Source organism: Actinomadura chibensis NBRC 106107 (genome assembly GCF_001552135.1).
GTDB lineage: Bacteria > Actinomycetota > Actinomycetes > Streptosporangiales > Streptosporangiaceae > Spirillospora > Spirillospora chibensis.
Map to the genome: position 1 here is coordinate 1 of NZ_BCQP01000031.1, position 57,671 is coordinate 57,671.

At 73.0% G+C, this 57,671-nt stretch carries 46 protein-coding genes and 1 other RNA gene (1 of these 47 running past the window's edge); 21 read left to right on the plus strand and 26 right to left on the minus strand.

What is annotated here, in order from left to right; all coding sequences use genetic code 11:
* The 10 genes from ACH01S_RS18795 to ACH01S_RS18835 all read right to left on the minus strand — a co-directional run.
* On the minus strand, positions 1-2,629 hold a 2,629-nt coding region (locus tag ACH01S_RS18795), incomplete at its 3' end, for a DNA translocase FtsK (protein WP_255220257.1).
* The gene (locus ACH01S_RS18800) at positions 2,626-2,901 is read right to left on the minus strand and encodes a hypothetical protein (RefSeq protein ID WP_067892956.1); all 276 of its coding nucleotides are present in this window, start codon (positions 2,899-2,901) and stop codon (positions 2,626-2,628) included. The genes ACH01S_RS18800 and ACH01S_RS18795, both read right to left, overlap by 4 nt.
* A gap of 244 nt (positions 2,902-3,145) precedes the next feature.
* Positions 3,146-3,535, minus strand: coding sequence for a hypothetical protein (locus ACH01S_RS18805; RefSeq protein WP_067892958.1), 390 nt, complete (start codon positions 3,533-3,535; stop codon positions 3,146-3,148).
* 89 nt (positions 3,536-3,624) lie between these two features.
* Positions 3,625-3,762, minus strand: coding sequence for a hypothetical protein (locus ACH01S_RS43660; RefSeq protein WP_157406295.1), 138 nt, complete (start codon positions 3,760-3,762; stop codon positions 3,625-3,627).
* A gap of 225 nt (positions 3,763-3,987) precedes the next feature.
* On the minus strand, positions 3,988-4,437 hold the full coding sequence (locus ACH01S_RS18810) for a Pycsar system effector family protein (protein ID WP_067892964.1): 450 nt from the start codon (positions 4,435-4,437) through the stop codon (positions 3,988-3,990).
* Positions 4,434-4,757 (minus strand): hypothetical protein, encoded by a 324-nt coding sequence (locus ACH01S_RS18815; RefSeq protein WP_067892970.1) that lies wholly within the window; start codon positions 4,755-4,757, stop codon positions 4,434-4,436. Before ACH01S_RS18815 ends, ACH01S_RS18810 begins: the two co-directional genes overlap by 4 nt.
* Positions 4,757-6,139, minus strand: a complete 1,383-nt coding sequence (locus ACH01S_RS18820; RefSeq protein WP_148344832.1) for a hypothetical protein — start codon at positions 6,137-6,139, stop codon at positions 4,757-4,759. Before ACH01S_RS18820 ends, ACH01S_RS18815 begins: the two co-directional genes overlap by 1 nt.
* Positions 6,136-6,765, minus strand: a complete 630-nt coding sequence (locus ACH01S_RS18825) for a hypothetical protein (protein ID WP_067892972.1) — start codon at positions 6,763-6,765, stop codon at positions 6,136-6,138. Before ACH01S_RS18825 ends, ACH01S_RS18820 begins: the two co-directional genes overlap by 4 nt.
* 69 nt (positions 6,766-6,834) lie before the next feature.
* Positions 6,835-7,038 (minus strand): hypothetical protein, encoded by a 204-nt coding sequence (locus ACH01S_RS18830; RefSeq protein ID WP_148344833.1) that lies wholly within the window; start codon positions 7,036-7,038, stop codon positions 6,835-6,837.
* Between the two features lie 38 nt (positions 7,039-7,076).
* Positions 7,077-7,283, minus strand: coding sequence for a helix-turn-helix domain-containing protein (locus tag ACH01S_RS18835; RefSeq protein ID WP_067892978.1), 207 nt, complete (start codon positions 7,281-7,283; stop codon positions 7,077-7,079).
* Positions 7,284-7,510: 227 nt separating this feature from the next.
* On the opposite strand from ACH01S_RS18835, the gene ACH01S_RS18840 reads away from it, so the two are divergent.
* Genes ACH01S_RS18840 through ACH01S_RS18850 form a run of 3 tightly spaced genes read left to right on the plus strand, consistent with a single transcriptional unit; the run spans position 7,511 to position 9,122 of the window.
* Positions 7,511-8,266 carry a GntR family transcriptional regulator gene (locus ACH01S_RS18840; protein ID WP_067892980.1) on the plus strand — a complete coding sequence of 252 codons (756 nt, stop codon included), beginning with the start codon at positions 7,511-7,513 and terminating at the stop codon, positions 8,264-8,266.
* Positions 8,266-8,697 (plus strand): NUDIX hydrolase, encoded by a 432-nt coding sequence (locus ACH01S_RS18845; protein ID WP_067893038.1) that lies wholly within the window; start codon positions 8,266-8,268, stop codon positions 8,695-8,697. Before ACH01S_RS18840 ends, ACH01S_RS18845 begins: the two co-directional genes overlap by 1 nt.
* Positions 8,698-8,723: 26 nt before the next feature.
* Positions 8,724-9,122 carry an NUDIX hydrolase gene (locus ACH01S_RS18850; RefSeq protein WP_246237236.1) on the plus strand — a complete coding sequence of 133 codons (399 nt, stop codon included), beginning with the start codon at positions 8,724-8,726 and terminating at the stop codon, positions 9,120-9,122.
* 257 nt (positions 9,123-9,379) lie between these two features.
* Here the strand turns inward: ACH01S_RS18850 and ACH01S_RS44895 are convergent, their stop codons facing one another.
* The gene (locus ACH01S_RS44895; protein WP_174564896.1) at positions 9,380-13,912 is read right to left on the minus strand and encodes an NACHT domain-containing protein; all 4,533 of its coding nucleotides are present in this window, start codon (positions 13,910-13,912) and stop codon (positions 9,380-9,382) included.
* Between the two features lie 684 nt (positions 13,913-14,596).
* Between ACH01S_RS44895 and ACH01S_RS18860 the strand changes: the two genes are divergently transcribed.
* A complete protein-coding gene (locus ACH01S_RS18860; RefSeq protein WP_067892986.1) occupies positions 14,597-15,214 on the plus strand; it encodes a class I SAM-dependent methyltransferase in 618 nt (205 codons plus the stop codon).
* A gap of 6 nt (positions 15,215-15,220) precedes the next feature.
* Here ACH01S_RS18860 and ACH01S_RS18865 read toward each other — a convergent pair whose 3' ends face one another.
* From ACH01S_RS18865 to ACH01S_RS18875, 3 genes are all read right to left on the minus strand, one after another.
* Complete coding sequence (locus ACH01S_RS18865) at positions 15,221-15,907, minus strand: DUF899 domain-containing protein (protein ID WP_067892988.1); 687 nt, start codon at positions 15,905-15,907, stop codon at positions 15,221-15,223.
* A 78-nt stretch (positions 15,908-15,985) separates the two neighbouring features.
* Positions 15,986-16,483 (minus strand): hypothetical protein, encoded by a 498-nt coding sequence (locus ACH01S_RS18870; RefSeq protein WP_067892993.1) that lies wholly within the window; start codon positions 16,481-16,483, stop codon positions 15,986-15,988.
* A 105-nt stretch (positions 16,484-16,588) separates the two neighbouring features.
* Positions 16,589-17,641: a right-handed parallel beta-helix repeat-containing protein gene (locus ACH01S_RS18875; protein ID WP_067892995.1), complete on the minus strand. Its 1,053-nt coding sequence runs from the start codon at positions 17,639-17,641 to the stop codon at positions 16,589-16,591.
* Positions 17,642-17,951: 310 nt separating this feature from the next.
* Between ACH01S_RS18875 and glnII the strand changes: the two genes are divergently transcribed.
* Together glnII and ACH01S_RS18885 are read left to right on the plus strand one after the other, a co-directional pair.
* The gene (glnII, locus tag ACH01S_RS18880) at positions 17,952-18,965 is read left to right on the plus strand and encodes a glutamine synthetase GlnII (RefSeq protein ID WP_067892996.1); all 1,014 of its coding nucleotides are present in this window, start codon (positions 17,952-17,954) and stop codon (positions 18,963-18,965) included.
* 205 nt (positions 18,966-19,170) lie between these two features.
* Positions 19,171-19,821, plus strand: a complete 651-nt coding sequence (locus ACH01S_RS18885) for a hypothetical protein (protein WP_067892998.1) — start codon at positions 19,171-19,173, stop codon at positions 19,819-19,821.
* A 12-nt stretch (positions 19,822-19,833) separates the two neighbouring features.
* Here ACH01S_RS18885 and ACH01S_RS18890 read toward each other — a convergent pair whose 3' ends face one another.
* Positions 19,834-20,283 carry a universal stress protein gene (locus ACH01S_RS18890; protein WP_067892999.1) on the minus strand — a complete coding sequence of 150 codons (450 nt, stop codon included), beginning with the start codon at positions 20,281-20,283 and terminating at the stop codon, positions 19,834-19,836.
* Positions 20,284-20,330: 47 nt separating this feature from the next.
* Entirely contained in the window at positions 20,331-22,043 is a 1,713-nt protein-coding gene (locus ACH01S_RS18895) for a RelA/SpoT family protein (protein WP_083980861.1), read from the minus strand.
* A gap of 313 nt (positions 22,044-22,356) precedes the next feature.
* Between ACH01S_RS18895 and ACH01S_RS18900 the strand changes: the two genes are divergently transcribed.
* The 5 genes from ACH01S_RS18900 to ACH01S_RS18920 all read left to right on the plus strand — a co-directional run bounded on the left by ACH01S_RS18900 (position 22,357) and on the right by ACH01S_RS18920 (position 34,915).
* Positions 22,357-28,704, plus strand: coding sequence for a type I polyketide synthase (locus ACH01S_RS18900; RefSeq protein ID WP_218010313.1), 6,348 nt, complete (start codon positions 22,357-22,359; stop codon positions 28,702-28,704).
* Positions 28,701-32,960: a type I polyketide synthase gene (locus tag ACH01S_RS18905; RefSeq protein WP_067893000.1), complete on the plus strand. Its 4,260-nt coding sequence runs from the start codon at positions 28,701-28,703 to the stop codon at positions 32,958-32,960. Before ACH01S_RS18900 ends, ACH01S_RS18905 begins: the two co-directional genes overlap by 4 nt.
* Entirely contained in the window at positions 32,957-33,268 is a 312-nt protein-coding gene (locus ACH01S_RS18910) for an acyl carrier protein (RefSeq protein WP_067893002.1), read from the plus strand. The genes ACH01S_RS18905 and ACH01S_RS18910 overlap by 4 nt, the downstream gene beginning before the upstream one ends.
* The gene (locus ACH01S_RS18915) at positions 33,265-34,482 is read left to right on the plus strand and encodes a glycosyltransferase (RefSeq protein ID WP_218010314.1); all 1,218 of its coding nucleotides are present in this window, start codon (positions 33,265-33,267) and stop codon (positions 34,480-34,482) included. The genes ACH01S_RS18910 and ACH01S_RS18915 overlap by 4 nt, the downstream gene beginning before the upstream one ends.
* A gap of 61 nt (positions 34,483-34,543) precedes the next feature.
* The gene (locus tag ACH01S_RS18920) at positions 34,544-34,915 is read left to right on the plus strand and encodes a hypothetical protein (RefSeq protein ID WP_157406296.1); all 372 of its coding nucleotides are present in this window, start codon (positions 34,544-34,546) and stop codon (positions 34,913-34,915) included.
* Here ACH01S_RS18920 and ACH01S_RS18925 read toward each other — a convergent pair whose 3' ends face one another.
* From ACH01S_RS18925 to ACH01S_RS18935, 3 genes are read right to left on the minus strand one after another with little or no spacing between them, the layout of a single operon-like run.
* Positions 34,916-35,569, minus strand: a complete 654-nt coding sequence (locus ACH01S_RS18925; RefSeq protein WP_067893005.1) for a DUF1361 domain-containing protein — start codon at positions 35,567-35,569, stop codon at positions 34,916-34,918.
* Positions 35,570-35,574: 5 nt separating this feature from the next.
* Positions 35,575-38,310: an ATP-binding protein gene (locus ACH01S_RS18930; RefSeq protein ID WP_067893007.1), complete on the minus strand. Its 2,736-nt coding sequence runs from the start codon at positions 38,308-38,310 to the stop codon at positions 35,575-35,577.
* 1 nt (position 38,311) lies between these two features.
* On the minus strand, positions 38,312-39,265 hold the full coding sequence (locus ACH01S_RS18935; RefSeq protein ID WP_067893008.1) for a hypothetical protein: 954 nt from the start codon (positions 39,263-39,265) through the stop codon (positions 38,312-38,314).
* A gap of 180 nt (positions 39,266-39,445) precedes the next feature.
* Between ACH01S_RS18935 and ACH01S_RS18940 the strand changes: the two genes are divergently transcribed.
* Entirely contained in the window at positions 39,446-41,596 is a 2,151-nt protein-coding gene (locus tag ACH01S_RS18940; RefSeq protein WP_148344835.1) for a hypothetical protein, read from the plus strand.
* A gap of 10 nt (positions 41,597-41,606) precedes the next feature.
* On the opposite strand, the gene ACH01S_RS46055 is transcribed toward ACH01S_RS18940, so the two are convergent.
* The 4 genes from ACH01S_RS46055 to ACH01S_RS18960 all read right to left on the minus strand — a co-directional run bounded on the left by ACH01S_RS46055 (position 41,607) and on the right by ACH01S_RS18960 (position 44,785).
* Complete coding sequence (locus ACH01S_RS46055; RefSeq protein WP_187414068.1) at positions 41,607-42,503, minus strand: M48 family metalloprotease; 897 nt, start codon at positions 42,501-42,503, stop codon at positions 41,607-41,609.
* A gap of 911 nt (positions 42,504-43,414) precedes the next feature.
* Positions 43,415-43,813, minus strand: coding sequence for a hypothetical protein (locus tag ACH01S_RS18950; RefSeq protein WP_067893011.1), 399 nt, complete (start codon positions 43,811-43,813; stop codon positions 43,415-43,417).
* 49 nt (positions 43,814-43,862) lie between these two features.
* Entirely contained in the window at positions 43,863-44,207 is a 345-nt protein-coding gene (locus ACH01S_RS18955; RefSeq protein WP_067893012.1) for a DUF6191 domain-containing protein, read from the minus strand.
* Between the two features lie 44 nt (positions 44,208-44,251).
* Entirely contained in the window at positions 44,252-44,785 is a 534-nt protein-coding gene (locus ACH01S_RS18960; protein ID WP_067893013.1) for a pyridoxamine 5'-phosphate oxidase family protein, read from the minus strand.
* A 111-nt stretch (positions 44,786-44,896) separates the two neighbouring features.
* Here ACH01S_RS18960 and ACH01S_RS18965 point away from each other — a divergent pair, with 111 nt between their 5' ends.
* The 8 genes from ACH01S_RS18965 to ACH01S_RS19000 all read left to right on the plus strand — a co-directional run bounded on the left by ACH01S_RS18965 (position 44,897) and on the right by ACH01S_RS19000 (position 51,649).
* On the plus strand, positions 44,897-45,718 hold the full coding sequence (locus ACH01S_RS18965; RefSeq protein WP_067893014.1) for a Nif3-like dinuclear metal center hexameric protein: 822 nt from the start codon (positions 44,897-44,899) through the stop codon (positions 45,716-45,718).
* Entirely contained in the window at positions 45,715-46,458 is a 744-nt protein-coding gene (locus ACH01S_RS45405) for a zinc ribbon domain-containing protein (RefSeq protein ID WP_067893016.1), read from the plus strand. Before ACH01S_RS18965 ends, ACH01S_RS45405 begins: the two co-directional genes overlap by 4 nt.
* A 65-nt stretch (positions 46,459-46,523) precedes the next feature.
* Positions 46,524-47,618 (plus strand): bifunctional RNase H/acid phosphatase, encoded by a 1,095-nt coding sequence (locus ACH01S_RS18975; protein WP_370671576.1) that lies wholly within the window; start codon positions 46,524-46,526, stop codon positions 47,616-47,618.
* A gap of 95 nt (positions 47,619-47,713) precedes the next feature.
* Positions 47,714-49,057, plus strand: a complete 1,344-nt coding sequence (locus ACH01S_RS18980; RefSeq protein WP_067893019.1) for a TrpB-like pyridoxal phosphate-dependent enzyme — start codon at positions 47,714-47,716, stop codon at positions 49,055-49,057.
* A 33-nt stretch (positions 49,058-49,090) separates the two neighbouring features.
* Positions 49,091-49,481, plus strand: an RNA gene (gene rnpB, locus ACH01S_RS18985) — RNase P RNA component class A.
* A 116-nt stretch (positions 49,482-49,597) separates the two neighbouring features.
* A complete protein-coding gene (locus ACH01S_RS18990; protein ID WP_246237033.1) occupies positions 49,598-50,401 on the plus strand; it encodes an SAM-dependent methyltransferase in 804 nt (267 codons plus the stop codon).
* Positions 50,402-50,581: 180 nt separating this feature from the next.
* Positions 50,582-51,226: a DUF4360 domain-containing protein gene (locus ACH01S_RS18995; RefSeq protein WP_067893023.1), complete on the plus strand. Its 645-nt coding sequence runs from the start codon at positions 50,582-50,584 to the stop codon at positions 51,224-51,226.
* 198 nt (positions 51,227-51,424) lie between these two features.
* Positions 51,425-51,649: a hypothetical protein gene (locus tag ACH01S_RS19000; RefSeq protein ID WP_067893025.1), complete on the plus strand. Its 225-nt coding sequence runs from the start codon at positions 51,425-51,427 to the stop codon at positions 51,647-51,649.
* Positions 51,650-51,714: 65 nt separating this feature from the next.
* On the opposite strand, the gene ACH01S_RS19005 is transcribed toward ACH01S_RS19000, so the two are convergent.
* From ACH01S_RS19005 to ACH01S_RS19015, 3 genes are all read right to left on the minus strand, one after another.
* Complete coding sequence (locus ACH01S_RS19005) at positions 51,715-54,009, minus strand: solute carrier family 23 protein (RefSeq protein WP_067893027.1); 2,295 nt, start codon at positions 54,007-54,009, stop codon at positions 51,715-51,717.
* 143 nt (positions 54,010-54,152) lie between these two features.
* On the minus strand, positions 54,153-56,075 hold the full coding sequence (locus ACH01S_RS19010; protein ID WP_148344626.1) for a hypothetical protein: 1,923 nt from the start codon (positions 56,073-56,075) through the stop codon (positions 54,153-54,155).
* Positions 56,076-56,343: 268 nt separating this feature from the next.
* Positions 56,344-56,931 carry a YbhB/YbcL family Raf kinase inhibitor-like protein gene (locus tag ACH01S_RS19015; protein ID WP_246237031.1) on the minus strand — a complete coding sequence of 196 codons (588 nt, stop codon included), beginning with the start codon at positions 56,929-56,931 and terminating at the stop codon, positions 56,344-56,346.
* A gap of 460 nt (positions 56,932-57,391) precedes the next feature.
* On the opposite strand from ACH01S_RS19015, the gene ACH01S_RS19020 reads away from it, so the two are divergent.
* On the plus strand, positions 57,392-57,671 hold the 5' end (the start) of the coding sequence (locus ACH01S_RS19020; protein WP_370671577.1) for an NAD(P)/FAD-dependent oxidoreductase. It continues 1,034 nt past the right edge of the window; the window shows 280 of its 1,314 coding nt (coding positions 1-280); it begins with the start codon at positions 57,392-57,394; the stop codon falls past the right edge of the window.

Below are 57,671 nucleotides of genomic sequence, written 5' to 3' on the forward strand. Positions count from 1 at the left end.
CCAGGGCGGCCATGCGCCGGTACACGGTGGGGCGGCTGAGCCCGGTCGCCTCGACCAGCGGCTCCCAGGCCACCGGCTCGCCTTCGGCGGCCTGCAGCACGGCGATGAGCAGCTCCTCAGCGGAGGGTCCCGGCGCGGCCGCCGTCGTGTCGTCGCCGCGGCTGTCGGCGGTGTCGTCGGCCGATGGGGCGGCCGGGGCGTCCAGGCCCGGCGCGTCGTCGTGCGCGTCGTCGTGCGCGTCGTGCTGGGTGTCGTGCTGCGCGTCGTCCTGGGCACGGTCGTCGGCGCCGGTACCGCTGGCCGTGTCGCTGGCCGTGTCGCTGGCCGTGTCGGTGTCCGGGGCGGTGTCCGGGGCGGCCTGGTAGGCGGTGTCGTAGGGCGCCTGCCCGGTCGTGGTCGTGTCCTCGGCCCGCTCGCCGAGCCGGTCGCCGGACTGGTCGGTGTCTGGTCCCGGTGCGGCGGCCGCGGGGACGCCTTGCCGTTTGCAGGCCGTGACGACGCGGTTGATCTCCCGGTCGGAGACGTAGGCGTTCTGCAGCCGCATCGGCTCGCCCGCGCCCATCGGCAGGAACAGCGCGTCGCCCTGGCCGAGGAGTTTCTCGGCGCCGGTCTGGTCGAGGATGACGCGGCTGTCGGTGCCGGAGGAGGTGGCGAACGCCAGCCGGGACGGGACGTTGGCCTTGATCAGTCCGGTGACCACGTTCACGCTGGGTCGTTGGGTGGCCAGGACCAGGTGGATCCCGGCGGCGCGGGCGAGCTGGGTGATCCGCACGATGGAGTCTTCGACGTCCTTGGGCGCGATCATCATCAGGTCGGCCAGCTCGTCCACGACCACCAGCAAGAACGGCATCGGCTCGGCCCGCTCGCCCTGGGCCGTGCGGGTGATCGTCCCGGCGGTCACTGCGGCGTTGTATTCGTCGATGTTGCGGACCCCGGCCGCGGCCAGCTCGTCGTAGCGGCGGTCCATCTCACCGGCGACCCACTCCAGCGCCTCGGCGGCCTTGCGCGGGTTGGTGATGATCGGAGTGAGCAGGTGCGGGATGCCCCGGTAGGGAGTCAGCTCGACCCGCTTGGGGTCGATGAGGATCATCCGCACCTCGGCCGGGGTGGCGCGCATCAGCACCGAGGTGATCAGCCCGTTGATGCAGGTCGACTTGCCCGCGCCGGTCGCCCCGGCGATCAGCAGGTGCGGCATCTTGGCCAGGTTCGCCAGCACGGTGCGGCCTTCGACGTCCCGGCCAAGGCCGACGATCAGCGGGTGCCGCTCGGACTGGGCGATCTTGGAGCGGAGCACGTCGCCGAGGCTGACGACGTCCTTGACGGCGTTGGGGATCTCCACGCCGACCACGGACTTACCGGGGATGGGCGCCTGCATCCGCAGCGCGACCGCGCGGGTGGCCAGCGCGAGCGTCTTTTGCAGGGCGGTGATCTTCTCGACCTTCACGCCGGGCGCGGGCGCGATCTCATACCGGGTGACGGTGGGCCCACGGGTGTACCCGGTCACCTTGGCGTCCACGTTGTGGTCTGCCAGGACCTTGGTGATCCGTTCACACACCCGGTCGGCCTCACGGCCCCCGCCGGTGGCCGGGGGCTGGGACTTGAGCAGGTCATCGGCGGGCAACGCGTAGCGCGGCGCCACCGCCCGGGCGGCGTCGCCGTCCTCGCCCTGGGGCTCGTTGTGGCCGGTGGTCTGGGCGGCGTCGTCGGCTAGGACCGGCACACCGCCGGGCGGGGTGACGTCGCCGACCGGCCGCGCGGCCGCCGTGCTGGGCGCCGTGGCGGCGGTCGTGGCGGGCACCGACACGGCCTCGCCGTGGTCGTCGTGGCCCTGGTCGACGTCGTCGGCGAGGCGGTCGCGGCCCGCTTCGGTCTCGGCGCGGCGGCCGAGCCACCACGCGCCCGCCAGCCCACCGGCGATCACCACCACCAGCACCAGCGGCATCCGCATCGCGACCTGCCAGCCCAACACCACGGCCGCGGCCGAGCCGCCACCGCGCGCCCACCGGATCCGGGTCCGGGTCGAGGCGATCTCGGCAGCGGTCGGCTCGACGTCCTCGGCCCGCACCCGCACCGACCGCGCCGCCGCCCGCGGCGTCCGCGAGGACCGGCCACCGCGCCGCTCAGCGGTCGCCTGGCGGGTCCGCTGCCGCTCCTCCTGCTCAGCCTCGGCCTCATTCCGGAGCCGCTCGGCGACGCGCTCAGCGGCCCGCTCGGCCAACTCGTCCGCGGTCAGGTCCGCCGCGGTGACCCACACCCGCCACCGCACGACGCCCACCCGCGCACCGACCTTGACGCGGGCGCCCTGCCGGGCCGCCCAACCCGCCACCGCCGGATCGGCGGAAGTCGCGGCCGCCGGAGCGGACTCAGCGTCGGGCTCGTCCCCGTACGGGGACACCGGCGGAGGCTCGTCACGCTCGCGCCAGTTCTGGACGGCGTCGTGCACCACGTCCAGGACCCCGGGCCGGTACCGGCGCGGCACCGCCGCCTCGTCCCCCGCCGCGGCGGGGGCGGTCTGCTGCGCAGCCGACCGCCCGGCGCGCGGGCTGTTCTTGTTCAGGTCCACCGGGCTAGGGCCTGGCTTTGGCTCGGGACGACGCTCGTCGGGGTCGTCGTTGGGCTGCACGATCACGACCGGTCTCCTTGCAGGGTGGTCAGGTGGTCGATCTGGTCGGCGAGGCGGTCGGCGATCTCCTCGGCCAGTCGCTCGGCCTCGGCTTCGGGCAGGTCGCGGATCAGGGCGCGCCACTGGTCCCACGCCGTCGCGGCGCGGTCGGTCGCGGTGGCGGCCGCCGAGCGCTTGGCGGCGAAGAACTCCCGGCGGTTGTCGGCCCGGCGGCGCGCTTGGCGAAGCTCACGCGCCGTAGCGGGCCGGGCCGGGACGGCGTCAGGGTCGAAGGTCATCCGGTGTCCCCTCCCGGGGGCGGTCTGGCGGGCTGTCTCAACGGGGCTGTCTCAGAAGGGGCTCGCGCGCGCGCATACGCGCGCGCCTTAGAGCGTGTCAAGAGGGGGAGCGAGACGGTGAGACGAGACGGTGAGACACCGCCCGAGACGGGAGCCATCCGGGGCCGGGGGCGGCGGCGCGGAGACCAAGAGGGACATCGCCCCGGACCGCCGCCCGCTCACTGCCTGTCACCACCGCGCGGTGTCAGCGGCCGGTTCCCGAGCCCGAGCCGCTGCCCGAGCCGCCGGTGGTGGTGACGGTGCTGAACATCGACTGCATGCCGGTGCCGAGAGACGCCGAGACCTGCCGGGCCATCAGTCCGAACAGCGACCCGGCCAACAGCACCCCGGCGACGAACGAGACCACGACGTGGGTGGGCTTGGCCTTCTTGTGCTTGAGGATGTACCAGAGGAACGCCAGGACCACGAGGATCATGATCGTGCCGCCCTCGGCCTCGCCCGGAAGCTGCGCGGGCGCCTGCTGCGGCGCCTCGGCCAGCACCAACGCCGTGGGCTGACCAGCCGGAACCGCCGGGTGTCCGGTCGCCTGGACAGCGGCGACCGCCCCGGCCTGGGTGACGGTGAATGCCATCATTGGAAGCTCCTTCGGAAGGGTTGATCCGTTGGGTGGCGGGGCCGGTCGGTCCAGGACCGGCCCCGCGTCTTACCTGCTCAGCGGGCGGGTCAGCGGGCGGGTGTGGTGAACTCGCCGTGCTGGGAGCACCGCCACACGTCGCGGCTGCGGCCTGAGCCGCCCCGGCGGCCGCCGTAGCTGACCCGGGCGGCGGTTCCGCAGCTCGGGCAGCACGCCTTCCCGGTCACTTGCCGCTCCGCTTCTTGTCGTAGGCGTCCCGCACGCTCTGCGGCTCGCCCCTGGACGCCGGTCCGCCGCCGCTGCTGACGGTTCCGCCGCTGCTGCTGCGCTGGTCGGCCATACTGGGACCTGCCTCTCTTGAGGTGGCCTCGCCGGTGATCTTTGCTAGGGACTTCCGGCGGGGCCTTTCGCCTGCCCGGGGGCGGGATTGCCCGCCGAGCACGGGCGGTGGCTCACGCGATCACCGCCACGCCGAGTGCGATCCCGACCAGGACCAGGCCCACGATCAGCAGGTCGATCGCCCGGCGCAGGCGACGCTGCTTGACCAAGACCAGCTCGGACAGGAACCGCAGGTCAGTAGAGGTTTCGTTGGGGGTCCACCCGGCGAACGCCGTGGTGATCTGAGCCGGGGTCATCACCGCGTAACGCACGAACCCCGACGTGCCGAGCCGCGGCCGCAACACCCCGACCAGCAGCACCACCGCCGACGCGGCCAACGCCACCCCGGCCAGCGCCAGGACCACCCGGACCGCCAGCGGCGCGCGTCCGATCTGGCTGGTCAGGATCGCCATCACCGCGCCGACCACGGCCGTGAGCGTGCCGCACTTGGCGTCCAGCCGGGCCTGCTCACCGCGGACCGCGGCCAGCTCGGCGTCGATCGGCTTCAAGGTCGGCGCGGTCATCGCGGGTCTTCCAACCCGGCCGCGACGGCCAGGCCCTCGGCCACCAGCGCGTCAGGGACCGCGCCGTCCGGCGGCAACAGGCCGATCTCGTCCAGGTACCCGGCCAGGTGACCGGCCCGCTGCGGCGTCCCGGTCCGGGTCTCGGCGACCTCGGCGCGGGCCCGCGCGAGCAGCTCCACGTAGGCCACGTGCATCTCGGCGTACCGCAACCGCCACGCCTCGGCGTCACGGCGCGCCCTGCTCAGCGCCTTGCGCAACTGCCCGGGGCTGCGCAACAAGGCCAGCGGGGACGGCGCCGGGCTCGCGCTCTTGACCGCCATCACCGCGCACCCCCCGCCAGCACCGTCAGCGCACGGTCGCCCTGGTCGCCGGACTCGACAGCCGACCCGGGCGTCAGGCTTCCGCCGAGACCGGCCAGCTCCAGCACCCGCTTGGCGCGGTCGCGTCCGACGCCGAGCGTGCGCTCGACCGCGCGCACCGACACCGGCTCCAACTCGCCCGACTCCACCAGCTCGGCCAGCCGCGCGCTCAGCTCCTCATCGGTGCGGCTGCGGTTGGCGCTGGCACGCCGACGCGCGGTCGGCGGAACCCGCACACCCCGGTTCGGACGCACCTCACCGCGGTTGGCAGACGGCCCGCCCGACGCCTCCGCGCCGTCCTGGCGCGGCCGCTCGCCGCCCCGGTCAGCCCGCGTTCGTGACGCATCCCGTCCAGACGACTCAACGGGCCCTACGGGCTGCGGACGGGCCACCAAGGGCAGCCCAACACGATCACCGCGCAAGACCGGCCACACCACCGCCGGACGCACCTCGGACGCAGCCCCAGACGCAGCGGCGAACGCGGGCACGGGCACGGGCACGGGCGGGACGCTCAGGTCCATCTCGGCTAGCCGGGGCACCGGGCTGCCGTCTGCGTCGCGCCAGGGGTCGGCGGAGCTGATCGACCGGTCGATCACGCCGATCAGGTGCGCGGTGACCGCCGCGCCGACCGGGCCGAGCGCGTGCGCGAACATCGCGCCCGGCACCGCCCACCCCGACATGTGCGGCCCGTCACCGACCGGGACGGCCGCGATCAGGTTCAGGAACACCGACGTGGTCAGGCACCCGATCCCGATCCGCTCGGCCGAGGCAGCCAGCTCCCCGCCGGAGGCCGACAGGCGGGCGCGGGCGATGATGATCCAGCACACCGCGCCGATCAGCAGCGCCTCCAGCCCCCACAGCGCCCACCACACCGGCGAGCCGGAGTCGACGGCCATCAGCCGGGCCGCGCCCTGCTGCACCCCGGTCGTCGACCAGACCCCGAACCCGACCAGCACCGGCACCAAAACGCGCAGGTTCAACCGGCGCAGCCACTCCAACCGCAGCGCCCGCGCCTCACCCGACCGCGCCATGTCCGCCCGGACCCGAGTCCGCGCACCGTTCGCGCGGAACTCCCGAAACATCCGCGCCAGCTCGGCGTCGGCCTGGACATCGGCCTCACGCTCGGCCCGCGCCAACTCGGCCAGCCGCGTCTCCTCGGCCACGTCCGCCCGCGCCCGGCCGTGACCGGCCTCAGCCCGCGCCCGCGCCAACTCGTCGGCCCGCCGCGCGTCCGCCAGCTCCCGCCGCCGCGCCAACTCCCGCGCCAACTCCTCGGGCACCTGGACTTCGGGCAGCGCCTCGTCTTCGGCCTGCCGCCGCCCGCTGAGAATCCTCGCCGTCACCGCGGCCACCTCCCGTCCAGCACGTCCAGGACCGGCCGCACGATGTGGTTCAGCTCGGCGGCCAGGACCTGCACCGTCAGCTGGGCCCGGCCCACCACGTCGTCGCGCGGGTCGGCCGGAGCCTCCGGCATCCGGTCGAGCGTGACCGGGAAGGTCACAGCAAGGCTGGCCTGCAGGAACGGCGACTCGGTCACGTCCTTTTCACTCGGGTGGACGAAGTCGTAGCCCTTCCCGCGCAGCTCGGTGGGCCAGTCGCGCCAGCGCGGGCCGCGCTGCCAGCCCGACGAGTGGGCCAGCTCCGCCGGCCAGGGCGCCACCAGACTCACCGTCGCGATCAGCGACCCGTCCCAGTTGCTGCGCTCCACCCGTACGCCCAGCACCCGCGACTTGTGACGGACGTAGCCGGGCACCATCACCGGCCCGGTCGCCGTCCGCCAGGCCGCCGCCGCGAACTCCGCCAGCCGGATCGACGACTCGTCCCCGTCGTCCCAGCACTCGGCGAACGCGATGTCCAGCCGGTCCCGGACGTAGGCGCCGTACCGGGACACGCCGTCGCTGGCGTTCTGCCGGTCGTAGTCCTCATCGACCCAGAACGGGGCCGTGAAGCTGTCAGAATGAGAGTTCATCGGGTTGGACCTCCCAAGGTCCGATCAAGGTCCTCGTCCGGCGGTTGCGTCGCCAGGACGAGGGCCGCTCTACGTTCCAGAGCTCGTGAACCGCGCCTCCACGTACACGCGCACGTTCCGAGACGCGCGGCGGCACGGGTACGCCTTCGACACCTCGACCACGTCGAACACCTCCGCCAGCACCTCAGTGTCCGCCGCCACCTCCTCCGGCAGACCGATCAGCCGGATCAGCAACCCCGACACCAGCGCCGAACCGGCAGTCTCGGTGGTCACAGCCACCTCGGGGACGAGCTTGCTGTGGGCGCGGGCCATCAGCGGGCCTCGCTCTCCAGCAACGCGATGTACTCGGCGATCGCCGAACCCGGGATCCGCCGCGAACGACCCTCCCGAACCGACCGCAGCCGACCCGACCGGATCAGCTCGTAGATCACCGACCGAGACAGCGACAGCAACTCCATCGCCTCACTGACCCGGTACAACCGGGCTGGCGAAGCCGCCTGAACAGGGGGACTGGTCACGATGGGGGTACCTCCAGAGTTTTGAGGCCCGGCACGTTGCCGAGGGCCCTTCCTTGCTGGTTCGCAAGCGTCCGTGGTCGGTTGCTTGCACCGGTGCGGAGCTTAACACATATGTCATAAGTGCCAAGGGCTTGCGGCAATCAGCGTCCTGACCAGTAGAAACAGAACGCAAGCGGCGCAGGCGCTAGGGTTGCGGTCATAAGCTCCTGCAGCTCGGAGGAGAGACCGTGCCCCTGCAGCACCCGAGATCGCGTTACCGCCAGGTAGCGGACGATCTCCGAGAGGCCATCGTCCGGGGCACCTACGGTCCGGGTGCCGCGCTGCCGAGCCAGCCAGAGCTGGCACGCAAGTACGGGCTCAACCAGACCTCGATCAGCCGCGCCATCGGGATCCTCGAATCGGAGGGACTCATCCGGACGGAACGAGGCGTCGGTTCATTTGTGCTAGACATCCCCACGGTTAAGCGTGTCCGCCGTATTCCTACCCGCGAAAACGGGGCCGGCAGTAGCTTCGCCGAAGGTATGCGTAAAGCGGGTCTTGCACCGAGAACGGAGCTGAAGCAGGCCGAGGCTGTTGAACCGCCCCCCGAGGTAGCTACGCGTCTACATCTGCCAGAGGGGGAGTTGACGCTCATCCGAAAGCGCCACATGTTCGCGGACGAACGGCCGGTGCAACTGGCTGCGTCCTACATCCCGATGTCCGTAGCCGGCGACGTCGATATCGCGTTCCCGGATACTGGGCCAACGGGTCTCTATGAGCGCTTGGCCGAGCGCGGTCACCGAGTTGTGCGTTTCGCTGAAGAGATCGAATCCCGCAGGGCCTCCCCTGAAGAGGCCGATTTCCTACGGATCAGCACCGCTCAGCATGTTCTCGAAGTGGTGCGGTTCGCCTTCGACCGGACGGGCAGACCCCTAGAGGTTGTGATCAACGCCTTCCCCAGTCAGCTATGGAAGCTCACCTACGAATGGACTGCTGAAGCGTGATGAGCGATGCTAACCTCCCTCGTCATTCGGTGAGCGTGTCGGGAATCGTGCTACGTGCTGACGGCTGCATCTTGGCAATCAAGAGAGCTGACGACGGTCGATGGGTACCGCCAGGCGGCGTGTTGGAGTTGGACGAGACTCCGTATGAGGGTGTAGTCCGCGAGGTGCTCGAAGAAACTGGGGTAAAAGTCGCGCCGGAGCGACTGACCGGCGTTTACAAGAACATGAAGCTAGGCGTAGTTTCCCTGGCCATCCTCTGCCGGCCTGTCGATGGAGAGCCACAAACATCAGACGAAGCGGTCTCGGTCGCCTGGCTCCGTCCCGCGGAGGCGATCGAAGCAATGCCAGAGGCCCGGGCCATCCGCGTCACGGACGCCCTCAGTGAGGGCGGCCCGTTCGTCCGAGCCCACGATGGGACCTCACTGCTGTGACGGTAGACAGCCGCCACTCTGTCAGCGTGGCGGGTGTCATCGTCGACGACCAAGGCCGTGCCCTCCTGATCCAGCGCCGAGACAACGGCCACTGGGAAGCGCCGGGCGGCGTCCTAGAGCAAGAGGAGGACATCATCACCGGCCTCCGCCGCGAGGTCCAGGAGGAGACCGGCCTAAAGGTAACCCCGATCGCCCTGACCGGCGTCTACAAGAACATGCCCCGCGGCATCGTGGCCCTGGTCTTCCGCTGCAAGGTCGATGCCGGCTCTCCCCGGGAGTCTGACGAGACCTCCGCCTTCCGCTGGGTCACCGCCGACGAGGTTACCGAGCTGGCCGACGAGGCCTTCGCCATACGGGTCCAAGACGCCCTGACCATCCAAGCCGTGCCCATCCGCCAACATGACGGTATCCACGTCCTCCAGTGACGAATTATCGCTCGCAGCGCCTGGCTACAAGCCAGATCAGCACAGGGAGGTTCTGCCGAATTGTGGGTGGTTCCTTCTCGCGATTCACCGGGACGTCAAGACCCACTTCGCGCTCCCAGCGTAGCCAGGTGGACTTTACTCGAAGCTGATTCACGCTCCTTCGACGGGGCCTTCCAGTCTTCATACGTGCCATGCAGCAGCCAAACTTCGGCCCGCCATAATGCTTCACGCTACCGAGGCGTGTCAATCGGATGCGGTTAACGGAAGATTTGTTCGATGCCGTAGACAAGACGGTGGGCTTGAGGCCAACCAGCGTCGATAAAGGTGTCGCAGACTTCTCGCAATGCAGTCAAGTTGTCGGGCTCGCGAAGAATGCTGCGATGGTCGGCAAGGACCCTCTCGACGAACCGCACGCAGATGGCAATGCCGAGCGTGTCACCGGTATATCCGCTCTGCGTACCTACCTGCAGGAGGATGTCCCGTACGGCGAGGAGGGCCTGCTCCGGTCGGCAGTCCAGGACGTGGTCGTAGATCTCAACGAGCCGGTGCACCACGCTGGCTACAGGGGTGGCCGCGAGTGTTTGAAGCAGGGGGTTGGCTTCGTCGATGAGGCGGATCTGTTCGCGGGACGGGAGTTGGTCGGCGTGCTTGTTAGCGCCGATGGCCAAATACAACTGGAAAGTAATGGTGTCAAGCAAACGCAGTTCGCGTTTCAGATGATCAAGCTCAGTTGGGGTCAGTGGTGCCTGCAGACTCGAGAAGTGCTGAACGTCAGCCAATGCTGGGCCAGCAAGACTGGTCAGCAAGTCAAATAGGCGCTGACGAACGGATTCATCGGCATCAGCGAAGGACCCGGAAGTTCGAAGTTCGTGAAGGCAAGAGGACCAGGAATTCTGACCGAGCCAGGACCTGATCATGTAGTCAAGTGCTGTGTCTGCTCCTGGCATGCCTCGATGGACCCATAGTAATGACGCAATTGTTGCACAGGTTTCGGCGGCGGAGTGGCGATGTTTACTTGGTGTAACTTGCTCGATAAGGTGGAGGAGCAATTCGATTCCGCGCTGAGGGTCACCCATTTGAAGGCAGGCCGATCTCACCACGGCAGAATGCACTGCTTCATCACCGCCGCGAGTAGCAAGGCGGTTCAGTAGGTCCCAGGCAGTGCTGGGGTCGCTAACCCGGAGCATCCACGTGCCATTGGCGATATTATATCTGACCCATCCAACAGGATCCTCGGCCAAACTCCTTAGGGCGTCCGCCACAAGCGGGGTGTAAAGATTAGAAACGCGACTTGCTTGGAGCAAACCACGTGCCGCGTACCCCCGGGCCCCTGCCGGGATGAGCATATCAAAGTTGGCGTTGTCGGCAGTCGGTCGGGGTCGGGGGCTAGCTGCGAGGCCTAGCAAGATGTCACGTGCGCGGGTCAGAGCTTCTGCAGGTGCCTGGGCGTTTCGTGTCCATATCTCCGCTACATGTGCGAGTACATCCTCAGCGTCGGCCCGGACTTGGTCGCCGACCTCCGTCAAAATGTCTTGGAGTGCGGATACAGTGCTTTCACAAGCGCTGATGTCTGCCGTGCTGGGCGTGTTATTGAGATTCGTAGCGGCGAACTCTTCCAATTGTGCGATAAGGATTCTTGCGCGTGACTCTGTGCCATCGTCTTCGGTGCTTTGCGCGCCTTTGGGGACCTCTTCGTGGGGTACCACCTTGCATCCGTGGTCTTCTTGCACGTAAAGGCGAGCTGACCGGTCGGTGCGTAGAGTTGGCGTAATGATGTGAGCCGGGGACAGCGCTTCTAGGCAAATGCTGTAGTGGCTGGGGACGGTGTGCCCGTCCGTGCTGTCATCCTCTGGCTGCAGCGGCTTGAGGGCCAGGATTTTTTCCTCCAGCACAGCCCGGCCGTTACGGTCGGAGGTTTTATGTACCTTATGGAGAAGAGCGGAAGCCGGACCGAGAAGGTCTGGGACTAGAAGTCCAGCGAGGACGCTAGCTGGCTCTGGGAAAACGATCTGGTAGACGGTGGGATTCTCGGCAGAGGCCTTCAAAATTCGCCGCCACACGCAGGCGGCCTGTGGAGCCGATGTAGCGAATTGAATAAGAGCCTGAGTAGCCTCAAGGTCTGCGACAGTCGTATGGCCTAGGAAGGCATCGAGCAGCGCGACCAAATCCTTGCCGGTGTGACTTGTAGTGTCCTCCCACAAGCGCGAGTCATCGAGGAGAATCTCCGCTGTGGCGCCAGCCAGGACTACCTGATGTACGGGCGAATCAGTGAGGCCATGGCAGCTTAGCGCGGTCAGGATCTCTACTGCTTGGCCTATGTCCCAGCGTAGGACCTCAGAGAAGGATTCTACGAGTTGATATTTGGAAGAGTCGAAGTCTTGTCTGCGTGTGGACTGTAGCGACAGCACTGCACCTGAGCCCAACTGCGTCGGCTCGGTCGACTCCTCCTCATAGCTCATGGCCGCGACGTACAGTTCAGGTATCAACTTGGGTAGCTGTCTAATCAACTGTGGTACATCGTCGGCTAGGGCGAGCAGGTCGTTGTGACCACGTTCCTGCAGTTGCCCAGGTTCCAACGCCTGGCGCAGCAGAACGTAGGCCGCCTCCTGGTCGCTTGAAGCAGTAGCGATCACCGCTCTGATCACCAGGCGGGTTGGCGCTGAGGAACGCTGGGTCCATAGGTATTCGAGCAGGCGTCGCGCTGCCAAGCCGCACGACGCCAGCGCCGAGGCCGTCAGGGCATCGGCGGTCAGGTTGGTGACCAGGATGCCCAGAGCAGGGCCGGCGGCTTCTGCCTTTAGGGATAGCCGCTCGGCGACCTTGGCCCACGTTGCCTGGTTGATCAGCGTGCCGTCTTTGATTGCCAGTGATACCGCGACCGCCATCGCAGTCGCGATGCGTCGGGCTTCCTGGGAGCCCTCGATGATGCTCGCGAGGAGAGGTTCGAGCTCAATTGAACTTCTGATGCTGCGAACCACGACGTCCGCGACTGCGGTTGCCGCCATCGACGGCAGTTGGGGGGCGGCCAACTGCACCGCCAGGGTGCAGAACTCCTCCGGCCCCTGCCCCCACGCTAGCTGGAGGAAGATACCTATGCTGGGGCGTGCGAACAGCACTAGGTCGGGGTCGGCGCTCAGTGAACCAACTAGTCCTTCGCCGAACGATTGGTGGCTAAACGAAGCGAAATGCGTCACGGCTAGGGCGTAGTCGAACAATACATGGTGGGTGAACTGCACTGGGCCCAGCCCGGCTCCCGCTGCGACACCAGGCCCAGAGGCCAACACTGAGTTGGACAGCAAGTCCCGCACTGCCTCCTCGGCAGCGATGTCTCCTTCCAGGAGCCGCAGGGTTGAAACAGAAAGTCGGCGTTCAGACGCCGCTATTGCGCACAGGCGCCCAAGGACAGCCGCTCGGGCGAAACCGCCCTCACCGTCAATAACCCGTATGTGCCAGTAGCGGTCCAGCAAGTCCAGCCGACTCCCGACGCCCACCAGTTCGCTCGCGCTGATGCCCTCCATGAGGAGTTCGGCAGCCAACCGTAGATTAAAGGCATTTCGCAGGAGTTGCCGCTGCGCTGTGGTCGAGTCAGCTAGCAGGTCGGCCAAGGCAGGAAAGGCAGTTCCAGCCTGGTTCAGCTCCTGGTCGCTCAGATTCTCCGCCCGCGCGGGCATGGCCGGGAAAAGAGTTCGCCACCGCTTAGAATGTTGTAGATCCCACGTACGTATCGAGGCAATCACTTGCCAGCGGGGAAGCCGTCGTTGTACTTCAGAGATGATCGAATACCAGAGCCCCGCCATTGAATCTGCGCGGGCCGCATCCAAGGCGTCTATGAGCAGTAGACCACTGCTATCAGGCGACCACTGTGCCAGTGCGTCCAGCAGCGGGTGCTCAAGACCCAACTCGGCCTGTAGCGAACCGCTGCTCGTGGCGGCGAGCCCGCCCACCGCAGTAAAGAACACTGGTCGTCCCGCAGCGACGCCAGCTCGGGCGAGCTGATGCAAGATCACTGTCTTGCCCGAACCTGGATCACCTTCCACCAGGAAGGACTCCTGCTGAGACCGGGACACCAATTCCGCAACCTGACCACGCTGGATCGCCACCGGACCGTTAGGTGTCGGGATAGTGGTAAGGCCGCCTTCAAGCTGTTCGAGAGTCTCGTGAGTCCAGCGCGATAGTCGCTTCACGTCGGCGGTGAAGTCCCGCATAGTGACCAGTGCTATGCCAGAAGCGGCTAGTGACGCCTGCAGCCTCTCCCTGTCGGTACCCATTTGGGCGATAGCCAGTTCGGCGCACTCGCCCAACAGTACCTCCCATGCGGCTGTGGCATAGTCGGGATCAAGGATCACCATGGTGCGGAGCCGATCCAGCGCCTCGCGCTCGCCCGGCATGCCCTTCTCCACATCCAAGACCCACACATGGCATTTGCGAAGAAAATTCTCGAGTTCGGCAGGTGCAGGTATTGTGCCCCGCTGCCGTTCCCAGGAGTTGCCCACATGCTTGATGTATTTGTCGTAGGCGGTCCGCTGTGCTTTGCTGAGGGCAAGGTCATTCACGTTGGTGCCAACCGCCGCGCACCGGATCCGTGTTAAAACCTTCCTTAGATCTGTTCTGACCGCACCGGACGCCTCGGATGTCGTGACTAGAACAAGCCGGTCGTGCTCGTGGCCGGGAGTAAGGTGCTGCTGTACGAACTGTGCGGTTGTTTTGGCCAGTTCACTAGAGTCCCCGGAGGAGAGGTTGATGGAACGCTTGGCTTGAATTGCCAGTACGACCCCGTCGTCCGTGTCCACGCGACAGTCATCGACGGGGTCGCCGGTCTCGCACGCGATTCCTTGTACTAGGCCCGACCACATACCGGGGACTGCAGCGGCAGCCTTGCCCGCAAGAGCAGCCACAGCGAACCAGGCCGCAACCCGATCTTGGTAGCGATAGCCCCCGGCCCCTGCGCTCCCTCCCACATCTGACCTCGCTGACGCGCTTTCGCTCACGAGCAGCTCCTCCCCATGTTCTAGCGCTCACGCGAAACCTACCGGTGGCTACGTACGATTCGTGGGCTTACAACGCACCTCTCCCGCGGGCTGTGGCGGTTGGAAGGCGAAGCGGTCTCGGCGCTCAGTACGTTGCGAAGACGCTGCCAACTGGCTTCCCGGCGATGCTGGCGGATGGTCGGCCCTGGGCGGTCGTGCGAGAGACGCAGGGCCGTCGTCCAGCAAGCAAGTTGCGCTAGATGAGTGTCTAACTGAGTGACAGTTGTGGAAGACGCCGGTGGACGTTGCTGGCTTCGGGGGTACCGCTGTGCAGGGCGGGGAGTTGTGTCGGCTCCGGGTGGGCTTGGCTTACAAGCGAGGAGTCGGCGGTTCGAAACCGTCCGCGCCCACCCACCTCAAAGGCCATGATCCGCTCACGCGGATCATGGCCTTGATCTTGTGACGGCATACTGGTTCGGCGGTTGTGGCGAGCAGGGGGGTGGTCGGATGGGGCAGGGCGGTCTGGAGCCGTACTGGAACACCAATGTCGCGCGGCATCCCGGCATTCTGCGGGCGGTGCCCGAGGGGTGCAGTGATGCGCTGGACGTCGGTTGCGGGGACGGTCTGCTCGTGCGCAAGTTGGCCGGGTACGCCAAGCGTGTCACCGGGCTTGACTGTTCGGCGACGATGATCGCCTGGGCGCGTGAGTTGGCCGGTGGGGAACCGGATCTGAGTTTTGTCGAGGGCGACTTCCTTGCCGTCGATCTCCCGGTCGAGGGGTACGACTTCATCTGCTCGGTGTCCACGGTGCATCACATGGACTTTGAGGCGGCTCTGACCCGGATGCGCGAGCTGCTGCGGCCTGGCGGGCGGCTGGTGGTGGTCGGGCTGGCGCGCGAGGCGAGTCTGGGGGAGTGGGCGGCGCTGATCGCGGCCGCTCCGGTTGTCCGGGTCGTCAAGGTGCTGCGTCGGGCGCGTGGGCCGGAGGGGATGCCGGTCGCCGATCCGCGGATGAGTTATGGGGAAGTGCGGGCCGCGGCGCGGCGGCTGTTGCCTGGGGTGCGTTATCGGCGGCATGTGCTCCGTCGCTACTCGTTGACGTGGGAGAAACCGCTCAGTGGGTGATGTGCCTCAATGGCCTGGGCCGTAGGCGGCGGCTATGGCCTGGGAGGACTGCCAGCGGGTGTAGGCGGGGGATTGGGGCCAGCCTTCCGGGGAGTCCTGCCATTCCTCCTGGCGGCCGTAGGGGAGCAGGTCGATCAGGGCGAAGGTGTGGCTGAGCTGCTCGGTGCCACGGCCGGTGGTGTGCCAGGTGCGGTAGACGGTGTCGCCGTCGCGGAGGAAGACGTTGACGGCGAAGCCGCCGCCGGGAGGTGCGCCCACGTCGGCGCCGAAGGGGCTGTCGGCGGTGGAGTACCAGGGCATCTGGTTTCCTACGCGGCGCTTGTAGGCCAGGGCCTCGTCGATCGGGCCCTGGGTGACGATGACGAATCGCGCGTCGTAGGCGTCCAGGAATTCCAGGCGCGTGAACTGGGACGTGAAGCCGGTGCAGCCGTCGCACTGCCATTCCTCGCCCGGGAACCACATGTGGTTGTAGACGATGAGCTGGGACTTGCCCTCGAAGACGTCGGGGAGGCGGACGGGGCCCTCCTCGCCCTCCAGGGTGTAGTCGGGCAGTTCGACCATGGGCATGCGGCGGCGTTGGGCGGCGATCGCGTCGAGTTCGCGGGTCGCGGCCTTCTCGCGGGCGCGCAGGTCGTCCAGGTGGCGCTGCCAGGTCTCGGCGTCCACGACGGGCGGTAGCGGCTTGGCGGACATGGGCCCCTCCGAGGGTCACGGGTTGCGGTCTGGTGTGTAGACCGCGCCCGTCCGCCGAAATCATCGGTCCCGGGTGGATCAGGGGGTTTGTCGCGGGGTGGCGGGGGTCACCACCGCGGGGCGCGGGTCCGGTTTGGCGTCCACCTGGATCGTGACCACCGCTCCCCAGAGGGGGTACCAGGTCGTGGTCATCACCAGCCAGAACGTGATCTTCTCCCGGCGGCCGGTGAGGGTGATGGTGGAGACGATCCGCATCACCGCGAAGCTGATCCAGATGATGCTGATCCCCAGCGCGACCTTCACCCTGATGGTGGTGGGATCGGCGATCACGATGATCTGCCATGTGATCGAGTGCAGGAAGATGACGAATATCAGCCATTCCTGGCCCTTGAGCCGGTCCATGAACTGGGGCGGTTGCTGCTGCGTGTTTCGCTGCCGGCGCCTTTGACCGCCGCGGGAAGGGGTCTCGCGTTCGCGCAGCCGGGTCTCGGTCCAGATCAGGCCCAGGCCCAATAGCGGGTTGAGTTGCAGGAGGGCTCCCGCCAGGGACCTCGCGGCGTCGGGGGAAATGTCCACGGGCCGGTACGTTAAGGCATTGGCGCCGTTTCGTGGCTCGGATCGGCGTCGCGGGCATGTACCGGGAGCCCCCTGTCCTGAAACAGGGGGCTCCGGTCGGATCGGTCAGCAGAGGCCGCGCGGGTCCGAGGTGCGGCAGTGGTTGCGGACGAAGCGGTTCGTCCTGCTGCCGCTCTTGTCGACCAGGTCGAACGGCGCGTTGCCGCGGACGAGGTTCTCCTTGATCAGGTTGTGCCGGGCCGGGCGGCTCTGCGGCGGGACGCCGCGGAACAACACGATGCCCCCGGAGTAGGGGAGCCTGCCCCTGTTGCCGGTGACCTTGTTCCGCTCGACGGTGTTGTGGTCGCCGCCGAAGAAGAGGATGCCGGTTCCGCCGAGCGCGGGGACGGGCCCGTGCGCCGCGCAGGAGCGGTTGTTCTTGTTCACGTGGTTCTTCCAGACCAGGGTGTTGCCCTGGCCGGTGCGCTGGCCGTCGTCGACGAGGGCCACGCCGACGCAGTTGTAGGCGATCGAGTTGTCGTGCACGAGGACGTGCCGCGCGTGCCGGACGAGCACCCCGAGCGTGTTGCCGCTGGAATGGTTGTCGGAGACCTCGGTGCCGCGCGCGTTGGCGGTGTCGCCGACGTAGAGGCCCGCGTCGTCCTTGTTGTCGACGGCCCAGTTCCAGCGGAAGCGCCCGCGGGTGGAATTGAACTCCGCGATGCCGTATTCGCCGTTGTTCCGGGCGAGGACGCTCAGCACCGACAGGCGGTCGGTGTAGATGCCGAATACACCGGTGTCCTCGAAATCGCGGACGACGAGGTTCCGGATCGTCACGCCGCTGACGGGACGGCCCGCCCGGCCGACGACGCAGATCCCCATTCCCGGGTGCTTGGCCTTGGCGCAGTGGTCGGTGCCGCCGGGGCGCAGGATCGTCCGGTTGCCCTCGCCCTGGATCGTGAGGCGTTTGCGGACGATGACGCCCCCGTCGTAGTTTCCGGCCTTGAGCTTGATGACGTCCCCGGGTCTGGCCCGGTCGACGGCCCGCTGGATCGAGTGCCCGGGCGGGACGACGTGCACGCGGGCGCGGGGCGCCGCTGCCTGGGCCGCCGGCGTGATCCCGGCGATTCCCGCCAGGGCCGCCGTCGTTCCTAGCGCGGCCGCAATAGTCCGCCTCATTCCTTTTCCCCCGATTCTTTGGCGCACGCGCGGGGTCCATGGCCCCGCACGGCAACGGAATTCCTAGATCATCTTGAACCCGGAACGCTATTCCGTCGATGTGCGAGAAGTAAAACATTCCACGGGGCTTTCGGCGGGCGGTGAGGTTTGCCGGTTTTCCGGAAAGGGGGGATTGTCGGACGCGTCGCGGCGCGTGACGTGCGTCACGGGCCTGGGGGCCCGGTTTACATGCCGTTCACAACCGGGCAACAGGTCCGAAATGCCGGGTTGGCACCGTGAGATCAGCCGAAACCGCCCGAAGGGACCGACGTTGAGCTACAAGGCCGAGTACATCTGGATCGACGGCACCGAGCCGACCGCGCGGCTGCGGTCGAAGACGAGGGTCCTCGCCGACGGCGCCGAGCTGCCGGACTGGGGCTTCGACGGGTCCAGCACGAACCAGGCGCCCGGCGACCGCTCCGACTGCGTCCTCAAGCCGGTGTTCACCTGCCCCGACCCGATCCGGGGCGGGGACAACAAGCTCGTCCTGTGCGAGGTGTACCTCGTGGACGGGACGCCCCACGAGACCAACACCAGGGCCAAGCTCCGCCCCGTCGCCGAGCGGTACGCCGACCAGGACTCCTGGTACGGGATCGAGCAGGAGTACACGTTCTTCAAGGACGGCCGCCCGCTCGGCTTCCCCGAGCGCGGCTACCCGGCCCCGCAGGGCTTCTACTACTGCGGCGTGGGCTCCGACGAGGTGTTCGGCCGCGACATCGTCGAGCAGCACCTGGACGCCTGCCTCGCCGCCGGGCTGAAGATCTCCGGGATCAACGCCGAGGTCATGCCGGGGCAGTGGGAGTTCCAGATCGGCCCGGCGGGCCCGGTCGAGGTCGGCGACCACATGTGGATCGCCCGCTGGCTGCTCTACCGCATCGCCGAGGACCACGACGTCTCCGCCACCCTGGACCCGAAGCCGGTCGAGGGCGACTGGAACGGCGCGGGCGCGCACACGAACTTCTCGACCAAGGCCATGCGCGAGGGCTACGACGCGATCATCACGGCGTGCGAGGCGCTCGCGGAGAAGGCGCAGGAGCACGTGGCCGGGTACGGCGCGGACATCGAGCGGCGGCTGACCGGCATGCACGAGACGGCGGCGTGGAGCGAATTCAGCTACGGCGTGTCGGACCGGGGCGCGTCCGTGCGGATCCCGTGGCAGGTCGAGCTGGACAAGCGCGGCTACATCGAGGACCGGCGGCCGAACGCCAACGTCGACCCGTACACGGTGGCCCGGCTGATCACCGGCACCTGCTGCGCGGCGCTGGAGCGGGCCGGACAGGTCTGACCGGACGAGGCTGACCGGACGAGGCCACGGCCCCCGGGGAGCGACCGCTCCCCTGGGGGCCGTCGCGTTTGCCCAGGTCGCCGCCGATGAAAGGGCGTCCGAGCGGGCCGGGCGGCGCGGCCAAGCATCGGCAAAATGTCTACTTGAGGGAGTTCCGCCCCGTGGTGCCGGGTAGCACCCCTACGTTCGCATCGGGGGAGGGAAGATGCCCGATTCGTCGTTCGGGCGGTACTCCGGCGGCCCGCACGGCAGGCGCGCCGGCCGTCCTGCGCCACGGCCCTGGGAACGGTCGATCCGGTGTCCCGCCACGGCGCGGCGGCGCCCTCCGGAGACGGCCCCGGCCCGGCGCTACCAGGACTACGTCGCGCTGCACGAGCGGATCTCCGCCGCCGCCGGGCCGCCGCTGCGCCCGCTCTGGTGGACGGGCGTCTGCGCCGCGCTGACCGGGGGCATGCTGGCGTTCGCCGCGGTGGTCGGGCTGCGCACGACGTTCGGGACGGAGGTCCCGGTGTTCGCGGGCGGGCACACCGCCGACGCGCCCGCCGCGACGAGCTACGCGCTGTGCGCGATGGCGGGAACGATCCAGGCGACCGCGCTGATGCACCTGCTGCTCGCGTCGGCGGCGCGTCCGGTCCGGGCGTTCGCGTGGATCGGCGGGTTCGCCGTGCTGCTGCTCGCGATCCTGCCGCTGACGATGAACGGGCCGTTCGACGCGGCGCTCGCGACGTCCGGGCTCAACCTCGTCGGCGGGACGGCGGTGGTCGTGCTGCTGTCCGCCGTGGTGGCGGGCACCCGGCCGTTCGCGTGGGAGTCCGGTCTCCGGCCCCGCCGCCGTCGCTGGCCCCGCCGCCGCTGAGCGCGTCCCCGCTCAGGGGACGACGGTGACCGGCCAGCGGCCCGTCCGGACGAGGCGGACGGCGACCGACCCGATCAGCCGGTGCCCGGCCTGCGCCGACGCGCCGACGACGACGGCGTCCGCGCGGGACTCGTCGGCGACGCGGGCGAGCACCGTGTAGGGGTCGCCGGGCTCGGTGACGAACTCGTACCGGACGCCGGCGCGCCCGGCGGCCTCCTCCAGGTTGCGGCGCAGGTCGGCGGCGACGTCGTCGGCGGTCTCCCGCATCGCGGCCGCGCCGCCGGGGGTGAGGGCCGACAGGGACGACACCGACGCCACGTGCACGGCGATCAGCCGCGCCCCGCTGCGGCGCGCGAGGCCCCACGCGTAGGCGCCCGCGCGCAGCGACGTCTCGGACCCGTCCACACCGGCCACGATCACCTTCGGCCCGTCGACGCCGTACTCGAACCCCAATGCGATCACCTCGGCGCCAGCGTAACGAGCCCCGTTCCGCACGGCTCGGCCGAGGCTCAGGTGCGGGTGAAGCGGTCCAGGAGGTCGTCGAGGGCGAGGGAGCCGCCGTCCAGGGCCGCGTACATCTCGTCGATCTCGGCGTAGCCGAGGTCGCGCGCCACCGCGAGGGAGTCGCCGTGCGCCTCGGCGGAGAGCAGGTCGATGTCCCGCCGGGCCAGCGCGCGGACGAGGCGGCGGCGGCCCGCGTCCGCGGCCTCCTCGGCGTGCCGCCGGGCGAGGCACTGCTGGATGTGGACGCGGGCGGGCACCGTCACCGCGAAGCCCAGCCAGTCCTCGGACGGCGTCCCGCCCGGATCGGTCAGGATCTCGACGACGTTCCCGCTGCGGACCTGCACCGACATCGGCGCGAGCCGCCCGTTGACGACGGCGCCGATGCAGCGGTCGCCGATCCGCGGGCCGAGCGCGTAGGCGAAGTCGAGCGCGGTCGCCCCGGCGGGCAGCGGGACGATGTCGCCGTCCGGGGTGAACGCGGCGACGTTCCCGGCGGCGAGGTCGGCGCGCAGCCGGTCGAGGAACTCGGCGGACGGCGCGTCCGACTGCCAGGCGAGCAGGCGGCTCAGCCAGACGAGGTCGCGGCGCTCGGTGACCGCGGCGCCCGCCGCGCCGCCCGCGTCCCGGATGTGCGCGACGATCCCGTACTCGGCGACCGGATGCATCGCCCGGCTCCGGATGATCACCTCGAACGGGTCGCCGTCCGGGCTGATCACGCGGGTGTGCAGCGACCGGTACAGGTTGTCCTTCGGCGTCGCGATGAAGTCGCGGACCTGCCCGGCGACCGGGTGGAGCGCGGCGTGCACCGCGCCGAGGGCGATGTAGCAGTCGCGTTCGGCGCCGTCCACGAGCAGCAGCAGCCGCGCCGCCTCGCACGGCCGCAGCCCGGCGAGGTCGCCGCCGGACGTCTGGTGCACCGCGTACAGGTGCGACGGCCTGACCCGCACCTCCGCCGCGACTCCGTGCTCGGCGAGGGACGCGCCGAGCAGCGCCGTCGCGGGCCCGAACGCCCGGTCGGCGCCGCGCAGGGCGCGCCGGACGGCCCGTGCGGTGGCGGCGTGCGCGCGGGGGTCGCGGGCGGCGAAGGCGAGGTCGTCCATCTCCCGTTTGAGGACGTGGATGCCGAGCCGCTCCGCGAACGGGACGAGCAGCTCGTGCGACGCCTTCGCGATCCGCTCCCGCTTGTGCGGCGGCTGGAAGCCGAGCGTGCGCAGGTTGTGCAGCCGGTCCGCCAGCTTGATCACAAGGACCCGCAGGTCGGCGGCGGCGGCCAGCACGATCTTGCGGAACGTCTCGGCCTCGGCCCGGTCGCCCCACCGCTCGCCGTCGAGCTTCGTCACGCCGTCCACCAGGACCGCGATCTCCTCGCCGAACTCGGCGCGCAGCTCCCCGAGCGTGTACGGGGTGTCCTCGACGGTGTCGTGCAGCAGCGCGGCGACGAGGGTCGTGGTGTCGAGGCCCATTTCGGCGAGGATCAGCGCGACGGCCAGCGGGTGGGTGATGTACGGGGCGCCCGACTTGCGGAGCTGCCCCCGGTGCAGCCGCTCGGCGACCGCGTAGCCGCGCAGCAGCTCCGCCTCGTCCGCGCCCGGGCAGGCGGTCCGGTGCGCGGCCAGCAGTGGCGCGAGGGCGGCCCGCACGGGGTCCGGGCCGCCGGACGCCTCCCCTCGCCGCACCGGCGGCCGCAGCCGTCCGATCGCCGGAATGAGCGTCGCCATCACGCCCCCACCTGGCCCGACGCCCGTCGCAACGCCGCTACGGGCTGTGATCGCCATTATGCGGGAAATTCTCCGCCGAGGCGAGACCCTGGTCAGCGGCGTCCCACAGCGGACAGTTCCCGGGGCGCCCTCGCGATTAGCGAACGGCCGGAATCCCCATTGCGGGTCAATAGACGGTTCAAAGTCCTTTGCGGCGCCGCCATGGGCGGGCCGGGCGGTGTGTCGTCCCGGTCGCGGGACGGTCGCCGACCGTAGTCTGGCGCACCGTTGTCACGGGCCCGCGGAGGGCCGCCGGACGTCGGGGGGCAGTGCATTGGCGGCGGACGAGTACGGACGGGGGCCGGGAGACCGCCCCCTGCCTGGAGCCCGGCCCGGGATCATCGGGGTCACCCCGTTCGGCCGTCCCGTCCCGGGGCTCGCCGTGGCGGTCGCGCGGGCGGGCGGGACCGGGGTGCTCGACCTCGGCGCCGACCGGGCGTCCGCGCTCGCCGCGCTCGCGGACGTGCGGCGCTGGTGGACGGGCCCGTTCGGGGTCCGCGTCCCGGCCGGGTGCCGGGTGCGACCCGACGAGCTGCCGGACGCGGTGGACACCGTCATCGTCGACGCCCCGCTGCTGCACCCGGACGAACCCGTGGACGTCGCCGGGTTCGCCCGCGGCCGCCGCCTGCTGGTCGAGGTCGTCGGGCCGGAGGAGGCCGCCGCCGCCCTCGCCGCCGCGCGCGCCCACACCGGGGACGTCGCGCTCATCGCGCGCGGCTCGGAGGCGGGCGGGCGCACCGGCGCGCTGAGCACGTTCGTGCTGCTCCAGCGGCTGCTGGCGGACCCGGCGCTGGACGTCCCCGTGTACGCGGCGGGCGGGATCGGCACGCACTCGGCCGCGGCGGCGGTGGCGGGCGGCGCGGCCGGGGTCGTCCTCGACGCGCAGCTCGCGCACGTCCGGGAGATGGACTCGCCCGCCGACGCCGTGTCCGGGCGGCCGCTCGCGGTGGGCCGGGACGGGCCGCTCGCCGCCGCGCTCGCCGCCCGGTACAAGACCGCAGGGGGAGTGGTGCGGGCCGTCCGGGAGGCGATCGACGCGCACCTGCGCGCCGCCGTCCGCGCCGAGCCGCTCGCCCGCCGGGGCGGCGACCCGGTCGTCGTGCAGGGGCCGATGGCGCACGTCAGCGACGGTTCGGCGTTCGCGGGAGCGGTCGCGCAGGACGGCGGCCTCCCCTTCCTCGCGCTCGCCCTCATGGACGGCGACCGCGTCCGCGACCTGCTCCGCGAGACCGCGTCGCGGCTCGGCGGACGGCCCTGGGGCGTCGGCGTCCTCGGGTCCGCGCCGCCGGAGGCGCGGGACGCGCAGCTCGCGGCCGTCCGGGAGAGCAGGCCCCCGTACGCGCTGATCGGCGGGGGCGGCCCGGCCCAGGCGGCGCCGCTGGAGGCGGCCGGGATCAGGACGTACCTGTACGTCCCGTCGCCCGACCTGCTCGACCTGTACCTCGCCGAGGGCGCCCGCCGGTTCGTGTTCGAGGGCCGCGAGTGCGGCGGCCACGTCGGGCCGCAGGCGAGCCTCCCGCTGTGGGACGCGCAGGTCGAGCGGCTGACCGAGTCCGGGATCGACCCCGCCGAGCTGTCGGTGATGTTCGCGGGCGGGATCCACGACGAGCGGTCCGCCGCGATGGTCGCGGCGCTCGCCGGGCCGCTCGCGGAGCGGGGCGCGGACGTCCGCGTGCTGATGGGCACCGCGTACCTGTTCACGTCCGAGGCGGTGGCGGCGGGCGCGATCCTGCCGGGCTACCAGGACGCCGCGCTCGGCTGCGCCACGACGGCGCTGCTGGAGACGTCCCCCGGACACGCCGTCCGCTGCGCCCGCACCCCCTACGTCGACACGTTCCACGAGACCCGCCGCGAGCTGGAGCAGGCCGGGACGCCGCGCCGGGAGGTGCGGCGCCGCCTGGAGAAGCTGAACCTCGTCCGGCTCCGTGTCGCGAGCAAGGGGCTGCGCCGCGCCGCGCCGGTGGACGCGGCGGCGCAGCGGTCCGACGGCATGTTCCTGATGGGCGAGGTCGCCGCGCTGCGGACGGCGACGACCGGCGTCGCGGCGCTGCACGAGCAGGTGACGTCCGGCGCGACCGCGTTCCTCGCCGCCCGCGCCGCCGAGCTCGGGGTGGGGCGCTCCGTCCCGGCGGCCCCGGCGCGTCCGGCCGACGTCGCGATCGTCGGGATCGGCTGCGTCCTGCCCGGCGCGGCCGACGCGGACGCCTACTGGGCGAACGTCGTCGGCGGCGTCGACTCCGTCACCGAGGTCGCCCGCTGGGACCCGGAGATCCACCACGGGCCGCCCGAGGAGGGGAAGACGCCGTCGAAGCGGGGCGGGTTCCTCCCGGACGTGCCGTTCGACGCGCTCGCCCACGGGATCTCCCCGGACGCGCTCGGCGCCGTCGAGCCGGTGCAGCTGCTGGCGGTGGAGGCGGCGTCCCGCGCGCTGCGCGACGCCGGGTACGCCGACCGCCCGTTCGACCGCTCCCGCGCGTCGGTCGTGTTCGGTGCGGGCGGCGGCGGCGACCTCGGCACCGCCTACGCGACGCGGGCCGCGCTGGCGTCCTACTACGGCGAGGTCCCGCCCGCGCTGGACGCCCTGCTCCCGCGTCCGGCCGAGGAGTCCTGCACAGGCGTACTCACCAGCGTGATCGCCGGGCGGATCGCGAACCTGCTCGACCTCGGCGGCGCGAACTACACCGTGGACGCGGCGGGCGCCGCGTCCCTCGCCGCGCTCGACGCCGCGTGCAAGGACCTCGCCACGGGGGCCAGCGACATGGTGCTGTGCGGCGGCGCCGACCTGCGCACCGGCGTCCAGGACCACCTGCTGCTCGCGGCGGCGGGGGCGCTGTCGCCGTCCGGGCGGTGCGCGGCGTTCGACGCGTCCGCCGACGGCGTCGCGCTCGCCGAGGGCGTCGCGTGCGTCGTGCTGAAGCGCCTCGCCGACGCCGAACGCGACGGCGACCGGATCTACGCGGTGGTCAGGGCGGTGGCCGGGGCCGGTGACGGCGGGGGTCTCATGGCGCCCCGCGCGGAGGGGCGGCGGCTCGCGCTGGACCGCGCCTACGAGCGCGCCGGGGTGCCGCCCGCGTCGGTCGGGCTCGTCGAGGCGGACGGGACCGGCGCCGAGGCGGGCGACCGCGCCGAGCTGGCCGCGCTGAGCGCGGTCTTCGCCGCCGCCGCGCCGGGCGCCGTCACGCTCGGCTCGGTGAAGTCGCAGATCGGGCACGCCGGGTGCGCCGCCGGGCTCGCCGGGCTGATCAAGACCGCGTACGCGCTGCACACCGGCGTCCTGCCGGGGACGCTGCACCTGTCCGAGCCCAACGCCGCGTGGACGCCGGACGGCCCGTTCGCGTTCGGCGCCGCCGCGCGCCCGTGGGCGGCCCCGCCCGGCGGGCGGCACGCTGGGGTGAGCGGGTCCGGGATCGGCGGGACGAACTTCCACGCCGTCCTGTCCGGGTACGGCGGCGCGCCGGAGCCGGTGTCCGGGCTCGCGGAGTGGCCCGCCGAGCTGTTCCTGATCCGCGCCGCCGACCGGGCCGCCGCGCGGGAGGAGATCGACCGCCTGCTGGCCCTGCTCGACGGCGGCGCCCCGCCCCGGCTCCGCGACCTCGCCCGCACGGCCGCCGCGCTGGACGGCCCCGTCCAGGCCGCCGTCGTCGCGACCGGCGTGGACGACCTCCGCCGCGCGCTCACCGCCGCCGCCGACTTCCGGACGGGGCCGGGCGTGTACGTCCCGTCCGGCGAGCCGGGGCAGGTCGCGTTCCTCTTCCCCGGCGAGGGCGGGGAGCGGCCGAACATGCTCGCCGGGCTGTTCGTCGCGTTCCCCCGCCTCCAGCGGCTGCTGCGCCTCGACGGCGGACGGCACGCGCCCGCCATGTTCCCGCCCGCCGCCTTCACCCCGGACGACGTCCGGCGGCAGCACGCCGCGATCACCGACACCCGGGCCGCGCAGCCCGCGCTCGGCATCGCCGGGCTGGCGGTGCACCGGCTGCTCACCGCGCTCGGCGTCCACCCCGACGTCGCGGCCGGGCACGGCTGCGGCGAGCTGGTCGCGCTCTGCGCCGCCGGGGTGTTCGACGACGCGGACCTGATCGAGCTGAGCTCCGCCCGCGCCGAGGCGGTGCTCGCCGCCGCCGGGGCCGATCCCGGCGCGATGGCCGCCGTCGCCGCGCCGCTGCACGCCGTCCGCGAGCTGCTGGCCGGGCTGTCGGAGGTCGTCGTCGCCCACCACGACGCGCCCCGCCGGGTCGTGGTCGCCGGGACGTCCGGCGGGCTGGAGCGGGCGCTCGCCGTCCTGTCCGGGGCGGGCGTCGCCGCCGAGCGGCTGCCGGCGCCGTGCGCGTTCCACAGCCCGCTCGTCGGCGCCGCGGCGGCGGGCCTGCGCGCCGAGCTGGCCCGCCGCGACCTGCGCTCGCCCGCGTTCCCGGTCTGGGCGAACACGACCGCCGCGCCCTACGACGCCGACCCCGCCGAGCTGGCCGTGACGCTCGCCGGGCAGCTCGCCACGCCCGTCCGGTTCGTGGAGCAGATCGAGGCGATGTACGCGGCGGGCGCCCGCGTCTTCGTCGAGGCGGGGCCGGGCAGCGTCCTGACCGGGCTGGTCGGCGAGATCCTCGGGGAGCGTCCGCACACCGCCGTGAGCTGCGACGCGCCCGGCGAGAACGCCCTCGTCCGGTTCCTGCACGCGCTCGCCGAACTCGCCGCGGCCGGGGTGCCGGTCGACCCGCTGCCCCTGTTCGCCGGGCGGGACGCCCGCGCGCTCTCCGGCCCCGCCCGGGCGCCCGGCTGGATCGTGAACGGCCACCTTGTCCGGACGGCCGACGGCGGCTACCCGCCGGGGGCGCTCCGGCCCGCCGAACGCGTCCGGGACGACGGCGGCGCGGGCGGCTCGGCGGCCGCCGTCCTCGAATACCTGCGCGCGGGACGCGAGATGATCGCCGCGCAGCGCGAGGTCATCCTGCGCCACCTCGGCGCGATCCCGCCCGACGCGCCGGGCCCCGGGCCCGCCGACGTGCCCGCGCCGCGCCCGGTGCTGCCCGGCGAGACGCTGCCCGCGCCCGTGGAGGCGCCGCGCGACGACCACGCCGCCGTCCCCGAGGCGGTCGGCGCGCGGACCGCTCGCACCGAGACCATGGTCGACGACGGTGCCGAGGCCGCCGCGCCCCCGGCGCCCGTCGTCCCGGCGCAGGCGAGCGGGCCCGAGCCGACGACGCGGCCCGGCGTCGTCCGGCAGGTGCCGCGCGTCGTGGAACTGGACGCGCTGCCCCGCCCGCCCGAGTCGGGCACCGAGTTCACCGGACGCGGCTTCCAGATCGTGGACGACGGCCGCGGCGTGGCGCTGGAGCTGGCCGTCCTCCTCGAACGGCACGGCGCGCGGGTGCGGACCGCGCACGACGCGGAGGCGGACGGCGACCACCGCGACGGGCTCGTCCACCTGGCGGCGCTGCGGCCGGGCGAGCCGGGGATCCTGCCGCGCGCCTACGGCGGGATCCGCCGCGCGCTGGCGGGCGGGCCGCGCTGGCTCGTCCTCGTGAGCGGCGCGGGCGGGACGTTCGGCCGCCGCTACGCCGGAGGCGGCATCGGCGACCCGGCCCCCGGCGCCGGGCTCGGCGGCCTGGCCCGCACGATCGCCCAAGAGCACCCCGAGGTGCACGTCCGCGCGCTGGACGTCGACACCAAGGAGACGCCCCGCGCGATCGCGCAGCGGATCCTCGCCGAGCTGCTCGACCCGGACGGCCCGGTCGTCGTCGGGCACGAGGGCGAGCGGCGGAACGGGCTGAGCGTCGTCCCGGCCGACCTGGACGGCGACCCCGCCCCGCCGGTGGAGCCGGACGGCGTCGTCCTCCTCACCGGCGGCGCCCGCGGCGTCACCGCCCGCCTCGCCCTCGAACTGGCCCGCGCGAGCGGCTGCCACCTGGAGATCATCGGCCGGACGCCGGAGCCCCGCGGGGAGCCCGCGTTCCCCGACGCCCCGGACGAGCCCGCGCTGCGCCGCACCCTCGTCGCCGAGGGGAACCGGCAGCCCGCCGAGATCGAGGCGACGATCCGCACGGTCCTCGTCGAGCGGGAGAAGCGGCGGAACCTGGACGCGCTGCGGCGGCACGCGGCGTCCGTCCGCTACCACGCGGCCGACGTGCGCGACCCGAACGCCGTCCGCGGCGTCGTCGACAACGCCTACCTCCGGCACGGCCGCCTCGACGGCGTCGTGCACGGCGCGGGCGTCGCCGAGGACCGCCTCGTCCGCGACAAGAGCCCCGAGTCGTTCGACCGCGTGTTCCGGACGAAGGTGGACGGCGCGTGCGCGCTCGCCCAGGCCGTCCGCCCGGACCTCGGGTTCTTCGTCGTGCTCGGCAGCGTCGCGGGCGTCGCCGGCAACCGGGGGCAGGCCGACCACGCGGCGGCGAACGACGCCTGCGACACGCTCGCGCACGTCTGGCGGACGCGGCTGCGCGGCCGCGTCCTCGTCGCCGACTGGGGCCCGTGGGCGGGCGTCGGCATGGTGACGCCGGAGCTCGCGCGCGAGTACGCGCGGCTCGGCGTCGGCCTGGTCGACCCGGACGCGGGCGCCGCCGCGCTCCTGCGCGAGATCGCGCACGGCCACGAGACGCAGGTCGTGTTCACGGGGGCCGTCCGGTGAGCCGCGCGGCGGACGCGGCGCGCGAGCCGATCGCGATCGTCGGCGCCGGGGCGGTGTTCCCCGGCGCGGGGTCGGCGGCCGAGCTGTGGCGCAACGTCCTCGCCGGGGTCGACGCGATCACCGACGTCCCGGCCGGGCGCTGGGACCCCGCGCTCTACTACGACCCGGACGCCTACGACCGCGCGCCGGAGAGCGACCGCTTCTACTGCAAGCGCGGCGGGTTCGTCGACGAGCACGCCACCGTCGACCCGGCCCGGCTCGGGATCACGCCCGCCGCCGTCCCCGGGATGGAGCCCGACCAGCTCCTCGCGCTGCGCGCCGCGGCCGCCGCGATCGCGGACGCGGGCGGCGACGAGCGGCTGCCCGACCGGTCCGGGATCGGCGTGGTCGTCGGGCGCGGCGGCTACATCACCCCGGGCGTGGCGCGGTGCGACCAGCGGGTCAGCGTGTCGCACCAGGTCGCCGGGGTGCTCGCGGAGCTCGTGCCCGAGCTCGGGAGCGGGCGGCTGGAGGAGATCCGGCGCGCGTTCCGCGACCGGCTCGGCCCGGACGGGCCGGACGCGCCGGCCGGGCTCGTCCCGAGCTTCGCCGCGTCCCGCATCGCGAACCGGTTCGACCTGCGCGGCCCCGCCTACACGCTGGACGCGGCGTGCGCGTCGTCGCTGCTCGCCGTCGAGCACGCCGTGCGGGCGCTGCGCGGCGGGCAGGCCGACGCGATGCTGGCGGGCGCCGTCCACCACGCGCACCACGTCACGGTGTGGAGCGTGTTCAGCCGGCTCCGCGCGCTGAGCCCGTCCGGGACCATCCGCCCGTTCGACCGGTCGGCGGACGGCACGCTCCTCGCCGAGGGCACCGGGATCGTCCTGCTCAAGCGCCTGTCGGACGCCGAGCGCGCCGGTGACCGGATCCACGCGGTGATCGTCGGGGTCGGGTCGTCCAGCGACGGGCGCGCGACGAGCATCATGAGCCCGCTCGTGGACGGGCAGGTCCTCGCCGTCGAGCGGGCCTGGCGGGACGCGGGCCTCGACCCGGCCGAGCCCGGCGCGGTCGGCCTCGTCGAGGCGCACGGCACCGCGACCCCGGCGGGCGACGAGGCGGAGCTCGCGACGCTGCGCCGCGTCTTCGGCGCCGCCGGGCCGCCGATCGGGCTCGGCACGGTCAAGTCGATGATCGGGCACGCGATGCCCGCCGCCGGGATCGCCGGGCTGATCAAGGCCGCGTACGCGCTGCGCGACGGCGTCCTGCCGCCGACCCTGCACGTGGACGACCCGCACCCGGCGCTCGCGGACGGCCGCCTGCGGCCGGTCCGGGAGGCCGCCGAGTGGGAGCGCGGACCGGGTCCGCGCCGCGCCGTGGTCGACGCGTTCGGGTTCGGCGGCGCGAACGCGCACGTCGTCCTGGAGGAGCCGCCGTCGTGCCGGGCCCGGCGCCGCCGCGCGCCCGACCCTCCATCGTCGTCGGCGGAGGAGGGCGTGCTCAGGCTCGCCGCCCGGACGGCGGAGGAGCTGGCCGCCGCGCTCGCCGCCCCCGACGACGAGCTGCTCGCCCGGGTGCCGGACGACCCGCCCGACCTCCCCTGCCGCCTCGCGATCGTCGCGCCGACCCCGCGCAGGCTCGACCTCGCGCGGGCGGTCGTGCAGCGCGGGACGCCGTGGCGCGGCCGCAGCGACGTCTGGTTCGCGCCCCGCCCGCTGCTCGCCGAGGGCGGGCGGCTGGCCTTCCTCTTCCCCGGGTTCGAGCCCGCCTTCGACCCGCGCGTGGACGACGTCGCCGCCCGCTTCGGCCTCCCCGGACCCGGTCTCACCGGACGCGCCGACCTGCCCGGCCGCGCCGCCGACGCGCTGGGCGTCGGCCGCCTGCTCGCCGCCGCGCTCGCCGGACTCGGCGTCGAACCCGACGTCGTCGCGGGCCACGGCGCCGGCGAATGGACGGCGATGACCGTCGCCGGGATGTGCGAGCCGGACGAGGTGGAGGCGCTCGTCCGCTCCCTGGACGAGGAGGCGCCCGGCGTCGTCTACGCGGCGCTCGGCTGCGGCGCGGACCGGGCGGCGGACGCCGTCGCCGGACGTCCCGGCGTGTTCGTCAGCCACGACAACTGCCCGCACCAGTCGGTGGTCTGCGGCCCGGAGGACGAGGTGCGCGACGTCCTCGGCCGGCTCGCCGCCGAGGGCGTCCTCGGCCGGGAGCTGCCGTTCCGGGCCGGGTTCCACACGCCGCTGGCGGACGCGCACGGGAAGCGGGCGCGGCGCGCGCTGGAGGCCCTGACGGTGCGGGAGCCGCGCGTGCCGCCGTGGTCGGCGACGACGGCCGCGCCCTTCCCGCGGGAGCCCGCCGCCGTCCGCGAGCTGGCCGTCCGGCACGTGCTCGAACCCGTCCGGTTCAGCGAGCTCGTGGAAGAGCTGTACGGCGCGGCCCGCGTCCGGGTGTTCGTGCAGGTCGGGCCCGGCAGCCTCACCGGCTTCGTCGCCGACCGGCTGGACGGGCGCGAGCACCTCGCGATGGCCGCGAACGTGCCGGAACGCGACGGGACGGCCCAGCTCCGCCGCGTCGTCGCCGCGCTGTGGGCCGAGGGGTACGGGGCGTCCGCGCCGCCGCCCGCGCCCGCCGGGGGCGTCCGGCTCGACCTCGGCACGCCGCTGGTTAGGCTGGACGGCGCCGTCCCGCCGCTGCGCCTCGCGGCCGGGGTGCCGCCGCTGCCCGCGGGCGATCCCGTCCTCGCCGAGCTGGAGGCGCTGCTCAACGACGCGGCGACCGGGGCGCAGTCCGTCGTGGAGGCGTTCGGCGCCGGGCCCGCCGTGGCGGAGGCCGCCGCGCCGCCGCCGGGACCCGCCGAGCTGTCGGTGACCCGGGTCTTCTCCGTGGACGCCATGCCCTACCTCGCCGACCACTGCGTGTTCCCGCAGGCGCCCGGCTGGCCCGACCTGTCGGACCGGTTCCCGATCGTCCCGCTGGCGACGCTGCTGGAGGTCATGGCGGAGACGGCGCGGGAGCTGCTGCCGGGCCTCGTGGTCGTCGGGTTCGAGCACGTCCGGGCCGTCCGCTGGGTGGTGGCGGCGCCGCCGACCACCGCCGAGATCACCGCGTACCCGGTGGGGCAGGGCGACCGCCCGCGCAAGGTGAAGGTCGTCGTCCAGGGGTACGCGGACGGGACGGTCCTGCTCGCCGAGCGGCACCCGCCGCCGCCCGCGCCGGACCGCACGCCGCTGACCATCGAAGGCCCCCCGATCGTCACCGCCGAACGGCTGTACGAGGAACGCTGGATGTTCCACGGGCCGCGCTTCCGCGGCATCAAGGAGATCACCGCGCTGGCGGAGGACGGCGTCCGGGCCGTCCTGACCTCGCTGCCCGCCCCCGGCGCGCTCCTGGACAGCGCGGGCCAGCTCTGCGGCCACTGGATCCAGGTCTACGGCGACACCAACCAGACCGTGTTCCCGGTGGGCGTCGAGCACGTCTCCCTGTACGGGCCGCTGCCGCCCGAAGGCGAACGCCTCGCCACGACGATCTGGAACCAGTCCCTGACCGACACGACCATGCGCTGCTCCGCCGAGCTGGTCCGCGAGAACGGGACGGTCTGGGCCCGCGTCGACGGCTGGACCACCCACCGCTTCTACACCGACGAGGCCCTCTGGCGGATGAGGTTCACCGCCGAGGTCTCCGGGACGGGGGAGCCGCAGCCCGGCGGCTGGTGCCTCGCCCGGCGGCGGTGGGACGGCACCGCGTCCCGCGACCTGCTCATGCGCCAGTACCTGCGCGCCGCCGAGCGCGCCGAGTACGAGGCCCTGCCCCCGTTCGCGCAGGGCGCCTGGCTGCTCGGACGGATCGCGGCCAAGGACGCCGTCCGCGACCACCTCTGGCGCAACGGGCACGGGCCGCTGTTCCCGGCGGAGCTCCGCGTCCGGTCCGGCGCGTCCGGTCCGGTCGTCACCGGGCCGTTCGACGACCCCCTCGGGGTCTCGATCGCCTCGGACGCCGAACTGGGCGTCGCGCTCGTCCGGCACGGCCGCGAACCGGCGGGCATCGGGCTCGCGCCGAGCGACGCCGACGGACGGCTCCGCGCCGCCAAGCAGGCGGTGCTCCAGGCCATCGACGCCGGCCGGGCGCGGCCGGAGCTCGTCGTGACCGTCGCCGACGCCGAGCGGCTCCTCATCGCCGCGGACGGCACGGTCACGACGGTGGAGACCCGCGAACTCGAAGGACACGTCGTCGCCTGGACGGTCGCGTCCGGCGGCACCGACATGGAGGAGGCCCGCGCATGAACCCACCCGCAGACGACGTCCTGGCCGAGGTCGTCCGGGCGCTGACCGACGTGGTGGGGGAGGGCCTCCCGCGCGGCGCGGAGATCGGCCACGGCACCGCGCTCGGCGACGACCTCGCGCTGGAGAGCATCGAGCTCGTCGCGCTGGTCGACCGGCTCCGCGCCCGCTACGGCGACCGCGCCGACCTGCCCGGCTTCATCGCCGGGCTGGACCTCGACCAGATCATGAACCTCACCGTCGGGGACGTGGCCGACCACATCGCGGGCCGGTCCGCCGGGGCTCCGGCGGACGCCGGGACCGCCCGGTGAGCCGGCGCGTCCGCGTCCCGTCCCTGCTCGACGACCCCGGGATCCGGCGCGCGAAGGCGCCGGAGCGGCGCTTCCTGTTCGCCGTCCCGCCCGTCGCCGCGCACGTCGAACCGCTCGCCGCGGTCGCCGCCGAACTGGCGAGGCGCGGCCACAAGGTCGCCTGGGCGGGGCACCGCCCGACCCTCGAACGGCTGCTGCGCCCCGGCGCCCGCCTCTTCACCGCCCTGGAGCGGGACTTCGAGGCCCGCCTGCCCGCCCTCCGCGACCGGCTGCTGGAACTGCGCGGGTACGCGGCCCTCCGCTTCCGGTGGGAGGAGTTCATCGTCCCGCTCGGGCACGCGATGATGCCGGGCGTCGAGAAGGCCGTCGACCGCTTCCGGCCGGACGTCGTCGTCGCGGACCAGATCGCGCTCGCCGCCCCGGTCGCGGCGCGGCTGCGCGAGATCCCGTGGGCGACGTCGGCGGCGACGTCCGCCGAGTTCACCCGCCCGCTCGCGCACGTGCCGAAGGTCGAGGAGTGGGTCCGCGAGCGCATCGCCGACCTCCAGCTCGACCACGGCATCGACGACCTGCTCGACCTGCGGTTCTCCGACCACCTCGTGCTGGTCTTCTCGACCGGCGCGCTGATCGGGGACGTGTCGTTCTTCCCCGACCACGTCGCGTTCGTCGGGCCCGTCCTCGGGCGACCGGCGCCGAGCGCGTTCCCCTGGGAGTGGCTGGACGGCCGTCCCGCCGTCCTCGTCGCCCTCGGCGCCGGGCCGGGCGGGGAGCGCTTCCACCGGGCCGCCGCCGACGCCGTCCGCGACCTGGACATCCAGGCGGTCGTCCTCGCGCCGCCGGGAACGGTGCCCGGCCCGCCGCCGAACGTCCTGGTGCAGGAGCACGTCCCGCGCCTCAGACTGCTGGAACGCCTCTCCGCCGTCGTCTGCGACGGCGCGCACGACACGGTCTGCGAGGCCCTGGCGCACGGCCTCCCGCTGGTGACGGCCCCGATCCGGGACGACCAGCCGGTGATCGCCCGCCAGGTGGCGACGGCGGGCGCGGGCGTCACGGTCCGCTACACCCGCGCCGACGCGGCCGAACTCCGCGCCGCCCTGACGGCCGTCCTTGCGGCCGACGGGCCGCACCGCACCGCCGCCTCCCGCGTCCGCGACGCCATCGCCGCGTCCAGCGCTCCCACCGAGGCCGCCGACCGCCTGGAGAAACTGACCTGACGAAGGGCACGGGACGGAGAGTCCCTCCGCCGGCGGGCGCCCGGGGCGTATCGTGCCTTGCATGTCTGGGAAGAAGATCAATCCGGTTTTCGTGCTGCTTTGTTTCGCGGGGCTGTTGATCGTGGGATTCGCGCTGGTCGGCAGTACGGCGGCGGGGGCGAAGATCGACGAGTCGGACGCGGACAAGGGGGAGGTCCAGCTCCAGCTCGCCGCGATGCTCAATTACGCGATCGTCGGCGCGGCCCTTGTGCTGGCCGGGATCGGATTCCAGTTGACCGCCGGTCCGAAAACGCCGCCGCCTCTTCCCGGGCAGGCCCTTCCGTACGGGCAGGCGGGGCAGCCGCAATATCAGGCCCCGCAGCAGCAGCAACAGCAGCAGGCGCCGCCCGGGCGGCAATGGGGGCAGCAGCCGCAGGGGCCGCCGCCGTCCTGATCAGGACGTGAGCGCGCCGAAAAGGCGGCGCGCGTTTCGCACCGTGGCGTCGAACGACGCCTCCGTGATCGCCTTCGTCATGAAATGGCACGTCCAGGTGACGAGGAAGGTGCCGACGATGAGCACGGGCGCCCATGTCCAGGTGAGCTGGACGACGATCCGCTCAAGCGCCGCGTGCGGGGCGACGACCGGTTCCCAGCTGTTGAGGCGGGCCCAGCGGCCGAGGAAGATGCCGATGGCGCAGACGGCGTGGGCCGCGATGGTCGCGCGTCCCTGCCACGCGCCCAGGCCGATGCGGGAGAGGTGGCGCAGGGCGGCGCCGAGTGCCAGGTAGTAGGCCAGGAATCCCGAGCCTATGAGCAGCGCGTAGACGGGCAGGACGGCGGTCACGACGGGGCCGCCCTGGTCGGACAGGATGATGTCGCCCCGCAGGTGGACGAGGTCGGTGACCACGTACGGCGCGTTCGGCAGGAAGAGCACGAACAGCACGAGCCCGGCCCACCAGAACGGCGAGCGCGAAAGGCGCCGTCCGCGGAAGAGGACCCAGGCGAGGGCGACCGGTATCCAGGCAAGAAGGGTGTTCCAGCCCATCCACCAGATGTCGCGGCGGAGGACGTCGACCAGATTCGGCGCCACCTGCTCCAGAGTCCCCATGCTTTCTATGATGCATGAGCGCCGTCTTCGGGGGCCGTGACGTAGGAGGCGAGGAGGCCGTCGCTGAATCCGAGCGGGGACGTCGCCTCGCGGAATCGGTCGGGCCAATCCGGGTCGGTGCGGACGGCGCCCACGGCCGTTTCGATCGCCGACGGGCCGCCTCCCCAAAGGGCGGTGATGCGGGTCTCGGTGTCGCGCTGGTCGCGTTCCCACCATGCGGTGACGTGCTTGAGTTGCTCGGCGAGAGTTCCGCCGGGAATGGCCTTGCCGTAGCGGGACGCCCATTCGTCGCTCAGCGGATGCCGTCCCGCGTCCGGTGTCGTCCGATGCGCCCGCTGGAGTTCTTCCAGGACGAGGCACCACCGATACGGCGCGGCGAAGAATTCGGTCTCGTCGCCCTCGCAATGGCGTCCCCGAAGGGCGGCGGCGAGATGGACGGCCAAGGCGACGGGCCCGCCGCGCGCCTTCACCGCGGCGTCCACCGCGTGCGAGACGGCGCAATCGTGAAGGCGCGCGGAAAGGCCGTCCAGCGCGAAACGCGGGACGCCCCAGCCCGTGAGGTGCGAGGCGGCGGCCAGCTCCGCCCACAGGACGAGGTCCGGCCGCGCCGCCACCGTCCGCTGGGCGGCGCGCATGTCGCGCAGCGTGCAGGGGGAGTCGCGGCAGTCGGTCCCGCATGTGGAACTCCGCGGGCTCACGAGCGAGCGGGGCGAGGCGACCGGCGCCGACGTCTCCAGGTGCGACCCGTCCGGCATGCGGACGAGGTGCGGGAAGTCCATGCCGTCGGCGAACACCGCGCCCTCGCCCGGCGTGAGCGTGACGAGGAACTGCGACTGCGCATCGGTGATGTTCATGGTGGCGCCGACCGCGTCCCGGTCGTCCCGCGCGGGCAGCCGGTGGACGATCTTCACCGCGGTGTTCTTGATCACGTCCGGGACGAGCTTCGAGGGGATCTGCTCCGCGACGATCAGCCCCTCCCCGTACGCGCGGATCTCCGCGAGCAGGCTCGCGAACGTCTCCACGGCGTGCGAGGCGGGCCCGGCCTGCTCGCTGCGCCGCAGCAGCCGGTGCGCCTCCTCGAACACGCTCAGATGGCGCAGCCCGGGCGCGGCGCCCGCGCGCTGCCGCATCCGCAGGTGCTCGACGAGCCGGACCAGCACCGTCCCCATCAGGAACGCCTTGTCGCGGTCGTCGCCGACGTCCTCGATCTCCAGGACGACGTTGCGGGCGAGCAGCGCGTCGAAGTCGATCGGGTGCCCGCCCTCGAAGAACCGGCCGGTGGTGCCGAGCCGCAGGCTGGACAGCCGGACGCGGATGAACCCGCGCACGTTGTCGGTGATCTCCTGGCCGTAGCCGATCTGGTCGACGACCCGCTCGGCGGCGTCCTGGAGGTCGGCGAGCGTCGGGTAGCGCGGCTCGGCCCCCGGCCGGACGGGCTCGCCGAGCGCGAGGTCCCAGCCGAGGTGCTCGTAGCAGCGGGTCAGCGCCGCCGACAGGACCTGCGGGAACGGCTCGTCGGCGTCGAACGCGGCGAGGAACAGCGCGCGGACGAGGTCGGCGTGCGTCTGCAGCGGGAACGGGCGGCCGTCCGGTCCGGCGGCCGGTTCGAGCGGGTTGATCCCGGCGGCGATCGCCTCGGTGTCGCCGGGGCGGATCGTGACGACCTCGGCGTCCGGGAGCCGCGCCGCCATCAGCCGGTACTCCGCCTTCGCCGGCTCGACGACCAGCCACGGCAGCCCCGCCCGCGACGCCTCCGCCAGCAGCGACCGGACGGTCTGCGACTTGCCCGCGCCCGTCGCGCCGCACACGAACGTGTGCCGGTTCAGACTGGACAGCGGCAGCGACAGCGGCCCGACGTCGCGCCGGTTCCGGTCGAGGACGCGGCCGAGCGGCACCCCGCCGTCCGGCGACTCGGGCGTCACGTCGAACTCCGGCCGCATCGCGAACCGGACCCCGGGGACCTCCCGCGCGGGCGTGCGGGCGAGCGCCGCCACCAGGGGCGTGCCCGCCTCGAACGGGCCGGGCGCGCCCGGGACCAGCGCGTACGGCAGGCGGCCCAGGTCCGCCGACGCGCACACGAGCGCCGCGACCCGGGCGGCGGCGCGCGGCGTCTCCGCGCCCGCCATCAGATGCACCCGCCACAGCCCGGACGTCGCGGCCCGGCGCAGCTCGCGGTGCCGCCGTCCCAGCCGGTCGGCCGCGACCGACTCCTCGGGCGACAGCTCCGCCATCGACCGGGCGCGCCGCTCCGCGTCGGCCTGGTCGTCGGCGAGCCGCCCGGCCTCGGCCGGGTCGACGGGCTCGGCGACGAGCAGCCACGCGAACGGCCGCGTCCACACCGCGAGGAGGCCGTCCTCCAGGGACGGGCGCGCGGGCTCGGCGGGCGCGTCGTCGTCGGCGAGCAGGCCGTCCGCGATGGCGCCGACGCCGACCCAGTGGGGCATCGCGTCCCGGGCGAGGCCGTCCGGGAGCAGCACGCCGCGTCCGCCCGCCGGGAGGGCGAGGGTCGCGGACCGCCCGTCGTGGTCGGCGAGCAGGCCGTCGCCGCCGACGAACACCTCGGTCGGGCCGGACGGCAGGGCGCGCCGCCAGCCGACGAGGACCGGCTCCGCGCCCGCGTGGTAGGCGGAGACGAGCGCGGCCACGCGCTGGTCGTGCCCTTCGTCGCGGCCGTCCGCCGCGTCCGGCCGCGGGACTTCGAGGAGGCGGCAGACCGGCAGGCCGCGCACCGCGTCCCACACGTCAGGCGTCCCGTCCCTCGTCGATCACCATCCAGTCGTCCTCGCCGAGGCCCGTTCCGGGGTTGCGGCGGTCGGTGGCGGACAGGGTGAAGTCGCGGCCGGTGGCCTCCTCCCAGCGGCACGCCCAGGCGTGCAGCGCCGGGGCGTCGTGCTGCACGTCCCGGAGGCGCGCGGCGAGGTCGTCGCCCGCGAACTGGAACTCGTACGCGTCGGGATCGCGGGCGAGGTCGAGCTTGTAGAGGCTGTCGAAGAACGGCTTGGCGGGTTTCGGGCCGTCCTGCGAGAAACCGGCGGAGCGGTATTTCGCGACGGCGTTGTCGGCCCGGCGGATCCGCTCGTCGTCCGACGCGCCCCGGTGCTGCTGGATGACCCTCGACCGCAGTTCGCCCTCGGTCTGCGGAAACCATTTCTTCGGGTCCTGCGTGCAGAAGTCCGCGCCCGGGCCCTGCAGCCGGACGTCGGCGCCGGCGATGCCCTCCGCCGCGAGCGCGTCCCGCAGCTCGTCGACGCACCGTGTCCACTGCTCGGGACGCATTCCGAGCGGCGCGCGGCGGGCCCGCATGTCCCACGCCCGCTCGGGGGTGACGTCGGCGAAACCGAATTCGCGCGCGGAGAACGTGTACCCGGACTGGTCCGCCGTGACGGGGAAGAGCGCCCGGTCGGACGCGCCGCCGCCGCCCGGCCCGGGAGCACGGGACGCGGCCGAGACCACGAACCATTCCTCCCTCTCGCCGGACGACGCCTCGTCCGGACGGTCGCGGCCCGCCGCCCGCCTTTCCGCGCGCCTTTCCGCCCGGCTCTCCGCCCGGCTCTCCGCCCGGCTCTCCGCGCGGCTTTCCGTCCGGGACGGGCCGCCCTCGGCGCCGGGACGATCCGGCGGCGGCGCGGGCGGACGCTCGGCGGGCTCCGCCGGACGGTCGGTCTTCTCCGTGTTGCCGTCCCGGTCCAAGGTCATGGTCGGTCAGGTTATTGAGCAAGGCGTCCGAGGGGAAGGTCGAAACCGCATGGACGGCCTGACAAGTCCGATGTCAATCTGCTTGGGTGGTTCGCGCATCGCCGCGCAGTGCGCGCCGCCGCGCATGTCCCCGCGAGCGTGACGATCGAGACGGCACCCGAACAGAACGGAGCTCACGTCGTGAGGGGTGACCCGGTCGATCCCGCCGCGCCGCGGGCCCGCCGCGAGCGCCTGTTCAGCCCCGAGCCGCGCCTCGGCTGGGTGTTCCGCGACCGCTTCTGGTTCCTGCGCCCCTTCCCCGACGCCCCGCCGCACAGGCGGGCGCTGCCGGAGTACCTCGCCCGCCGCGCCGCCGACACCGAGCGGCTCGCCCGGCGGCGGCTGCGCCGGACGCTCCCCGCGAGCCTCGCCGCCGCCGTCCTCGCGCTGGTCGCGGCGTTCGGGGCCGCCGCGTCCGCGGTCCCGGACGCGGTCGCGCTCGGGGCGCTGCTGCTCGGCGTCCTCGTCGCCGCGCCCGGCGCGGCGCTGACGGCGCTCGCCGTCCGGCGGCGGGAGGGCGCGCGGCGGGCCCACGAGCTGGCTCAGCGGCAGAACGCCGACGGCTACCAGGAGGAGGCGAACCGCTGGCAGGCACGCAGGCACGCGCACGAGACCGCCGAACGCGCCCGGCTGGACGGCCTCCCCGAATGGGGCGTGGCGCCGCATCCGTCCCGCCGCCTGGACGTCTTCGGCGGGACGCTCTGGGCCTGGGAGGCGCTCCTCACCACGTACGGGACGTCGGCCCTCGCCGTCCAGCCGCTGCTCGTGCTGGACCTGTCGCGCGAGGTCGTCAGCCGCGAACTGGTCGACCTGGCCCGCGCGACCCGGATGGAGGTGGACGCGCAGCTCCTGCCGAGCCGCCAGGCGTCGTCCAGCCTGCTGTCCGACCTGTCCCCGCAGGACCTCGTGGACGCGATCGTCGAGTCGATGCACGGCGGCAACCCCGACGACTCCCGCGCCGAACGCAGCATGGACGGCCGCATCCTGAGCAAGGTGTGCGACGCGCTCGGCGACCGCGTCACCCTCGGCCGGATCGCGGCGGCGCTGCGGGCGCTGATGGGCGAGCCCGACGACGGCGACGCGCTGACCCGCGACGAGCGCCGCCGCATCGCCGCCGACCTCTTCAGCGTCGAGTACCGGCGGCAGGCGCACGCGAACCTGTCGCGGATCGAGTCCTACGTCCATCCGCTGGAGAACCTCGGCACCGAGCCGTCGCGGGCGGGCACCGGCTACCTGACCTGCGTCGCCCTGGACAGCCAGGCGCGCAACGTCCGGTCCGAGCTGCTCACCGACCTGATCGTGCAGTGGGTGACGCACCGGGTCACCGCGTCCCGGGACGCGACGCCCGCCGTGCTCGTCGCCGGGGCCGACGAGCTCGCCCGCCGCCACCTGGAGCGCCTCTCGGACGCGTGCGAGCGGCGCGGCGTCCCGCTGACCCTGCTGTTCCGGCGGCTGCGCGAGACGTCCGCCGAGATGATCGGCGGCGGCGCCGTCGCGTTCATGCGGCTCGGCAACCACGAGGACGCCACCCGCGCCGCCGACTTCATCGGACGCGACCACCGGTTCGTCCTGTCGCAGATCACGAAGAACGTCGGCGGGAACGAGTCGCACACGACCACCGGCACGGAGGGCGAGTCCGACTCCGAGACGACGAGCACGGGGCAGACGACCGGGACGTCCAGCAACTGGGGGACGAGCCGGTCGTCCGGCAGCGGCTACTCGGGCGGCGAGATGTTCGGGCTGTTCCCCGACCGGTCGACGTCCTACCAGCGCGGAAGCAACCAGGGCGGTTCCACCAACACGAGCTACACCGAGGGGACGGCGACGTCCACGTCGCGGAACTGGTCGGCCGCCTACGCCTACGCGGAAGGCACCAACTGGAGCGACGCCGACACCACGCAGCGCGTCTACGAGTACGCGGTCGAGCCCGTCACCCTCCAGCACCTCCCGGACCACGCGCTGCTCCTCGTCGAGTCCGCGCCCGGCGGCGGACGCACCCTCACGGCCGTCGAATGCGACCCGGCGATCATCACGCTGGAGCGCGTCAGCACCGCCCCGCTGCCGGACGCGCCGCGCCCCGCGATCGCCGCGCCCGGCGCCGCCCCCGAGGTGGCCCGGCCCGCCGCGCCGCGGTGGGCCGCGCCGTCCGACAGGCAGTGGGCCGCGCCGCCCTCCCCGCCCCCGCCGCGTCCGCCGCTGACGACCGAGCAGGGGCCGCCGCCCGGCTACCGGTCCGGCCCGCGCCCGCCCGCGGACGGCGGCCCGCCGCCGCTGTTCGGCGGCGGCGCCTGACCCCGTCGGCTCAGCCGAGCCGCCGCCGGAGCGCCTCGGCCCGCTTCACGAGGGGCAGCGGCATGGGGTCGGCGCCGTCGATGCGGTGCTCCACGGCCGCCAGCAGTTCGGCGCCGAGACCCGTCCGGACGGCGAAGGCGTCGGCCCGCCGCTCGGCGAGCCCGCCGGTGAGCCGCGCGGCCACCGCCGCCGCGCCGCCGGCCAGCGCGGGCGCCGCGACCACCGCCGACACCGCCGCCGCGGCGACCGCCGCGAAGAACGCGAGCACGAACCCGATGGGCCTGTGCCACTTGACGGCCCGCCTCCACATGGCCGCGACGGGCGACCAGGGCGCGCGCAGCGTCCACAGCAGGGCCCGGCCCGGCAGCGTGACCTGCGCGCGGACGAACGCCATGCCCGCTTGGCGGCCGCGCACGTGCCCGAGCTCGTGGGCGAGCACCGCCGCCAGCCGGAACGGCGGCAGGGAGCGCGCCGAGTCCGCGGTGACGGCGACCGTCCGGCCGAAGGACGCGCACGCGTTCAGCTCGCTCGAATCGACGACGACCAGGCGGTGGGCGCTCGTCCCCGCGCGGCGCTGGACGTCCCGCCACGGCTCGGCCAGGCGGGCGCGCTCGTCCCCGTCCGGTTCGCGGTGCCCGTGGACCCGCCCGGCGCCCAGGGGGACGGCGAGCAGCACCGCCCACGCCGCGACGACGATCACGGCTCCCCAACCGGGCCATACCGACCGCGTCCAGGCCGCGGCGGCGGCGACCCCGAGCACCTCCACGACCAGGACGAGCCCGATGGAGACGCCCGCCCAATCCCGTCCCGCCTCGACCTGAGCCGTGCCCGGAGGCAGGTACAGCGGGCCCTGGGAAGGCGCCTCGACCGGTGCCGGACGCGCGAGAGCCGCCCGCTCCCGCGCCACCGGATGAGGCGGAGCGCTCCGGACCGGCTTCGAGGGCGCGGGCTGCATCTGAAACGACGCCGTGGCCTCCCCGCCCCCGGTCCCGCGACCATCGTCCTGCGCCGCCCGCCCCGACGAAGACCGCAAGGCCGACGGCGAACCCTGCCCAGGCGGCGGCACGGCCTGCGAGACCTCCCGGGGCGGACCCGGAGCCGCAGACCGCGAAGCAGGCGGCGCAGGCGGCGGCGTGGCCTGTGCAGGCGGCGGCGTGGGCTGCGAGGGCTGTCGGGGTGGGAGTGGAGGTGCTGGCCGCGAGGCTGGCGGTGGCGCGGCTTGTGCGGGCGGTGGCGTGGGCTGCGAGGGCTGTCGGGGTGGGGGCGCGGGTGTTGAGCCTGGTGGCGTAGGTGGCGGGGCCTGTGCGGGCGGCGCCACGGGCGGTGAAGGCTGCCGGGGCGGAGGCGCGGGTCGCGCGGCTGGCGGGGTTGGCGGTGGCGGGGGCTGCGGGGGCTGCCGGTGTGGAGGTAGAGGCGCGGGTCTTGGGGCTGGCGGAGTAGGCGGGGGCGGGGCTTGTGCGGGGGGTGGCGTTGGGCGCAGAGGTGGCGGGGAGGGCTGCGGGGGTGGGGGTGAGGGGCGTGACGCTGGTGGTGCGGGGGGTGTCGGGGTGGGGGGAGACGGGGGTGGCTCGGTTGGCGTGGGTGGAGGGGGCGTGGGGGTGTCTTCGGGTGCGGGTGGGGACGCGGGGGGCGTGCGGTGGCGGGTGCGGGAGCGGAAGGGGCGGGAGTGGTCCGTCCAGGCGTGGCCGTCCCAGTAGCGTTCGCGGCCCATCAACTCCGGATCTGGGTACCACCCAGGTGGTGCGCTCACCGGACTCCGCCTCCCGTCAGGGTCGGGTCAAGGCTTGCGCACGCCGCGACTCAGCGTCAACGGGGCGGTCACAGCTTCGGCGTGAAGGGGCGGCGGTGGGCGGGGTCGTCCGGCTCGGCGAGGCCGCGCAGGGCCGTCTCGACCAGTTCGATGCCGTGCAGGAGCGCGACGAGGCGGGCGCCCTCCCGGCGGTAGGCGTCGAGGACGGACTCGACCCCGTGCGGCGGGACGACGTCCCCGAGGTCGACGCGGGCGGTGCGGAACCCCTCGCGGGCCGCCTCCACGGAGGCCGCGACGTGGTGCCGCGCCATCCGGGCGAGGGCGATCGGGTACCGGCGCAGGACGCCGTAGCGCCGGTACTCGGGCGGGACGAGCTCCAGCAGCCAGGCGAGGGCGGTGTCCTCGAAGCGGTCGGTGCCCGGCGGGTGGACCCGCGACGGCCAGCCGGGCGGGACGTAGGCGCTCACAGGGCCAGGATAACCCGGATTCGAACCTATGTTCGATAGGTGGCGGGCGTCATTCGGCGGGCGGGGTCCGCCGGATGCGGATCTTGCCGGAGGCCAGGTCGTCGCGGGAGTCGCCGTCGCCGGTCATCTGGTGGTCGTCCTGGCGCATGGACTTCTGCCGCTCCTGCTCCTCGACCTTGACCTTCTTCGAGCCCTCGAAGACGGAGGCGAGGTCCTCGAACATGCCGCCGCCGAACCCGGCGCCGGTCTTGCCGTCGCCGCGGATGGCGCCCATCAGGGACGACTTGCCCGTCCCGTCGGTGGGCCACTCGACGGACTCATGCTGGGCCGGCTCGGGACGGTTGCCCATGGCGCGTCCCTTGACGCGCTTGCGGCGGCGAAAGGGTGACTTCACACACTCTCCAACGCGATGAGTCTCCAGATTGATCCCGGCGGGAGTCAGGTCGCGAACGACCACCGGGTGGGAGAGCCTGTGAAGTCTCCCTGGCGGAGCCCGAACACCCGCTGTGGCCGCACCGCTACGGTCGCGTTCACCTCGGGGTCCAGGAAGTCGACACGATATCGGGTCGAGTACTTGGAGTTGACGAGGTCGATGAAGCGCTGCAGGTCGCGCCGCTCGGTGAGGATCTCCGCCCGGCCCTCGATGACGACGGGGTTCTCCGCCTCCTCGGTGGCGACCGTGACCTGGGGGTTCGCGCGCAGGTTCACCATCTTCCTGGACGGGACGGCGCTGCTGAACAGCAGTGCCTCGCCGTTCCACACGGCCCAGACCGGCATGGTGTGCGGGCGCCCGTCCGGCCGGACGGTGCTCAGCCAGAAGTTGCGCGCCGCCCGCAGCCGCTCCACGGCCCACGACCAGGGGAGCAGGCCGCTTCCCTGGTCCGGTCCCTGGATGCCGTAGCCGGGCATGAACGGACGTTCCGCCGCGGGCTCCGCGGGCTCCGGTTCCGCGGCGGCGCCGGAAGCCGACATGGCGTGCTCCTCTCGCTCGGATTGGCCCCTCGCCATCGTTCCAGACCCCCGGCGGTCCCCGTGACGCACGGCGGCTCGTTGGGAGCGGCCCGGCGCGGTAGCCTGCGGGACGTGCGCCTATCCCATGTCATCGCGGCACTTGAGGAGCTGTATCCGCCGGCGTGGGCGGAGCCCTGGGACGCGGTCGGGCTCGTCTGCGGCGATCCCGATCAGAAGGTCGGCCGGGTGCTGTTCGCCGTCGACCCGGTGGCCGCCGTGGTCGACGAGGCGCTGGACTGGGGCGCCGACCTGATCGTCACGCACCATCCGCTGCTGCTGCGCGGCGTCCACTCGGTCGCCGCGACCACGCCGAAGGGGCGGCTCGTGCACCGGATGATCGCGAACGGGGTGGCGCTGCACACCGCGCACACGAACGCCGACCGGGCCGACCCCGGGGTGTCGGACGCGCTGGCCCGGGCCGTCGGCCTGACCGGCGACCTGCGTCCGATGGTCCCCGCCGAGGACGACCCGCGCCGCGGCCTCGGCCGGATCGGGGAGCTGGCCGAGCCCGTCCCGCTGCGCGAGTTCACGCGGCGGGCGGCGGCGGGGCTCCCCGCCACCGCCCAGGGCGTCCGGGCGGCGGGCGACCCCGGCCGCGAGGTCCGCACGGTCGCGGTGTGCGGCGGCGCGGGCGACTCGCTGCTCGACACCGCGCGGGCCGCGGGCGTCGACGTGTACCTCACGGCCGACCTGCGGCACCATCCCGCGTCGGAGTTCGCCGAGCACGACGGGCCCGCGCTGGTCGACGCCGCGCACTGGGCGACGGAGTGGCCCTGGCTCGCCGACGCCGAGCGGCGGCTGGCCGCGGTCTCGCCGGACACGGGCAAGTTGGAGACAAGGGTGTCCGCGCTCGTCACCGACGCGTGGCGCCTCCACGACGAAGGAGCAACTTGAAAGCCGCACCGCAAGCCCAGCTTCGCCTGATCGACCTGCAGGAGCTCGACAGCTCGCTGGACCGGCTGGCCCACCGCGGCCGGACGCTGCCCGAGCTGGCGGAGATCGAGCGGCTCGAGGGCCGCCTGACCGAGCTGCGCGACGCGATCGTGGCGGCCGAGACCGAGGTCGGCGACCTGCAGCGGGAGCAGCGGAAGGCCGAGCAGGACGTCGACCAGGTCCGCACTCGCGCGGACCGCGACCAGAAGCGGCTCGACTCCGGGCAGGTGACGTCCGCGAAGGACCTCGGGAGCCTGCAGACGGAGATCGAGTCGCTGCAGCGCCGCCAGTCCGACCTGGAGGAGGTCGTGCTGGAGATCATGGAGCGGACGGAGGAGGCGGAGGGCCGGGTCGCGGCGCTGCGCGCCGAGCAGTCCGCCGCGCAGGACGAGCTGGCCGCCGTGGCCGAGCGCCGCGACGCCGCGCGCCGGGAGATCGACGAGGAGTCCGGGACGACGAGCGCCGCGCGCACCGCCGTCGCCAAGGACATCCCGGACGACCTGCTCGCCCTCTACGAGAAGCTGCGCGGCCAGTTCGGCGGCGTCGGCGCGGCCAAGCTGTTCCGGGGCGCGTGCCAGGGCTGCCACCTGGCGCTCAACACCGTCGACCTGAACAACATCAGGACCGCGCCCGAGGACGAGGTGATCCGCTGCGAGGAGTGCCGCCGGATCCTCGTCCGGACGCCGGAGTCCGGCCTGTGAGTGGGGTCGCCGGGGGGCGTGGGGGGTCGTCCCCCCACAGGGGCGGCGCGTCGCGGAAGCTGGTCGTGGAGGCGGACGGGGGGTCGCGCGGCAATCCCGGCCCGGCCGGGTACGGGGCCCTCGTCCGCGACGCGCTGACCGGCGAGGTGCTCGCCGAGGTCGCCGAGTCGATCGGGCACGCGACGAACAACGTCGCCGAGTACCGGGGGCTGATCGCGGGGCTGGCGGCGGCGGCGGGGATCGACCCCGCCGCCCGCGTCGAGGTCCGGATGGACTCCAAGCTCGTCGTGGAGCAGATGTCGGGCCGCTGGAAGATCAAGCACCCGGACATGGTGCCGCTCGCCCTCCAGGCCAGGGAGCTGGCGGCGGGGCTCGGCGCGGTGTCCTACGGCTGGATCCCGCGGAACCGCAACGCGCACGCCGACCGGCTCGCCAACGAGGCGATGGACGCCGCCGCGCGCGGCGAGCACTGGGTCCGCAGGACCGAGGAGGAGCCGGGCGAGCCGGAGCCGCCGCCCGCGCCCGCGTCGTCCACGCCCTCGTCGTCCACGCCGCTCACCACGGTGCTGCTGCGGCACGGCGAGACGCCGCTGTCGGTCGAGAAGCGCTTCGCCGGGACGACCGACGCCCCGCTCACCGAGCGCGGCCGCGCGCAGGCCCGCGCCGCCGCGCTCGCGCTCAAGGGGCGGGGGCTCGACGCGATCGTCACGTCCCCGCTGGCCCGCTGCCGTGACACGGCCGCCGAGGTCGCCGCCGCGACCGGGCTGGACGTCCGGGTCGAGGACGGCCTCCGCGAGGCCGCCTTCGGCGAGTGGGAGGGGCTCACGTTCGCCGAGGCGGGCGAGCGGTGGCCCGGCGAGCTGAAGGCGTGGCTCGCGAGCCCCGACGCCGCGCCGCCCGGCGGGGAGAGCTTCGCGCACGCGGCCCGGCGCGTCCGGACGGCCCTCGACAAGCTCAAGGTGCGCTACCGCGAGCGGACCGTCCTCGTCGTCTCGCACGTGACGCCGATCAAGCTGCTGGTCGCGGACGCCCTCGGCGCCCCCCTCCCGGCCCTGTACCGGATGCACCTGGACGTCGGGTCGCTCTCCTCGATCGACTGGTACGCCGACGGTCCGGCGACGCTCCGCGCGTTCAACGACGTCCACCATCTGGAAACCTGACGGCGCCTGACCGGAACCGGCCTTCCCCCGCCCGGCCGCGGGCGCCTACGCTGCGCGCAAGGCCGCGATCGGCGCCGTGACCTGGGGAGGGACCCGTGGCAACCAAGATCCTGCTGGACGAGTCGAGGCTCCCGGACCGCTGGTACAACGTCGTCCCCGACCTGCCCGCGCCGCCGCCCCCGCCGCTGCACCCCGGCACCCGGGAGCCGCTCGGCCCGGACGACCTGGCCCCGCTGTTCCCCGCCGACCTCATCGCGCAGGAGGTCACCGCCGACCGCTTCGTCGAGATCCCGGAGGAGGTCCGCGAGGTCTACCGGCTGTGGCGGCCGACGCCGCTGATCCGGGCCCACCGCCTCGAACGGGCCCTCGGGACGCCCGCGCGGATCTACGTCAAGTACGAGGGCGGGTCGCCGTCCGGGTCGCACAAGCCGAACACGGCGGTCCCGCAGGCGTTCTACAACGCGCGGCAGGGCGTCCGGCGGCTGACGACGGAGACCGGCGCGGGGCAGTGGGGGAGCGCCCTCTCGTTCGCGTGCGCGCAGTTCGACCTCGACTGCGAGGTGTGGATGGTGCGCGCCTCCTACGACCAGAAGCCCTACCGGCGGTCGATGATGGAGCTGTTCGGGGCGCGGGTGCACGCGAGCCCGTCGCCGCTCACCGCGTCCGGCGCGAAGGTCCTCGCCGACGACCCGGACTCGCCCGGCTCCCTCGGCATCGCGATCAGCGAGGCGGTCGAGTCGGCCGCCCCGGACGACACCCGCTACGCGCTCGGGAGCGTGCTCAACCACGTCCTCATGCACCAGACGGTGATCGGCGAGGAGGCGCTCGAACAGCTCGCCATGGTCGACGACACCCCCGACCTGATCGTCGGGTGCACCGGGGGCGGCTCCAACTTCGCGGGCCTCGCCTTCCCGTTCCTGCGCGAGAAGCTGCGGGGACGGATGGACCCCGAGATCCGGGCCGTGGAGCCGGAGGCGTGCCCGTCGTTCACGCGCGGCCGCTACGCCTACGACTTCGGCGACACCGCGGGCCTCACGCCGCTGCTGAAGATGCACACGCTGGGGCACGACTTCGTCCCCGACCCCATCCACGCGGGCGGACTGCGCTACCACGGCATGGCCCCGCTGCTGTCCCACATCTACGACCTTGGCCTGTTCGGCGCCGAGGCCAAGGCGCAGCGCGAATGCTTCGAGGCGGGCGTCCTGTTCGCCCGAACGGAGGGCATCGTCCCCGCGCCGGAGCCGACGCACGCGCTCGCCGCCGCCGTCGAGGAGGCCCGCCGCTGCGTCGAGACCGGCGAGCCCAAGGTGATCCTCACCGCGCTCTGCGGCCACGGCCACCTGGACATGGCCGCCTACGACCGCTTCCTCTCCGGGCGCATGGAGGACCACGCCCTGCCGCAGTCCCGCCTGGACGAGGCCCTCACCACGCTGCCGTGATTTGCCACACCCGATAGCCTTCGTAGTGGTGGACGAGCCGGCTGGACGGCCGCGTCGGGAAGCGATTCCCGTCGAGGAAAGTCCGGGCTCCACAGGGCAGGGTGGTCGGTAACGCCGACCCGGGGCGACCCGCGGGACAGTGCCACAGAAAGCAGACCGCCACCGGTCCGCCGGTGGTAAGGGTGAAACGGTGAGGTAAGAGCTCACCAGCGCCCACGGTGACGTGGGCGGCTCGGTAAACCCCACCCGGAGCAAGGTCAAGAAGGGGCCTCCGGGCCCCGCGCAGGCGTTCGAGGGCGGCCCGCCCGAGCCTGCGGGTAGACCGCTGGAGGCCGTCGGCAACGGCGGCCCGAGATGGATGGCCGTCACCCGCCGCCTTTCCGGGCGGCGGGCACAGAACCCGGCTTATAGGCCGACTCGTCCACCCACATCCCTCCCTGTCTCTCCTGTCCGTTTCATTGGGTGAAACCGATGTGCTTTCCGGCGGAAGGAATCGCCTAATGTAGATCATCTATTGACTCGATGGATCAGGGGACAGATGTGACCGAGCGTGAGCTGGATCTGCAGACCGACATCCCGCATTCGGCACGGATCTACGACTACCTCCTCGGCGGCAAGGACAACTATCCGGCCGACCGGGCGGCGGCGGGGAACATCGTCGCGGACTGGCCCAACCTCCCGGTGTCGATGCGCGCCAACCGGAAGTTCATGGCGCGGATGGCCCACCACCTCGCCGCCGAACGCGGCATCCGGCAGTTCCTCGACATCGGCACCGGACTCCCCACGTCCCCGAACCTGCACGAGGTCGTGCAGGGCGTCGCGCCCGAGTCGCGGGTCGTTTACGTGGACAACGACCCGATCGTGCTCGTCCACGCGCGGGCCCTGCTGACGAGTTCCCCCGAGGGGCGGACGGGCTATCTCGACGCCGATTTCCGGGACCCCGACGCGATTCTGGAGTCCGACCAGCTCCGCGAGTACCTGGACCTGGACAAGCCCGTCGCGCTGAGCCTCATCGCGATCCTGCATTTCATCACCGACGACGCCGAAGTGCGGCGGATCATCGACCACCTGATGGCCCCGCTCGCCCCGGGCAGCATCCTCGCGCTGTCCACGACCACGCTGGACAACAATCCCGAAGTGGTCGCGGCGGGGGTGGCGGCCTACAACGCGCACGGCATCCCGACCGTGGCACGCACCAAACCAGAAGTGGAGACCTTCTTCAACGGACTTGAAATCCTCGACCCGGGCGTGGTCCCCGTCCACCGCTGGCACCCCGACGAGGAATCGTCCCGGCTGGACGACCCGCAGGTCACCATTCACGGCGGCATCGCCGTCAAGCACTGAATGGTCGGACGGGTGCGTTGAAGTTGAAAACCGGCGATTGACAACCCCCGGGGGCCTGGTTACTCTCCGTCGAGATCCTGGATCCGTGTTCATTGACGTGCGCCCGGAAACACCATTTCCGGGCGCGCGCCTCTTCGGCTGTCGAAGAAACTCGACCACATTCCGTGAAGAGGGAATCACATGCGCAAAGGGATCGCCGTCTCCGCCGCGTCCGCCGCGGCGCTCGTCCTGTCCTCGGGATTCGCCCCCTCCGCCGCGGCCGCCACGCGGACGCCCGCCGCCGGGCCCGCCGGCGTCACGATAGCCATCGCGACCACCAACGGCTCCGGTTGCGCGATCGGCACGACCTCCGCCGCCCTGGCGGAGGACGCCGGGGCGTTCGTCATCGACTACACCGATTTCACCGCCCAGGCAGGCGGGTCGTCGAAACCGACGGACGCCCGCAAGAACTGCCAGATCAACCTGAAAATCCACGTCCCGGAAAACTTCACCTACGCCATCTCCGGAATGGACCACGGAATTCACGGCAACCTGCAGACCGGTGCGAAAGCCACCTACAAGTCCAGCTACTACTTCCAGGGCGGTCAGCAGACGGGGGGCACCCCGGTGGAACTGTCCGGCCCGAGCAGCAACTTCAAGTTCACCGATGTGGTGCCCGAGAGCCAGCTCGTGTGGAAGCCGTGCGGTGTGGAGCGCAATTTCAACGTCAACACGGAACTGCGCGTCGACAAGGGGACCTCGGACGAGTCGAAGGTCAGCTCCGTGTCCATGAACACCGGCGACGGCGGCAAGACGGTCTACCGCCTCGCGTGGAAGAACTGCTAGCGACTCCCGCGGCGGCGGCTCACGCCCGCGCGCCAGTGCGGGGGGCGGGGCGCGCGGGAGCGGCGTGCGACGCGACTGGATTGGGGCACGCGACACAGAACAGAAGAAACGGTGCGCTTACCGTCAGGTCAAGAGCTGATCGCCCTGATCGGTGACGACGGCGGGGCCGGGTGCCGGGCCCCGTTGAGAGGAGCGCAGATGTTCGTCATCGTGTTCGTGGCCCTCGTGCTCGTCGGGGGACTGGCGGGACTCGTCTACCTGTGGGACTTCTCGCGTGCCAGCAGGCGCGACGCGCTGTTCCTCCCGGCGTCCGACCGGCGCGCCCGCCGCGCGCGCCGGGTGACGGGGATGTACGTCCGCGACACCGCGCACCGCGACGGGGAGCTGGTGGGGACGTCGCCGCCCCCCGGCTCCCCGCGCTGACCGCGGACCGTTGTTGAGCGCGTGGGGTCGTCCGGGCGGGGGGACGATCCCACGCTTCGTCTCCGCTAGCCGACCGTCCAGGAGCGGGGCGCCTCGGCCGGGACGGGCTCGTCCGGGACGGGTTCGTCCGGGACGGGGACGAACGCCCCGCGCGCCCGGTCGAACATCTCGACCTCGGCGGACTGGAGGTCGAGGTAGAGCCCGACCAGTTCGATCTCCCCGGCCTCGACCCGCTCCCGCAGCCACGGATAGCTGAGCAGGTTGTCGAGCTGCTGCATCACGTTGATCTTGCAGAGCCGGGTGAGCGGCGGCTCGTCCGTCCCGGGCGGCTCCTCGGCGAGGAAGCGGGCGAGGCTGTGGTTTCCGTGCTTGAGCCAGCGCGACAGCGCCGTGAGGTGCTCGACCTCCGCGCCGCCCGCGAGGAGCGCGGCCATGGCGCCGCAGTTGGAGTGGCCGCAGACGGTGATCGTCCGGATGTCGAGGACGTTGGTCGCGTACTCGACGGTCGCGGCGACGGAGTCGTCCGGCGTCCGGGAGCCGTGCCGGGGGACGAGCGCCCCCACGTTCCGGTTGATGAACAGGTCCCCGGGCCCGCTGGCGGTGATGATGTTGGGCACGATGCGCGAGTCGACGCAGGTGATGAACAGGTGCTCTGGCTTCTGCGCCATCGCCAGCTCGGCCATGATCGGCCGAACGAGGCGCGCGGTGCGGCCGTGGTACTCGCGGACGCCGTTCAGCAGCACCGTGGCGGGGGACACCTCCGGCGCGTCCAGCTCCGCCCGCGGGCGCCGTCGCCGGTTCGCCCAGGGAGCCCACCAGCGGGACGGCGGGGGCGACTTACGTGGAGCGGACATTTCGCCTGTCACCGCTCTTTCATACCAAGCCTCGTGGACCTCGTCGATGTCGACCCGGCCCCCCTGCCGTTCGTGCGCCATCCGCCACCGGTGGACGGCGTCGAACGCGGCATGGTCCATGAAGTCGACGTTGAGGTCCAGATCGACGTGGGCGCCGGGCGGGACGTCCTGGAGAACTCCGGACAGTCGCGGGACTCCGAGGAAGGTGAGTGTGCCCTCCACGACCACGTGGACGCGGGGCGGCGCGGGGCCGTCGTCCGGTGCGGGGACGAGCCGCTCCGCACGCACCGACAGCCGGGTCAGCCGCCGCAGCGCCAGCAGCGCCATGATCCCGATGCCGAGCAGGACGCCCTCGCCCAGCCCGAGGAGGACCACCCCGGCGAGGGTCGCGTAGTACGCCGGGGCCTCGCGGTGGTGCCGCAGGTCGCGGACCCGTCCGAGGTCGGTCAGCCGGACGCCGAGCACGATCAGCAGCGCGGCGAGCGCGGCCACCGGGACCTGCTCGATCAGCGGCCCGCAGGCCAGCGCGAGGACGAGCACCCACACGCCGTGCAGCACCGCCGACCACCGCGACCGCGCCCCCGCCTCCAGGTTCGCGGCGCTCCGGACGATCACGCCCGCGATCGGCAGCCCGCCGAGCAGCCCCGACACCGCGTTGCCCGCGCCCTGGCCGACGAGGTCGCGGTCGAGGTCGGCGCGCGGGACCCCGGCGGGCCGCGCCCGGTCGATCGCCACGCCGCACAGCAGCGACTCGACCGCCGCGACCAGCGCGACGGACACGACCGCGCCGACGACCCCGGGCAGCGACCCGTGCGGCGCGACGGGCGCGCTCCAGCCGCCGAGCAGCGAGTCCGGCAGGTCGACGCGGGCCGCGTCCGAGCCGAGCGACCAGGCGGCCAGCGTGGCGAGGGCGACGGCCGGGAGCGGACCGGGCACGAGCCGCAGCCGCCCGCCGCGCGGCAGCCGCGACCACGCCAGCAGGACGAGCACCGTCAGCCCGCCGAGCAGCGCCGGATCGGGACGCGGGTGCGCGAGCTGGCCGGGCAGCTCCCGCAGGTTGGCGAGCGCCGACTCCTCCGGCCCGCCGCCGAGCACCACGTGCGCCTGCGCCAGGACGATCACGACGCCGACGCCCGCGAGCATCCCGTGCACGACGGCGGGGGAGACGGCGAGCGCGGCGCGGGCGATCCGGCAGGCGCCGAGGAGGATCTGCAGCAGCCCGCCGAGCAGCGTGATCGTGCAGGTGGCGCGCCAGCCGTAGGTCTGCACGAGCTCCGCGACGATCACGGTCAGCCCGGCCGCGGGCCCGCTCACCTGGAGCGGCGACCCGCCGACCGCCCCGGCGACGATCCCGCCGACGGCGGCGGCGATCAGCCCGGCCTCGACCGGGGCGCCCGCCGCGACCGCGATGCCCAGCGACAGCGGGATCGCGACGAGGAAGACGACGAACGAGGCGAGCAGGTCATGGCGGAGGGAGGAGGGAACACTGAGTGGCTTTGAAGTCACTCTGTGTATATAACCAGAATGCCCGGCACCCCACCCGCCATACGCCCACCCCCGACCCGCCACCCGCCCCTCACCGTTGGAGCCGGGCCGTGGAAAAGCGCGAGGGCCGCCGGACGGATCCGGCGGCCCTCGAACGCGGTGGGTCAGCGGCGGTAGTTCTCCCAGTCGTCCGCCGGCGGGCGGGAGCCGTACTGGGAGCCGTCGTTCTGCTGCCCCTGCTGGTAGCCGCCCTGCTGGTAGCCGCCGGAGTAGCCGCCCTGCCCGTAGGCCTGGGTGGCGTTCGGGTCGGGCGGGGCCGACAGCGGGTCGTTGCCGCCGTTGTAGCTGCTGCCGCTGAAGTCGCCGTAGACCCCGCCGGAGCCGCCGGAACCGCTGGAGCCGCCGTTGGAGCCGCCCTCCGCGCCGCCGCCGTACGTCCCGCCGAAGGACTCGCGGCCGCCGCTCAGCGGGTCGTCGTAGCGGGGCGAGGCCGTCTCGCCGTAGGCCGGGGCCGTCGGGTAGCCGTCGTTCTGCTGCCCCTGCCCGTAGCCGGACGGCGCGCCGAGCCCCGAGTCGTAGCCGGACCCGGACGGCAGCCCGGAGCCGCCTCCCGAGTCGTAGCCGCTCGACTGCCCGGGCGACGGCCACGGCCCGGTGTTCCCGCCGCCGCCGGGGGCCGCGCTCCCGGACGAGCCGCCGAACGACCCGGTGCCGAGCGGGTCGCCCAGCGGGTCGTTCAGGGAACCGCCGCCGTAGGAGCCGCCCTGGTCGGACCCGGACGGGCCGGACGACCGCTGCCGGTCGTTCTGGATGCGCTGGAGCAGCTCGTCCACGGTCGGGAGCTTGTGGCCGTCGGTGTCGGACCCGCCGCCGGTGTGCGCCGCCGGTGCGGCGGGCGCGGGCGGCGCCGGGGGAGCGGGCGGCGGGACGGCGGGCTCGTCCGGACGTCCGCCGAGCGGCAGTCCGAGCGGGTCGGACACGCGCGGGTCGCCGCCGAGCGGCCCGCCCGGACCGGCGGGCGTCGGCCCGGTGGTCGACGGACCCGTGGTCGACGGACCCGTGGTCGACGGACCCGTGGTGGACGGACCGAAGGCGTCCGGACGCCCGCCGGACGGCGGGCTCGCGGGTGGACGTCCGCCCAGCGGGTCGGAGGAGTAGTCCCCGTAGGACGGCGGTTCGTGGGAGCCGTACTGGGGCTGGTCGGAGTAGCCCTGGTCCTGGCCGCCGCCCCCGTAGGACGGTTCGCCGCCCCCGTAGTCGGCCGCGCCGTACGCGGGCTGGGGCTCCTGCCCGCCGTACACCTGCTGGTCGGGGACGCCGGGGCCGCCGTAGGACGGCTGGCCCCCGGGCATGCCCTGACCGCCGAGGTCGGTGGGGATCGGGTCCAGCGCCGTCGAGCCGGGGTCGTGCCCGGCGAACGGGGACGCGCCCTGGAAGCCGCCGGGCGCGGGCACCTGCTGCGGGCCGGTGCCGCCGCCCATGCCGAGCGGCTGGCCGTCCAGGCCGAGGGGCTGCCCGTCGGCGTTCATGGAGACCGGCTGGGTGAGGGCGGGCTGGGTGAGGCTCGGGTGCGGCGGGCCCGGCTGGTCGACCGGCGGCTGGTCGGCGGGCGCCTGCGCGTTCAGCGGGTCGGCGGCGGGGTCGACGTCGGGCCGCTCGCCGTTCTCGTCGTGCTGCCACGGGAACTTGGGCTTGTCGAAGGTGATCGTCGCCCAGTAGTCGTCGTCCTCCATCTCGTCGGACGCCGGGGCCGACGGACGCGGCGGGGCGGGCGCGGAGGTGGGCGCGGCGAGCGGCCCGCCGGCGACGCGGCGGTCGGGAGCGGCGGCGGGCTCGGGCGCGCCGTGCCGGTCGTAGCCCGCGTCGTAGCCGGTGTCGTAGCCGTCGCCGTAGCCGCCGTACTCGTCCGGGCCGCCCATGTCCTCGGGCGGCGGGACTCCTCTGCGGCCGCGCGGCTGCTTCGGCTCGTCGTCCATCCAGTCGTCGTCGTCGCGTCCGGCCTTGCTGGCGCGCAAGCCGAGCGCCACGAGGACGACCACGAGGACCACGACCACAATGAGGCCGAAGACCACGATGTAAGAAGTCATGCCACCACCCAATGCCTTGGCCCGGCGAGAGTCCCCGGCGCGGACCGCGGGTCCGTGCCGGTGGACGTCGGCGGCCGGTTCGTCCCGGGAGCCGGCCGCCCCGGCTCAGCCAGATTGTCTCCGACCGCTATGACCGTTGTCACACCCTTCGCGCACATTTAACCCTCACACGGCGCGTGCCGACCGGCCGTCCGGCCCGTCCGCACACCCCTGTCGGCTCCGGCCCCCCGGTGGGGTCCGCGCTGACCGCGCGCTCGCGGCTCCACGATCAACGCGCCTGCTTGCCGCCGAAGTTCCCGGTGATCCGTCCCCGCCCGATCGTGTGCTCGGCGATGGCGGGCAGCGAGTCCTTCAGTGCGGCCCCGTTCTCGAACGGCGCCGGATCGTCCAGCGCGTAGATGGTGAACCGGTACTGGTGCCGTTCTCCCTTGGGCGGGCACGGCGGCGCGTAGCCCACCTTCTTCTCCGTGGTCAATCCCTCGACGGTCCTGTCCAGCGGGGCTCCCTCGACGAGCTCGTTCACGGTGCCGTCGATCCCCGCGATCACCCAGTGGACGTAGGCGCCGCCGGACGCGTCCGGGTCGTCCATGACGATCGCGAACGACCTGGTCCCGGCCGGGGTGCCCGACCAACGCAGCGGCGGGGTCCTGCCCTGCCCGCCAGCGTACGTCCTGCAGCCGTACCGCGGGGGCAAGTCGCGCCCATCGCGGAAGACCGGGCTGGTCACGGTGAACCACTCGGACAATTCGGCGCTCTTGTTCTCGGGCTGGCCGATCAGCCCGCAGCCGCCGAGGGACCCGGCGAGGGCGAGGGCGCCCGCCGCGGCCTTGATCGGACGCCGGTCTCTGCTCATCATCGATTCGCTCCCGGGCGAGATCGTACGCCGCGCGCCGCCGGATCGCCGCCGTCCCGGCCCGTCCGTCGGCCGCGCGTCCCGCCCCGGCGCCCCCTTCCCTCGTCCGCCCTAACGATAGGGCGTCGCGGGGGGTGGCACGGCCCGGTTTCCGCAGCGGCGCGCGGCCGCGGCCCGCCGCGCGCGGACGCTGTGAGCTTGGTCATGTGTGCTGGCGGCCGCCTCCGCGCCGAATCCGATAAGGAGTGGCGTGTTTCACAGCGATATCGGCGTCCGCCTTTGCCAAGACGGGAAGTTCTGACGTTCTTCCCCGGTTATCGATTGGTGCGAGCGACGTTGGATCAGGTAGCTTGTGAATGTCTTCACAAGCAGACCGCGACATTTGGAGGCCGTCATGGCCAGGACCGCCGAGCACGCCCCCGGCGCCCCCCACATCCTGATCGTGGGTGGGGGCTACGTGGGCATGTACACCGCCCTGCGCCTGCAGAAGAAGCTCAAGCGCGAGCTGAGACGAGGCGAGGTCAAGGTCACCGTCGTGGACCCCAACTCGTACATGACGTACCAGCCGTTCCTTCCCGAGGCCGCGGCCGGGAACATCTCCCCGCGGCACGTCGTCGTCCCGCTCCGCCGCGTCCTGCCGAAGTGCACCGTCCGCAAGGCGCGGGTCACCGAGCTGAACCACGACGAGGGGTGGGCGATCGTCCAGCCGCTCGCCGGGCCGCCGGAGCGGATCTCCTACGACT

What these genes read in the sequence shown, in the direction of transcription:
- ACH01S_RS18920 (WP_157406296.1), top strand. Translation starts at nt 34,544, where the DNA reads ATGTCTGGGAAGAAGATCAATCCGGTTTTCGTGCTGCTTTGTTTCGCG.
- ACH01S_RS18805 (WP_067892958.1), bottom strand. Translation starts at nt 3,535, where the DNA reads ATGATGGCATTCACCGTCACCCAGGCCGGGGCGGTCGCCGCTGTCCAG.
- ACH01S_RS18865 (WP_067892988.1), bottom strand. Translation starts at nt 15,907, where the DNA reads ATGTCCGCCAAGCCGCTACCGCCCGTCGTGGACGCCGAGACCTGGCAG.
- ACH01S_RS18810 (WP_067892964.1), bottom strand. Translation starts at nt 4,437, where the DNA reads ATGACCGCGCCGACCTTGAAGCCGATCGACGCCGAGCTGGCCGCGGTC.
- ACH01S_RS18860 (WP_067892986.1), top strand. Translation starts at nt 14,597, where the DNA reads ATGGGGCAGGGCGGTCTGGAGCCGTACTGGAACACCAATGTCGCGCGG.
- ACH01S_RS18935 (WP_067893008.1), bottom strand. Translation starts at nt 39,265, where the DNA reads ATGACCTTGGACCGGGACGGCAACACGGAGAAGACCGACCGTCCGGCG.
- ACH01S_RS19000 (WP_067893025.1), top strand. Translation starts at nt 51,425, where the DNA reads ATGTTCGTCATCGTGTTCGTGGCCCTCGTGCTCGTCGGGGGACTGGCG.
- ACH01S_RS18825 (WP_067892972.1), bottom strand. Translation starts at nt 6,765, where the DNA reads ATGAACTCTCATTCTGACAGCTTCACGGCCCCGTTCTGGGTCGATGAG.
- ACH01S_RS18960 (WP_067893013.1), bottom strand. Translation starts at nt 44,785, where the DNA reads ATGTCGGCTTCCGGCGCCGCCGCGGAACCGGAGCCCGCGGAGCCCGCG.
- ACH01S_RS18875 (WP_067892995.1), bottom strand. Translation starts at nt 17,641, where the DNA reads ATGAGGCGGACTATTGCGGCCGCGCTAGGAACGACGGCGGCCCTGGCG.
- ACH01S_RS18910 (WP_067893002.1), top strand. Translation starts at nt 32,957, where the DNA reads ATGAACCCACCCGCAGACGACGTCCTGGCCGAGGTCGTCCGGGCGCTG.
- ACH01S_RS19015 (WP_246237031.1), bottom strand. Translation starts at nt 56,931, where the DNA reads ATGATGAGCAGAGACCGGCGTCCGATCAAGGCCGCGGCGGGCGCCCTC.
- ACH01S_RS18845 (WP_067893038.1), top strand. Translation starts at nt 8,266, where the DNA reads ATGAGCGATGCTAACCTCCCTCGTCATTCGGTGAGCGTGTCGGGAATC.
- ACH01S_RS19010 (WP_148344626.1), bottom strand. Translation starts at nt 56,075, where the DNA reads ATGACTTCTTACATCGTGGTCTTCGGCCTCATTGTGGTCGTGGTCCTC.
- ACH01S_RS18995 (WP_067893023.1), top strand. Translation starts at nt 50,582, where the DNA reads ATGCGCAAAGGGATCGCCGTCTCCGCCGCGTCCGCCGCGGCGCTCGTC.
- ACH01S_RS18925 (WP_067893005.1), bottom strand. Translation starts at nt 35,569, where the DNA reads ATGGGGACTCTGGAGCAGGTGGCGCCGAATCTGGTCGACGTCCTCCGC.
- ACH01S_RS18885 (WP_067892998.1), top strand. Translation starts at nt 19,171, where the DNA reads ATGCCCGATTCGTCGTTCGGGCGGTACTCCGGCGGCCCGCACGGCAGG.
- ACH01S_RS18895 (WP_083980861.1), bottom strand. Translation starts at nt 22,043, where the DNA reads ATGGCGACGCTCATTCCGGCGATCGGACGGCTGCGGCCGCCGGTGCGG.
- ACH01S_RS18800 (WP_067892956.1), bottom strand. Translation starts at nt 2,901, where the DNA reads ATGACCTTCGACCCTGACGCCGTCCCGGCCCGGCCCGCTACGGCGCGT.
- ACH01S_RS18815 (WP_067892970.1), bottom strand. Translation starts at nt 4,757, where the DNA reads ATGGCGGTCAAGAGCGCGAGCCCGGCGCCGTCCCCGCTGGCCTTGTTG.